The organism is Amycolatopsis sp. NPDC049252 (assembly GCF_043197175.1).
In the GTDB taxonomy this organism is placed as follows: Bacteria; Actinomycetota; Actinomycetes; order Mycobacteriales; family Pseudonocardiaceae; genus Amycolatopsis.
This window is the reverse complement of record NZ_JBICSQ010000006.1, coordinates 1-56,494: the sequence shown is the minus strand read 5'-3', so window position 1 is coordinate 56,494 and position 56,494 is coordinate 1. Positions and strand designations below refer to the sequence as shown.

At 71.5% G+C, this 56,494-nt stretch carries 49 protein-coding genes and 3 tRNA genes (1 of these 52 cut by a window edge); 21 read left to right on the top strand and 31 right to left on the bottom strand.

Annotated elements, in window-relative coordinates:
* Nucleotides 1–333, bottom strand: partial view of a helix-turn-helix domain-containing protein gene (locus ACGFMK_RS11335; protein ID WP_392760672.1) — the 5' portion only. 87 nt of this gene lie to the left of the window's left edge; 333 of the gene's 420 nt are visible here — the first part of the coding sequence; its start codon is at nt 331–333; the stop codon falls past the left edge of the window.
* Between the two features lie 154 nt (nt 334–487).
* On the opposite strand from ACGFMK_RS11335, the gene ACGFMK_RS11330 reads away from it, so the two are divergent.
* Nucleotides 488–904 (top strand): hypothetical protein, encoded by a 417-nt coding sequence (locus tag ACGFMK_RS11330; RefSeq protein WP_392760669.1) that lies wholly within the window; start codon nt 488–490, stop codon nt 902–904.
* A 65-nt stretch (nt 905–969) separates the two neighbouring features.
* On the opposite strand, the gene ACGFMK_RS11325 is transcribed toward ACGFMK_RS11330, so the two are convergent.
* From ACGFMK_RS11325 to ACGFMK_RS11315, 3 genes are all read right to left on the bottom strand, one after another.
* Nucleotides 970–1,134: a hypothetical protein gene (locus ACGFMK_RS11325; RefSeq protein ID WP_392760667.1), complete on the bottom strand. Its 165-nt coding sequence runs from the start codon at nt 1,132–1,134 to the stop codon at nt 970–972.
* 124 nt (nt 1,135–1,258) lie between these two features.
* Nucleotides 1,259–1,801 (bottom strand): type 1 glutamine amidotransferase domain-containing protein, encoded by a 543-nt coding sequence (locus ACGFMK_RS11320; protein ID WP_392760664.1) that lies wholly within the window; start codon nt 1,799–1,801, stop codon nt 1,259–1,261.
* A 58-nt stretch (nt 1,802–1,859) separates the two neighbouring features.
* Entirely contained in the window at nt 1,860–3,422 is a 1,563-nt protein-coding gene (locus ACGFMK_RS11315; protein WP_392760662.1) for a SpoIIE family protein phosphatase, read from the bottom strand.
* Between the two features lie 139 nt (nt 3,423–3,561).
* Between ACGFMK_RS11315 and ACGFMK_RS11310 the strand changes: the two genes are divergently transcribed.
* Nucleotides 3,562–8,259, top strand: a complete 4,698-nt coding sequence (locus ACGFMK_RS11310; RefSeq protein WP_392761066.1) for a HAMP domain-containing protein — start codon at nt 3,562–3,564, stop codon at nt 8,257–8,259.
* Here the strand turns inward: ACGFMK_RS11310 and ACGFMK_RS11305 are convergent.
* A tRNA-Gly gene (locus ACGFMK_RS11305) sits at nt 8,211–8,284 on the bottom strand. The two genes, ACGFMK_RS11310 and ACGFMK_RS11305, sit on opposite strands and share 49 nt — an antisense overlap.
* A gap of 79 nt (nt 8,285–8,363) precedes the next feature.
* On the opposite strand from ACGFMK_RS11305, the gene ACGFMK_RS11300 reads away from it, so the two are divergent.
* Nucleotides 8,364–8,437 (top strand) — tRNA-Pro (locus tag ACGFMK_RS11300).
* A 196-nt stretch (nt 8,438–8,633) separates the two neighbouring features.
* Here the strand turns inward: ACGFMK_RS11300 and ACGFMK_RS11295 are convergent.
* Together ACGFMK_RS11295 and ACGFMK_RS11290 are read right to left on the bottom strand one after the other, a co-directional pair.
* A complete protein-coding gene (locus ACGFMK_RS11295) occupies nt 8,634–9,410 on the bottom strand; it encodes an alpha/beta fold hydrolase (RefSeq protein WP_392760659.1) in 777 nt (258 codons plus the stop codon).
* Complete coding sequence (locus tag ACGFMK_RS11290) at nt 9,407–10,195, bottom strand: NAD(P)H-binding protein (RefSeq protein ID WP_392760656.1); 789 nt, start codon at nt 10,193–10,195, stop codon at nt 9,407–9,409. Before ACGFMK_RS11290 ends, ACGFMK_RS11295 begins: the two co-directional genes overlap by 4 nt.
* A 67-nt stretch (nt 10,196–10,262) precedes the next feature.
* Here ACGFMK_RS11290 and ACGFMK_RS11285 point away from each other — a divergent pair, with 67 nt between their 5' ends.
* A complete protein-coding gene (locus ACGFMK_RS11285) occupies nt 10,263–10,634 on the top strand; it encodes a winged helix-turn-helix transcriptional regulator (RefSeq protein WP_392760653.1) in 372 nt (123 codons plus the stop codon).
* 236 nt (nt 10,635–10,870) lie between these two features.
* Here ACGFMK_RS11285 and ACGFMK_RS11280 read toward each other — a convergent pair whose 3' ends face one another.
* From ACGFMK_RS11280 to ACGFMK_RS11270, 3 genes are all read right to left on the bottom strand, one after another.
* The gene (locus ACGFMK_RS11280; RefSeq protein ID WP_392760651.1) at nt 10,871–12,445 is read right to left on the bottom strand and encodes a carbohydrate-binding protein; all 1,575 of its coding nucleotides are present in this window, start codon (nt 12,443–12,445) and stop codon (nt 10,871–10,873) included.
* A gap of 119 nt (nt 12,446–12,564) precedes the next feature.
* Complete coding sequence (locus ACGFMK_RS11275; protein WP_392760649.1) at nt 12,565–13,011, bottom strand: nuclear transport factor 2 family protein; 447 nt, start codon at nt 13,009–13,011, stop codon at nt 12,565–12,567.
* 6 nt (nt 13,012–13,017) lie between these two features.
* A complete protein-coding gene (locus ACGFMK_RS11270; protein ID WP_392760646.1) occupies nt 13,018–13,893 on the bottom strand; it encodes an LLM class F420-dependent oxidoreductase in 876 nt (291 codons plus the stop codon).
* A gap of 147 nt (nt 13,894–14,040) precedes the next feature.
* Here ACGFMK_RS11270 and ACGFMK_RS11265 point away from each other — a divergent pair, with 147 nt between their 5' ends.
* Together ACGFMK_RS11265 and ACGFMK_RS11260 are read left to right on the top strand one after the other, a co-directional pair.
* Entirely contained in the window at nt 14,041–14,883 is an 843-nt protein-coding gene (locus ACGFMK_RS11265) for a hypothetical protein (RefSeq protein ID WP_392760643.1), read from the top strand.
* 42 nt (nt 14,884–14,925) lie between these two features.
* A complete protein-coding gene (locus tag ACGFMK_RS11260; protein WP_392760640.1) occupies nt 14,926–15,759 on the top strand; it encodes a DJ-1/PfpI family protein in 834 nt (277 codons plus the stop codon).
* A gap of 1 nt (nt 15,760) precedes the next feature.
* On the opposite strand, the gene ACGFMK_RS11255 is transcribed toward ACGFMK_RS11260, so the two are convergent.
* Entirely contained in the window at nt 15,761–16,570 is an 810-nt protein-coding gene (locus ACGFMK_RS11255; RefSeq protein ID WP_392760637.1) for an Fpg/Nei family DNA glycosylase, read from the bottom strand.
* Nucleotides 16,570–17,043 carry a ribose-5-phosphate isomerase gene (locus ACGFMK_RS11250; RefSeq protein WP_392760635.1) on the bottom strand — a complete coding sequence of 158 codons (474 nt, stop codon included), beginning with the start codon at nt 17,041–17,043 and terminating at the stop codon, nt 16,570–16,572. Before ACGFMK_RS11250 ends, ACGFMK_RS11255 begins: the two co-directional genes overlap by 1 nt.
* Nucleotides 17,044–17,088: 45 nt before the next feature.
* Between ACGFMK_RS11250 and ACGFMK_RS11245 the strand changes: the two genes are divergently transcribed.
* Nucleotides 17,089–17,811, top strand: a complete 723-nt coding sequence (locus ACGFMK_RS11245) for a 2-phosphosulfolactate phosphatase (protein ID WP_392760632.1) — start codon at nt 17,089–17,091, stop codon at nt 17,809–17,811.
* Nucleotides 17,808–18,617: an MBL fold metallo-hydrolase gene (locus tag ACGFMK_RS11240; protein WP_392760630.1), complete on the top strand. Its 810-nt coding sequence runs from the start codon at nt 17,808–17,810 to the stop codon at nt 18,615–18,617. The genes ACGFMK_RS11245 and ACGFMK_RS11240 overlap by 4 nt, the downstream gene beginning before the upstream one ends.
* Here the strand turns inward: ACGFMK_RS11240 and ACGFMK_RS11235 are convergent.
* Nucleotides 18,614–19,234: a DsbA family protein gene (locus tag ACGFMK_RS11235; protein ID WP_392760627.1), complete on the bottom strand. Its 621-nt coding sequence runs from the start codon at nt 19,232–19,234 to the stop codon at nt 18,614–18,616. The genes ACGFMK_RS11240 and ACGFMK_RS11235 overlap by 4 nt on opposite strands.
* A 160-nt stretch (nt 19,235–19,394) precedes the next feature.
* Between ACGFMK_RS11235 and pepN the strand changes: the two genes are divergently transcribed.
* Nucleotides 19,395–21,962 carry an aminopeptidase N gene (pepN, locus tag ACGFMK_RS11230; RefSeq protein ID WP_392760624.1) on the top strand — a complete coding sequence of 856 codons (2,568 nt, stop codon included), beginning with the start codon at nt 19,395–19,397 and terminating at the stop codon, nt 21,960–21,962.
* A gap of 121 nt (nt 21,963–22,083) precedes the next feature.
* Here the strand turns inward: pepN and ACGFMK_RS11225 are convergent, their stop codons facing one another.
* Together ACGFMK_RS11225 and ACGFMK_RS11220 are read right to left on the bottom strand one after the other, a co-directional pair.
* Nucleotides 22,084–22,575 (bottom strand): DUF5130 family protein, encoded by a 492-nt coding sequence (locus ACGFMK_RS11225; protein WP_392760622.1) that lies wholly within the window; start codon nt 22,573–22,575, stop codon nt 22,084–22,086.
* The gene (locus ACGFMK_RS11220) at nt 22,562–22,819 is read right to left on the bottom strand and encodes a hypothetical protein (protein WP_392760619.1); all 258 of its coding nucleotides are present in this window, start codon (nt 22,817–22,819) and stop codon (nt 22,562–22,564) included. Before ACGFMK_RS11220 ends, ACGFMK_RS11225 begins: the two co-directional genes overlap by 14 nt.
* A 287-nt stretch (nt 22,820–23,106) precedes the next feature.
* On the opposite strand from ACGFMK_RS11220, the gene ACGFMK_RS11215 reads away from it, so the two are divergent.
* Nucleotides 23,107–23,460, top strand: coding sequence for a hypothetical protein (locus tag ACGFMK_RS11215; RefSeq protein WP_392760616.1), 354 nt, complete (start codon nt 23,107–23,109; stop codon nt 23,458–23,460).
* Nucleotides 23,461–23,572: 112 nt separating this feature from the next.
* On the opposite strand, the gene ACGFMK_RS11210 is transcribed toward ACGFMK_RS11215, so the two are convergent.
* Nucleotides 23,573–24,070 carry an HNH endonuclease gene (locus tag ACGFMK_RS11210; RefSeq protein WP_392760614.1) on the bottom strand — a complete coding sequence of 166 codons (498 nt, stop codon included), beginning with the start codon at nt 24,068–24,070 and terminating at the stop codon, nt 23,573–23,575.
* Between the two features lie 358 nt (nt 24,071–24,428).
* Between ACGFMK_RS11210 and ACGFMK_RS11205 the strand changes: the two genes are divergently transcribed.
* The 3 genes from ACGFMK_RS11205 to ACGFMK_RS11195 all read left to right on the top strand — a co-directional run bounded on the left by ACGFMK_RS11205 (nt 24,429) and on the right by ACGFMK_RS11195 (nt 27,486).
* On the top strand, nt 24,429–25,421 hold the full coding sequence (locus ACGFMK_RS11205) for a mechanosensitive ion channel family protein (protein ID WP_392760611.1): 993 nt from the start codon (nt 24,429–24,431) through the stop codon (nt 25,419–25,421).
* Between the two features lie 131 nt (nt 25,422–25,552).
* Nucleotides 25,553–25,936, top strand: a complete 384-nt coding sequence (locus ACGFMK_RS11200; RefSeq protein WP_392761065.1) for a globin — start codon at nt 25,553–25,555, stop codon at nt 25,934–25,936.
* Nucleotides 25,936–27,486 carry a glycoside hydrolase family 13 protein gene (locus ACGFMK_RS11195; protein ID WP_392760608.1) on the top strand — a complete coding sequence of 517 codons (1,551 nt, stop codon included), beginning with the start codon at nt 25,936–25,938 and terminating at the stop codon, nt 27,484–27,486. Before ACGFMK_RS11200 ends, ACGFMK_RS11195 begins: the two co-directional genes overlap by 1 nt.
* Here ACGFMK_RS11195 and ACGFMK_RS11190 read toward each other — a convergent pair.
* The 8 genes from ACGFMK_RS11190 to ACGFMK_RS11155 form a co-directional block, all read right to left on the bottom strand.
* A complete protein-coding gene (locus ACGFMK_RS11190; RefSeq protein WP_392760606.1) occupies nt 27,483–27,923 on the bottom strand; it encodes a hypothetical protein in 441 nt (146 codons plus the stop codon). The two genes, ACGFMK_RS11195 and ACGFMK_RS11190, sit on opposite strands and share 4 nt — an antisense overlap.
* Nucleotides 27,924–27,980: 57 nt before the next feature.
* Complete coding sequence (locus ACGFMK_RS11185) at nt 27,981–28,235, bottom strand: hypothetical protein (protein WP_392760604.1); 255 nt, start codon at nt 28,233–28,235, stop codon at nt 27,981–27,983.
* Nucleotides 28,236–28,299: 64 nt separating this feature from the next.
* Entirely contained in the window at nt 28,300–28,935 is a 636-nt protein-coding gene (locus tag ACGFMK_RS11180) for a hypothetical protein (RefSeq protein ID WP_323336474.1), read from the bottom strand.
* Nucleotides 28,928–29,347, bottom strand: coding sequence for an acyl-CoA thioesterase (locus tag ACGFMK_RS11175; protein ID WP_392760601.1), 420 nt, complete (start codon nt 29,345–29,347; stop codon nt 28,928–28,930). The genes ACGFMK_RS11180 and ACGFMK_RS11175 overlap by 8 nt, the downstream gene beginning before the upstream one ends.
* A complete protein-coding gene (locus ACGFMK_RS11170) occupies nt 29,344–34,353 on the bottom strand; it encodes an NAD-glutamate dehydrogenase (RefSeq protein ID WP_392760599.1) in 5,010 nt (1,669 codons plus the stop codon). Before ACGFMK_RS11170 ends, ACGFMK_RS11175 begins: the two co-directional genes overlap by 4 nt.
* Before the next feature lie 444 nt (nt 34,354–34,797).
* On the bottom strand, nt 34,798–37,431 hold the full coding sequence (locus ACGFMK_RS11165; RefSeq protein ID WP_392760597.1) for a hypothetical protein: 2,634 nt from the start codon (nt 37,429–37,431) through the stop codon (nt 34,798–34,800).
* 16 nt (nt 37,432–37,447) lie between these two features.
* Nucleotides 37,448–39,124, bottom strand: coding sequence for an energy-dependent translational throttle protein EttA (ettA, locus tag ACGFMK_RS11160; protein ID WP_392760594.1), 1,677 nt, complete (start codon nt 39,122–39,124; stop codon nt 37,448–37,450).
* A 149-nt stretch (nt 39,125–39,273) separates the two neighbouring features.
* A complete protein-coding gene (locus tag ACGFMK_RS11155; RefSeq protein ID WP_392760591.1) occupies nt 39,274–41,292 on the bottom strand; it encodes a cytochrome c oxidase assembly protein in 2,019 nt (672 codons plus the stop codon).
* 57 nt (nt 41,293–41,349) lie between these two features.
* On the opposite strand from ACGFMK_RS11155, the gene ACGFMK_RS11150 reads away from it, so the two are divergent.
* A complete protein-coding gene (locus ACGFMK_RS11150) occupies nt 41,350–41,988 on the top strand; it encodes a histidine phosphatase family protein (RefSeq protein WP_392760588.1) in 639 nt (212 codons plus the stop codon).
* Here ACGFMK_RS11150 and ACGFMK_RS11145 read toward each other — a convergent pair.
* Both ACGFMK_RS11145 and ACGFMK_RS11140 read right to left on the bottom strand, forming a co-directional pair.
* Nucleotides 41,962–43,152: a sensor histidine kinase gene (locus ACGFMK_RS11145; protein ID WP_392760585.1), complete on the bottom strand. Its 1,191-nt coding sequence runs from the start codon at nt 43,150–43,152 to the stop codon at nt 41,962–41,964. The genes ACGFMK_RS11150 and ACGFMK_RS11145 overlap by 27 nt on opposite strands.
* Nucleotides 43,153–43,328: 176 nt before the next feature.
* A complete protein-coding gene (locus ACGFMK_RS11140) occupies nt 43,329–44,504 on the bottom strand; it encodes an MFS transporter (protein WP_392760582.1) in 1,176 nt (391 codons plus the stop codon).
* 73 nt (nt 44,505–44,577) lie between these two features.
* Here ACGFMK_RS11140 and ACGFMK_RS11135 point away from each other — a divergent pair, with 73 nt between their 5' ends.
* The 4 genes from ACGFMK_RS11135 to ACGFMK_RS11120 all read left to right on the top strand — a co-directional run bounded on the left by ACGFMK_RS11135 (nt 44,578) and on the right by ACGFMK_RS11120 (nt 47,610).
* Nucleotides 44,578–45,825, top strand: coding sequence for a LacI family DNA-binding transcriptional regulator (locus ACGFMK_RS11135; RefSeq protein WP_392760579.1), 1,248 nt, complete (start codon nt 44,578–44,580; stop codon nt 45,823–45,825).
* Nucleotides 45,826–46,001: 176 nt separating this feature from the next.
* Nucleotides 46,002–46,385, top strand: a complete 384-nt coding sequence (locus tag ACGFMK_RS11130) for a peptidase inhibitor family I36 protein (protein ID WP_392760577.1) — start codon at nt 46,002–46,004, stop codon at nt 46,383–46,385.
* 642 nt (nt 46,386–47,027) lie between these two features.
* Nucleotides 47,028–47,104 (top strand) — tRNA-Arg (locus tag ACGFMK_RS11125).
* A 296-nt stretch (nt 47,105–47,400) separates the two neighbouring features.
* A complete protein-coding gene (locus ACGFMK_RS11120) occupies nt 47,401–47,610 on the top strand; it encodes a hypothetical protein (protein ID WP_392760574.1) in 210 nt (69 codons plus the stop codon).
* A 63-nt stretch (nt 47,611–47,673) separates the two neighbouring features.
* Here the strand turns inward: ACGFMK_RS11120 and ACGFMK_RS11115 are convergent, their stop codons facing one another.
* On the bottom strand, nt 47,674–48,705 hold the full coding sequence (locus ACGFMK_RS11115; RefSeq protein ID WP_392760571.1) for an NAD-dependent epimerase/dehydratase family protein: 1,032 nt from the start codon (nt 48,703–48,705) through the stop codon (nt 47,674–47,676).
* Between the two features lie 120 nt (nt 48,706–48,825).
* Complete coding sequence (locus ACGFMK_RS11110) at nt 48,826–50,004, bottom strand: acyl-CoA dehydrogenase (protein ID WP_392760568.1); 1,179 nt, start codon at nt 50,002–50,004, stop codon at nt 48,826–48,828.
* Nucleotides 50,005–50,216: 212 nt separating this feature from the next.
* Here ACGFMK_RS11110 and ACGFMK_RS11105 point away from each other — a divergent pair, with 212 nt between their 5' ends.
* From ACGFMK_RS11105 to ACGFMK_RS11095, 3 genes are read left to right on the top strand one after another with little or no spacing between them, the layout of a single operon-like run.
* Complete coding sequence (locus ACGFMK_RS11105) at nt 50,217–51,464, top strand: acyl-CoA dehydrogenase family protein (protein WP_392760566.1); 1,248 nt, start codon at nt 50,217–50,219, stop codon at nt 51,462–51,464.
* Nucleotides 51,461–53,017, top strand: coding sequence for a 4-hydroxyphenylacetate 3-hydroxylase family protein (locus tag ACGFMK_RS11100; protein ID WP_392760564.1), 1,557 nt, complete (start codon nt 51,461–51,463; stop codon nt 53,015–53,017). Before ACGFMK_RS11105 ends, ACGFMK_RS11100 begins: the two co-directional genes overlap by 4 nt.
* A gap of 57 nt (nt 53,018–53,074) precedes the next feature.
* On the top strand, nt 53,075–54,448 hold the full coding sequence (locus ACGFMK_RS11095; RefSeq protein WP_392760562.1) for a condensation domain-containing protein: 1,374 nt from the start codon (nt 53,075–53,077) through the stop codon (nt 54,446–54,448).
* A 61-nt stretch (nt 54,449–54,509) separates the two neighbouring features.
* Here the strand turns inward: ACGFMK_RS11095 and ACGFMK_RS11090 are convergent, their stop codons facing one another.
* From ACGFMK_RS11090 to ACGFMK_RS11080, 3 genes are all read right to left on the bottom strand, one after another.
* Entirely contained in the window at nt 54,510–55,853 is a 1,344-nt protein-coding gene (locus ACGFMK_RS11090; RefSeq protein WP_392760560.1) for an ABC transporter substrate-binding protein, read from the bottom strand.
* A gap of 38 nt (nt 55,854–55,891) precedes the next feature.
* Nucleotides 55,892–56,116 (bottom strand): MbtH family protein, encoded by a 225-nt coding sequence (locus tag ACGFMK_RS11085; protein WP_392760557.1) that lies wholly within the window; start codon nt 56,114–56,116, stop codon nt 55,892–55,894.
* 18 nt (nt 56,117–56,134) lie between these two features.
* On the bottom strand, nt 56,135–56,494 hold a 360-nt coding region (locus tag ACGFMK_RS11080; protein WP_392760554.1), incomplete at its 5' end, for a phosphopantetheine-binding protein.

Here is a 56,494-nt window from a genome sequence, read left to right as displayed (position 1 = left end):
GGCGCGCTCCCGGTCGTAGATCGTTTCGGCGCGCAGGGACTCGCCGCCGTCCCACGGTCCCAGCAGCGACGCGTGGATCGTGGTGGCGATCCGATCGGCCGTCGCCCGGTCGACGTCCTCGATCTCGACCACGCCCGACAGGTCCGCCCGTTTGGCGGGGGCCGCGGTGGCCGGCAGCCCGGTGAAGGCGGCCAGGTCGGCGGCGGTGATCCGGTACTGCTTGCCGATCCGGACCGCCTTCAGCCGCCCGTCCCGCACGTAGTTCCGGACGGTCCGCACGTGCAGGCCGAGCTGCGTCGCGACCTGTTCGACGGAGTAGACCTCCTGCGCCATGACCCTCCTCGTTTCCTCAAACTACCCTATCACGCCGCATGATGTGGAAGTTTACGGAATACCTGGTTTGCCGTCCCCGGCACCGGGTACCTCCCACTGGCCCCGTACGCCCCAGATCCGTCCACAGAGGACTGTCGAAAGGACGGCGCCGACGATGCCGTATCCCCCTCCCCCCGAGCAGCCCTACGATCCGCGGTACGAGCCCGCCGCGACCGAAGAAGTCGTGGAACGGACCCATCCGCGCATCCGGATCGTGCGCACGGTCAACGCCCTCATCCACCTCGTGTGCGCGGTGTTCGCCCTCGTCCTCGCCGTGCACATCGTGCTGGTCTTCGGCGAGGCGAACGCGGCGAACGGGTTCGCGCACCTCATCTCCGAATGGTCGGGCGGCGTCTCGCTCGGCCTGCGTGACCTCTTCACGCCGGACTCCGAGAAGTTCCGGGTCTTCTGCAACGACGGCCTGGCCGCGGTCATCTGGCTCGTCATCGGCGCCGTGCTGACCGACGTCATCGCGCGCATCGGCGCGCCCGGCCCGAGGCGGGTCTGGTACCGCCGTCGCAGCTACCGCTGACCGGCACCGAACGCGGAAAGGGCCCCCCGGATCACGATCCGGGGGCCCTTTCCGCGTCTGCGGCGTCAGCTCTGCTGCGGCTGTTCGGCGACGGTCTCGATCGGCGCCGGAGCCGGCTGCGGCGCGGCCTCGGCGGGGTCGGCGCCCCGGGGTGCCGGAACGTCCTCGGCGGCGACCACGTCGAAGTGTTCACGGCACCAACGGCCGTAGCGCCTGGCGTTCACTGTCATTGCGTCCACCTCCTCTCGGGCGATCCTGGTCACACCCTCAGCGTCCTCCGCCGGAACACCGAAAGCCAACATATTTAAGCGGGACTTAAGGACACGGCCGGGTGAATGTCCACAGAGGACGGCTTCAGCCCGCGAACTCCCGCACGACCGCGGCGCAGAACGCGGGCAGGTCGTCCGGGTTGCGGCTGGAGACCAGGCCGTCGTCCACCACCACTTCTTCGTCGACGACCGTGGCCCCGGCGTTACGCAGATCGGTCCGGATGCTCGGGTACGACGTCAGGGTGCGGCCACGGACGACATCCGCCTCGACGAGCGTCCACGGACCGTGGCAGATCACGCCGACCGGCTTGCCGGCCCGCACGAAGTCACCCACGAACTTCACGGCCTCGGGGTTCACCCGCAGGTTGTCCGGGTTCATCGTCCCGCCGGGCAGCAGCAGCGCGTCGAAGTCGCCGATCGCCACGTCGGAAACCTTGCGGTCGACGGCGAACGTGTCGCCCTTGTCGATGTCCCCGTTCATCGCCTGGATCTCTCCGGTGTCCAGCGACACGAGCTCGACGGTCGCGCCCTCGTCCAGCACGGCCTGACGCGGCCGCTCCAGCTCGACCTGCTCGACTCCGTCGGCGGCCAGGATCGCGACCCGGCGGCCTTCAAGTGCATTCGCCATGGAATCCGAATTACCCGCTCCGACCGGCGGCAAACGCGGGCGGCAAACGCGCCGTCGATCAGTCCGCGCACTCCACGGCCAGCACGGCGATGTCGTCGTGGGCGGAGTTGCCGAGCCAGTCGCGCACGGCCTGGCGCAGCCGCCGGACGACCTCGCGGGCCGGCTGCCCGGCCGCGGCCGTCAGCACCGCGCGCAGCCGGTCGTCGCCGAACAGCTCGGACGGGTCGTGCCGGTTGCGGGCCTCGGTGATGCCGTCGGTGTAGAGCAGGCACAGGTCGCCGGGCCCCAGCCGCACCCGCGCCTCGGCGAACCGGGCCTGGGGCGAGATGCCGACCAGCGTGCCCGGCACGGTGACCTCTTCGACGCCGCCCGCGTGGCGCACGATCAGCGGCGCCGGGTGCCCGCCGGAGGCCAGGGTCAGGTCGACACCCTCGTCCGTCGGTGTGGCCGTGCCGAGCACCAGGGTGGCGAACCGGCTGCTGCCGCCGGCGATGAGCAGCTCGTTGAGCAGCCGCAACAGCGTCCGGCCGTCGCGTTCGACCATGGCGAGCGCGGTCAGCGCGTGCCGGACCCGGCCGGTCAGGGCCGCGGCCTCGGCGCCCTTGCCGCAGATGTCGCCGAGCACCAGGAACGCGCTGCCGTCGTCGTGCGGCAGGACGTCGTAGAAGTCACCGCCGACCGTGAGCACCCCGGCGGCCGGCTCGTACCAGGTCTCGAACCGGGCGCCGGCCAGCTCGGGCGGGTCGGCCGGGCGCAGCGTGGTCTCCAGGCCGCGCGTCGCCTCCTCCTGCCGGGCGTAGCGCTGCGCGTTGGCCAGCGCCGTGCCCGACGCCTTCGCGAACTCGACCACCGCGCGGGCCTGCTCGGCCCCGAACTCCGGGTCCGTGCGACGGCCCAGCAGCAGCGCGCCGGTGACCCCGGCACTCGCGCTCGGGCCCAGCGAAACGACCGTGACGTCGGCGTGCCCGGCGAACCGGTCGGCGACGATCGAGGGCAGCGTGGCGACCTCGGCCGCGGGCACCGGCGACGGCCGCGGCGTCCCGGTGACGCCGAAGGTCGCCACCAGCACCGGTGCGGCCTGGGCGGGCACCCGCCGGATCCGGCCGTGGCCGTGCGCGGACGGGCGCTCGCAGCTCCACCACTCCCACCGGCCGCGGGTGGTGGGCAGCAGCACGAACACGGTGTCGGCGAGCGCGGACGCGGCCAGCTCGGCGATCACCCGGGCGGTGCCGTGGCGGCCGCGCGCCGAGGCCAGCCGGGGCCCGGCCTCGGCCAGGAAGTCGCCCACGTGCGGCCGGGCGGTGCTGCTCTCCGCGAGGCTGGGGACCGTCCACGAGTGCCACCCGCCGGGCAGCGCCCGGACGCGGGCCGGGTGCCGGTGGCCCTTGACCTCGACGTGCCCGGAGGTCTCGGCGACGGGGTGCAGCTTCGGCTCGGTGTCGCCGGTCAGCGTCCGCCCGGCGGGGTTCGCCCAGCGCAGCACACCCTCGGCGTCCTGCAGGAAAACGGCGTCCCGCACGTCCTCCAGCACCGCCCGCCCGAAGGCGTCGAAGCCCGGTGGCGCGTCACCGGCGGCCATCGGCGGCAGGGCTGCCGACGCCGGAGCCGGACGTGACACCATGCACGGACCTCCTGCCTCCGGACTGCTATCGCACGGCTACCGCGTGAGCGGGCGGACTGGCTCGAAGTGTAGGGCGAATCATGGCACGCTGGGTCGACGACCATGGCTGGCGCATGCGTGGTGGAGAGGGTCGGCACACATGACAACGGAATCCCAGGGCGAGGCGGCGGCGCTGGAGCGGCTGCTCGTGGCGGTGCGGGATCTCGGGGACGGCAACTTCCGGCGGCGGCTCGTGCCGCACGGCGACGGCGTCTCGGCGCAGCTCGCCGTCGCGTTCAACGACATCGCCGAGCGCAACCAGCGGCTCGTGAGCGAGCTGCTGCGGGCGCGCACGGCGGTCGGCCAGGAAGGCCGGCTGCTCGAACGGCTGGAGACCGAGGTCGGCCCCGGCGGCTGGGCCACCGCCGTCGACGCCGTCAACGGACTGGTCGACGACCTCACCCGCCCGGCCATCGAGCTGGAGCGCGTGCTCGGCGGCGTCGCCGACGGCGACCTGTCCCAGCCGATGACCCTCACCCTCGACGGCCGCCCGCTGCAGGGCGCGTACGCCACGCTGGCGAAGACGGTCAACGGCCTCATCGCGCAGCTCTCGCGCTTCGCGGCCGAAGTGACGAGGCTCTCCCGCGAGATCGCCGGTGAGGGACGTCTCGGCGGCCAGGCCGTCGTCCCGGGCGTGTCCGGGACGTGGCGCGACCTCACCGACTCCGTCAACTTCATGGCCGACAACCTCACCGAGCAGGTCCGCAACATCGCGCAGGTCACCACGGCCGTCGCGCGCGGCGACCTGACCCAGAAGATCAACGTCGACGCCCGCGGCGAGATCCTGGAGCTCAAGAACACCATCAACACCATGGTGGACCAGCTTTCCTCGTTCGCCGACGAGGTCACCCGCGTCTCCCGCGAGGTCGGCTCCGACGGCAAGCTCGGTGGCCAGGCCCAGGTGCCGGGTGTCGCCGGCACGTGGCGCGACCTGACCGACTCGGTCAACCTGATGGCCGACAACCTGACCGACCAGGTCCGCGGGATCTCGCAGGTGGCGACCGCGGTGGCCACCGGCGACCTGACGAAGAAGATCGACGTCGACGCCCGCGGCGAGATCCTGCAGCTGAAGAACACGCTCAACACGATGGTCGACCAGCTCTCGGCGTTCGCCGGCGAGGTCACCCGCGTCGCGCGCGAGGTCGGCAGCGAGGGCAAGCTCGGCGGCCAGGCCGAGGTGCCCGGCGCGGCCGGGACGTGGCGCAGCCTCACCGACTCGGTCAACCAGATGGCCGACAACCTGACCGACCAGGTCCGCAACATCTCCCACGTGACCACGGCCGTGGCGAAGGGCGACCTGACGCAGAAGATCACCGTCGACGCCCGGGGCGAGATCCTCGAGCTCAAGACGACCATGAACACCATGGTGGACCAGCTCTCCGCGTTCGCCGACGAAGTCACCCGAGTGGCCCGCGAAGTGGGCACCGAGGGTCAGCTGGGCGGGCAGGCACAGGTCCCCGGCGTCGCCGGCACCTGGCGCGACCTCACCGGCTCGGTGAACTTCATGGCGAACAACCTGACCACCCAGGTCCGCAACATCGCCCAGGTCGCGACGGCGGTCGCGCGGGGTGACCTGACGCAGAAGATCGCGGTCGACGCCCGGGGCGAGATCCTCGAACTCAAGACCACGCTCAACACGATGGTCGACCAGCTCTCCGCGTTCGCCGACGAAGTCACCCGCGTCGCCCGGGAAGTCGGTACCGAAGGCAAGCTCGGCGGCCAGGCCACCGTGCCCGGGGTCGCCGGGACCTGGAAGGACCTGACCGACAACGTCAACTTCATGGCGAACAACCTGACCGACCAGGTCCGGAACATCGCCACGGTGACGTCGGCGGTCGCGAAGGGCGACCTGACGCAGAAGATCTCGGTCGACGCGCGCGGCGAGATCCTCGAACTCAAGACCACGCTCAACACGATGGTCGACCAGCTCTCGGCGTTCGCCGACGAGGTCACGCGGGTCGCGCGCGAGGTGGGTACCGAGGGCAAGCTCGGCGGCCAGGCCACCGTCCGCGGCGTCGCGGGCACGTGGAAGGACCTCACCGACAACGTCAACGTCATGGCCACCAACCTGACCGACCAGGTGCGCAGCATCGCCACGGTGGCGACCGGCGTGGCCAACGGCGACCTGTCGAAGAAGATCTCGATCGTCGCCCAGGGCGAGGTCGCGGCGCTGGCCGAGACGCTCAACGGCATGGTCGAGACGCTGCGCGCGTTCGCCGACGAGGTCACCCGCGTCTCGCGCGAGGTCGGCACCGAAGGCATCCTCGGCGGCCAGGCGCGGGTCCCCGGCGTGGCCGGGACCTGGAAGGACCTGACCGAGAACGTCAACTTCATGGCCCACAACCTGACCAGCCAGGTCCGGAACATCTCCCAGGTCACCACGGCCGTCGCGCGCGGTGACCTGACGAAGAAGATCGACGTCGACGCCCGCGGCGAGATCCTCGAACTCAAGACGACCATGAACACGATGGTCGACCAGCTCTCGGCGTTCGCCTCCGAGGTCACGCGCGTGGCGCGCGAGGTCGGCACCGAGGGCAAGCTCGGCGGGCAGGCCGAGGTCGACGGCGTGTCCGGCACCTGGCAGCGGCTCACCGAGAGCGTGAACCAGCTGGCCGGGAACCTGACCACGCAGGTCCGCGCGATCGCGCAGGTCGCCACCGCGGTGACCGCGGGCGACCTGACCCGGCACATCACGGTCGACGCGTCCGGTGAGGTCTCCGACCTCAAGGACAACATCAACCAGATGATCGCGAACCTCAAGGAGACGACGAGGACCAACACCGAGCAGGACTGGCTGAAGACGAACCTCGCCCAGCTGTCCGGGCGGATGCAGGGGCACCGCGACCTCGCGTCGGTCGGCGCGCTGATCCTGTCCGAGCTGGCGCCGCTGGTCCGCGCCCAGCAGGGCGCGTTCTTCCTGGCCCGTGACGACGACTCGGGCGGCACGGTGCTGGAGTGCATCGCCGCCTACGGCCTCGCCCAGTCCCGCGCCGGCCTGCGGTTCGCGATCGGCGAGTCGCTGATCGGGCAGGCCGCCGTCGACCACCGCACGATCCTGGTCCACCACGCGCCGCCGGAGTACGCGATGGTGTCCTCCGGGCTCGGCTCGGCGTCGCCGGTCAACCTCATCGTGCTGCCGGTGCTGTTCCAGGGCGAGGTGCTCGGCGTGCTGGAGCTGGCCTCGGTCAACGAGTTCAGCACCGTCCACCAGGACCTGCTGGAGCAGCTGCGGCACACGATCGGCGTCAACGTCAACACGATCCTGTCGAACTCCCGCACCGAGGCGCTGCTGACCGAGTCGCAGCGGCTGGCGCAGGAGCTGCGCGCGCGGTCCGAGCAGCTGCAGGCCCAGCAGGGCGAGCTGCGGCGGTCCAACACCGAGCTGGCCGAGAAGGCCGCGCTGCTCGCCCAGCAGAACCGCGACATCGAGGTCAAGAACAGCGAGATCGAGCAGGCGCGTCAGGAGCTGGAGGAACGGGCCGGGCAGCTGACGGTCGCCTCGCAGTACAAGACCGAGTTCATGGCGAACATGTCGCACGAGCTGCGGACGCCGCTGAACAGCGCGTTGATCCTGGCGAAGCTGCTGTCGGAGAACCCCGAGGGCAACCTCACCGAGAAGCAGATCCAGTTCGCCCGCACGATCTACGCGGCGGGCTCCGACCTGCAGCAGCTGATCAACGACATACTGGACCTGGCGAAGGTCGAAGCCGGCCGGCTGGACATGCAGATGTCGGACATCACGCTGCCGGAGCTGGTGGACTACGTCGAGTCGCTGTGCCGGCCGCTCACGGCCGACAAGGGCCTGGAGTTCGCCGTCCACATCGACCCGCCGGTGCCGGGCAGCGTCCACACCGACGAGCACCGTCTCCAGCAGATCCTGCGCAACCTGCTCTCGAACGCGGCGAAGTTCACCGACGAGGGCGGCGTCCGACTGCACATCCGCGCGGCCGACCCGGCGGAGGTCGAGCAGGAGGCGCTGCGGAACGCGCCGGGCATCATCGCGTTCGCCGTCGAGGACACCGGCATCGGCATCCCGGAGGAGAAGCTGGCGGTCATCTTCGAGGCGTTCCGCCAGGCGGACGGCACCACGAGCCGCAAGTACGGCGGCACCGGCCTGGGCCTGAACATCAGCCAGCAGCTGACCGAGCTCCTGGGCGGCGAGCTGCGCGTGATCAGCGAGCCGGGCAAGGGCTCGACGTTCACCCTCTACCTGCCGGTGGCGGCCTCGAACCTGGTGGACCCGGCGGTGACGGCCCTGTCGTCACCCAGGCTGCCCCCGGTCCCCAGCACGGTCCTGGTAGCGGCCCCGGACATCGCCCCGAAGCGCTTCCAGGGCGAGAAGGTCCTGATCGTCGACGACGACCTGCGGAACGTGTTCGCCCTGGCCGCGGTCCTGGAGCAGGCGGGCCTGGAGGTCGTCTACGCCGAAACGGGCGTCGACGGCATCCGCGTCCTGGAACGCAACGAGGACACGGCACTGGTCCTGATGGACGTGATGATGCCGGAACTGGACGGCAACGCCACGATCGCGGCCATCCGCGCGGAGGCGGCCAACGCCGACCTCCCGGTGATCGCCGTGACCGCGAAGGCGACGGCGGAGGACCGGGCCAGGACCCTGGCCAGCGGCGCGGACGAGTACATCACCAAGCCGGTGGACACGGACAAGCTGCTGGACGTGATAGCCGCCAAGCTGGAAGCCGACGCGGCCTCGGCCCGGGACGGTTTCGAGGTCCCCGGCCCTTTCGATGGTGGAGCGGGTGACGGGAATCGAACCCGCGTAGCTAGTTTGGAAGACTAGGGCTCTACCATTGAGCTACACCCGCGTGCCCCCGAGGTACCCGGGTGCGAGGTCAGCTTAGCGTGACCCGCTAGGCTGATCGCACACCCCCCTGGGGGTGGGACCGGGATGTGGCGCAGCTTGGTAGCGCATTCGCTTTGGGAGCGAAGGGTCGCAGGTTCAAATCCTGTCATCCCGACTCGATTCCGTGGTGCTCCATGTCCGCGGAACGCGCGGACCTGGCGGAATCCTCGTGGTGTTACCCGGGGGGCCGAGCCCCCCGGACCCCCACGGTGCCTCTGGCTGCGGTTGACAGCATGGGCACCATCACGGGCCGAGCCCCCCCCCGGACCCCCCAACGGTGCCTCTGGCTGCGGTTGGCAGTGTGGGCACCTTTACGGGCCGTCGAGATCTGACCTCAGCCAGGTCGCCAGGGTTTGTGCGATCAGGTCCGGCTGGTCCTCTGGGGTGTGGTGGCCCGCCACCACGGGATGGTGGACCACCTTCAGGTCCGCGAAGTTCTCCTGGCACCAGTTGATCATCGGCGGGGTCAGCATGGTGTCGTGGCCCGGGTCGAACGTGATCAGGAGCTTGGGGATCTCCGGGCTGGTCGCCAGCCAGGCGTTGAACGACTTGATCCGGGCAACCACCGACGCCGGCTCGCCGCCCAGGGGCATCGACCGGGCCCAGCGCAGCAGCGGGACCTCGTGGGACGTGCCGTACTCCGGCGGGAGCCCGGCCAGGAAGTCCGGGATCATCGACTCGCCCACGCCCGGCGTCTTGATCGCGCGGAAGACCTCCGCGCCCGCCGGTGGGAACTCCTCCCACGTCATCGGCTTCAGGATCGCCTCCGTGAACGCCAGACCGCGGACACGCCCAGGGTGCCGGGACGCCCAGTCCGCCGCCAGGGCGCCGCCCCAGTCGTGGCCGATCAGGGTCACCTCGTCCAGGGCCAGTTCGTCGAACCACGCGTCCAGGTAGCGGGCGTGGTCGTCGAACGTGTACTCGATGTCCGGGCGGTCCGACTCGCCCATGCCGATCAGGTCCGGTGCGATACGGCGGCCCGGCAAGGCCGGCGTCACGTTGCGCCACAAGTACGACGATGTCGGGTTGCCGTGCAGGAACACCAGTGGCGCACCCGTTCCGGTGTCCCGATAGGACAGTGCCGTCACTTGAACGCCGCCGCGTTGCGCGCCACCCACTCGGTGAAGGGACGCGGTGGGCGGCCCAGCACCCGCGAGACATCCGGGCTCACCCGCTGCTCCTGCGGGGTCGGCGCGCCCAGGATGCCCAGCGTCACGTCGGCGACCTCCGGCGGCATGAAGCCCAGCATCGCCGCGCGTGCTTCCTCCGGCGTCCGCTGGACGAACTCCACCGGCTCCCCCAGCGCTTCCGCGATCGCCGCTGCCTGTTGGCGGGGGGTGATGGCGGCCGGGCCGGTCAGGTCGTAGACGTCACCGGAGCGGTCCGAAAGCAACGCCGATGCCGCGACCGCGGCGATGTCCTCCGGATCGATCACCGGCAGCGCGACGTCACCGAACGGCGCCGCCACCCGCCGTGCCGACCGCACGCTTTCCGCCCACTGGAAGGCGTTCGACGCGAACCCGCCCGGGCGCAGCATCGTCCACTCCAGACCCGACGCCCGCACGGAGTCCTCCAGCACGGCGGGGTGCCGGCCGGTCGCGACGCCCTGCGACGACAGCACCACCACCCGGCCGACGCCGGCCGTCCGAGCCGCGGCCAGTACGCCGTCCAAGGGCGCGAAACCGCCGGGCACCATCAGGAACAGCGCCTCGGCACCGTCCAAAGCGGACTCGACGCCGGGCACCACGCGCACGCCCTCCGGCACCTCCGCCGTCTCCTGGCGGGACACCGCCGTCACCTGCTCGCCGGCCGCGGCCAGCTCCCGCACCAGCGGCCTTCCGACATTTCCCGTCGCTCCCATGACTGTGATCATGCGGACGACGCTACATTCCGACGTATAGTAGGTACCTAGAGGAAAGTAATGGCTGGAGGCCCTGAAAGTGACCGGAACCACACCCGAGCTGGCCTGCCCGATCGCGCCGGTGGTCGACATCGTCTTCAGCCGCTGGACCACGCCGATCCTGTGGTCGCTCAAGGAATACGGGCGCCAGCGGTTCGTCGAGCTGGAACGCCGCATCGGCACGATCACACCGAAGGTGCTCACCCAGCGGCTGCGGCAGCTGGAACGCGACGGCCTCGTCGTGCGGACCTATCACGCGGAGGTCCCGCCGCGGGTGGAGTACGAGATCAGCGAACTCGGCCGCAGCCTCGGCCCGTTGTTCGCGAGCCTTTCCGAGTGGTCGGGCAACCTCGACCGGGTCGAAGCGGCCCGGGAGGCCTACGACAGCCGTTCCCGCAGCTCGTCGCGGTAGCCTCGGCGGCTTCGAACAACGCGCCGACGTCGGGGACCTGCACCCGGCAGCTCCCGTAGGACTCCGACGGGCCGAAGCCCGGGATCCCGGAGAAGTGCAGGTGCAGGTCCTCGCGCCGTAGCGCCTCGTACGGGTTCGGGCGGAGCCGGCGGTACGTCCACGTCCGCGCGGGCAGCACCGGAGTCGTCACGCCACCGGCCACGATCCCCGTCCTCGTATGCCATACGAAAACGACTTCACCGCTGGACGTCCAGATAGTCGAGGTTCGCGGGGCCGTCGGCGGTGGTCGCGGTGAGCCGCACCGTGTGCTGCCCCGAAGCCAGGCTCACGGCCTTCGTCACCGTGCTCCACGTCGTCCACGCGCCGGTCGCGGGGAACGGGACGCCGGTCGCGACGACCACGCCGTCGACCGAGACGTCCACCGGCCGCGCCGCCGCGGTGCCGTTCGCGTAGCCGAAGGTCAGCGCCGACGCCGGCCCGGGCACCTGCCACTCGACGTAGCTGCCGACCGCGTTGACGCCGTTCGCGAAGCCGGTTCCCGAGAAGCCCGCGTGGTTCGCGTCGACCGTGCCACCGGCCGAGAGCGTCGCGGATTCGGCCTCGTAACGCGACCCGGCACGAGAAACGCGGTACAGCACCGTCGCGTGCGAGGGCACCGACGCGCTGATCGACCCCGTCGTCGTCCGGCTTGCCTTGCTCCACAGGTCTTTCAGCGTGTACGCTGGCGCGCCGCCGATGCCGGTCGCGGCCGCCGTCGTGGCGATCGTCGCCGTCGCCCCGGTTTCGTTGGACAGTGCCACCGCGCGGTCACCGTTCGCCAGCACCTTGCTGTAGACGACGAGACCGGCGTTCGCGCCGAGCACCGTCGCCTGCTTGCCGAGGACGTCCTGATCGAGGGCGATGACGTCGGCGTTCTTGAGGATCGCGAAGTCGTCGTCGGACACCTTGCGCAGGTCGCTGCCGATCAGCAGCGGCGCCGCCATCATCGCCCAGAGGCTGAAGTGCGTGCGGTACTCCGCCGCGGTCATGCCGCCGTTCCCGACCTCCAGCATGTCCGGGTCGTTCCAGTGCCCCGGCCCGCCGTACTGCGCGAGCCCGCGGTTGGCCTGCGCCTTGCCGATCATGCTCGACCACTTGTCGGAGATGTCGCCGGTGGTGCGCCACAGGTTCCCGACGGGCGCGGCCCACGTCCACGGCTTGCTCTGGCCCCACTCGCAGATCGAGTACACGATCGGGCGGCCGGACTTCGCGAGCGCGTCCCGCATCGCCGTGTACCGCTGCTGCGCGTCGACACCCTGGTTGTTGCAGTTGTCGTACTTCAGGTAGTCGACGCCCCAGGAGGCGAACAGGTTCGCGTCCTGCTGCTCGTGCCCGAGGCCGCCGGGGAAGCCGGCCGTGTTGCACGTCTTGGTCCCGGCGCTGGTGTAGAGCCCGAACTTCAGACCTTTCGCGTGCACGTAGTCCGCGAGCGCCTTGATCCCGCCGGGGAAGCGCGCCGGGTCGGGCACCAGGTCACCCGACGGGTTCCGCGACGGCAGCGCCCAGCAGTCGTCGATGTTGACGTAGGTGTAGCCGACGTCCTTGAGCCCCTTGGCCACGAAGATGTCGGCGATGCCCTTGATCATCGTTTCGGTGAAATCGGCTCGGCAATGGGTGGAGTTCCAGTTGTTGAACCCCATCGGCGGGGTTCGGGCCAGGCCGTTCTCGAGGGCGAGGGCCGGGGCGGGCGCGATGGCCTGGACAAGAGGGAAACCGGTGACGACGAGCGCGAGCAAGGTCGCGAAACGCCGGAGCGGGGATGGTGCGCGCATGCGTACTCCCGGGGAAGACGTCGGAGGTCTATCCCGTTAGTTAAGAATCCTTCCCTTCACGCGGTCAAGACGTCATGCACGAAACATCAGATATGACGGCCAAAGTTTCCGGTGACCGGCTACTCCGCCACCTGGCGCGCCGTCGCCATCGCGCGTTCGGTCTCCCAGAACGCGCGCATCGACGTGATCAGGCCGTCCTCGCCCACCCGGTAGACGAACACCCCGTCCGTGTCGACGCGGTAGCCGCCCGGCAGGTACGTCGTGATCGTGCCGACGTTCGCCACCTCGTCACCCGCCGCGTGCGAATCGCGGATGACGAACTCGAAGCGCTCCACCGTGCCGATCGTCTTGTCCCAGAACGCGCTGATCCCGTCGCGGCCGTGGTGCCCCTTGCCCTCCTCGTCGAAGAACGACCGCCCGACCGGGTCCTCGACGACCCCGTCCGGCGCGAACAACCCCAGCCAGGCTTCCTTGTCCCCCGCCGTCACGGCGGTCATCGACGCGAGCGCCGCGCGCCGCGCCGGCGGCTGCTCCTTGTCGGTGTCCCAGCTGACCTGCACGCCCACGCCTCGTCACTCCCCGAACTTGTCGATGATCTCGGCCCCGAACTTGTGGATCGACTCCAGCTTCGGCTCGACCGGGGCGTCGAACCCGACGCCGTCGAACACCCACGGCATGGTGATGACGTCGGTGACGCCGGCCTCGGCCTGCTCGTGGTAACCGTCGAGGCCGAACTTGTCGATGCAGACGGCCTGGTACTCGAACGGGTCGTCGGCGCGGCCGCGCTCGGCCAGCAGCTCCTTCAGCCGGGCGATCGTCTCGCGCAGCTCCTCGAGCTTCATCATCGCCGACGACCAGCCGTCGGCGACGCGGGCCGCGCGCCGCAAGGCGACGTCGGTGTGGCCGCCGATGTAGAACGGCACGCGCTTCGGCGGCGCCGGGCTCATCTGCAGCTTGTCGAAGTCGTAGAACTCGCCGTGGTACTCGACCATGCCGCCGTCGAGGATCAGCCGGAGCACGTCGATGGCCTCGTCGACACGCTTGCCGCGCCGCTCGAACGGCACGCCGCAGTACTCGAACTCCTGCGGCAGCCAGCCGACCCCGAGGCCGAGACCGAACCGGCCGCCGGTGAGCACCGACGCCGAGCCGACCTGGCGCGCGAGCAGCACCGGGTTGCGGGAGCCCAGCTTCAGCACCGACGTGTAGAACTCGATGCGGCTGGTGACCGCGCCCATGGCGGCGGTCGCGACCAGCGGGTCGACCCAGGGTGTGTCGGCGGTCCAGAACCGGCTGCCGTCGGGGGTGTAGGGATAGTCTGTGGAGACCGTCTCCGCGTAGAAGAGCGAGTCCGGCAGGGCGATGGAGGCGAAGCCGGCCTCTTCCGCGGCCCGGGCGAGCTCGCCCAGCTGATCAAGCGGGTTCATCGCGATCGACAGGGTGAACTTCATAGCACGGAACTATAACGTGTTCTAGTTTCTTCGGCCAGGCCTGACGGTGTGCCCGATCACGCTCCGGGAACCCTCCGCGTAACGTCCGCGTTGTCCGAATCAAAGGTGACTTCCGGTCACCGGGCACCGAGCTTCTGGGAGTGGTCCATGGGCACCGCGATCTTCCTGATCGTGCTCGTCGTCGTGATCGTCGGTGGCGGCCTCTATTTCTCGCGGCAGCGCGCCGCGGCCCGGCAGCGGGAGCTCGACGACGCCAAGGCCGACGCCCGCCGGCTCGTCGAGCGGCTCGGCGGCCAGGTCCTCAACATCAACGGCAACGACACCGCGTCGCAGCAGGCGATGGCGGACGCCGCCGAGCGCTACAACGCGGCCGGCTCGCAGATGGAACAGGCCCGCACGATCGAGCAGGCCCGGCTGGTCAAGGACACCGCCGTCGAAGGCCTCTACTACGTCCGCGCCGCGCGGGTCGCGATGGGCATGGACCCGGGCCCGCAGCTGCCGGAGGAGGCCGAGCGCGAGCGCGCCGGCAAGGTGACCGAGCGCCGTGACGTCGACGTCGAGGGCCAGCACTACGCCGCGTCCCCCGAAGCCGGCCAGGACACGCCGTACTACTACCCCGGCGGCCGCGTCGCCGGGCGTCCGGTGCCGCAGGGCTGGTACAGCGAGCCGTGGTGGAAGCCCGCGCTCATCGCCGGCGCCTGGGGCCTCGGGTCGATGTTCCTGTTCAGCGCGATGTTCTCCGGCATGGGCGGCATCGCCAGCGCCGGGGCCTGGGAGTCGGGCTACGACGCCGGCCAGCAGGACGCGCTCGAGTCCGGTGACATGGGCGGCGACGGCGGTGGCGATGGCGGCGGTGACGGCGGCGGCGACTTCGGCGGCGGTGACGGCGGCGGCCAGGACTTCGGCGGCGGCGGTGACTGGGGCGGCGGCGGTTTCGACGGCGGCGGCTTTGACGGCGGTGGCTTCGACGGGGGCGGTTTCGACTTCTGAGCACCGGCTGGCATCCTCCTGGACGACGTTCGGGAGGATGCCGTGGCGACAGTCCTGATCCCCGTCCCGGCCCGGGACTCGGACCCGTCCGAGGTGGCCGTCAGCTGGGCGGTGCTGAGCCGGGACCACACGGTCGTCTTCGCGACCCCCGGCGGCGAGCAGGCTGCCTGTGACGAGCTGATGGTCACCGGCGAAGGCCTCGATCCGTGGAGCCGTGTACCCGGCTTGAAGAAGCTCACCGCGCTCGGCCGCGTGCTGCGAGCCGACGAAGCCGCGCGTGACGCCCACCGCGCGCTGCTCGCGGATCCCGCGTGGCGCACCCCGATCCGCTGGGACGAAGTCGAGCTCGACGACTTCGACGGTGTGCTGCTGCCCGGCGGGCACCGCGCCCGCGGCATGCGCGAGGACCTGGAAAGCCCGCTGCTGCAGGAGACCGTCGTCGACGCCTTCCGCCGCGACCTGCCGGTCGGCGCGATCTGCCACGGCGTCCTGCTCGCCGCCCGCAGCATCGACCCGGACACCGGACGTTCGGTGCTGCACGGCCGTACGACGACGGCCCTGACCTGGCGGCTGGAGCGCACGGCGTGGCGGCTCGCGCGCCGGACCCGCTTCTGGGACCCGGGTTACTACCGCACCTACCTCGAGGAACCGGGCCAGCCCGAGGGATACCTGTCGGTGCAGCAGGAGGTCACCCGCGCGCTGGCGCGTCCCGAGGACTTCCTGGACACGGCCGACCGCGTCCAGGCGAGCGGCCGGGCCCGCGACCGGCTCGACGACGCCCGCCCGGCGTTCGTCGTCGAGGACGGCAACTACGTCTCGGCCCGCTGGCCCGGCGACGTGCACACGTTCGCGAAGGCGTTCGCCCAGCGGCTCTGACTCAGGCCGGCTGGCAGGTCGGGCACCAGTAGAGGTTCCGCCCCACCAACGACGACGTCTCCACCGGCGTCCCGCACACCAGGCACGGCTCGCCGGCGCGGCGGTAGACGTACACCTCGCCGCCGTGGCGGTCCACACGCGCCGCCCGCCCCATGGCCTCCGGCAGGTGCTCCGGGCGGACCGTGTCGATGCGGCCGACGCGGACGCCGTCGCGCATCAACGTCACCAAGTCGGCCCACATGTCGTCCCACAATGCGCGGTCCAGCGCGCGACCCGGCGTCAGCGGCGCGACACCGTGGCGGAACAGGACTTCGGCGCGGTAGACGTTGCCGACACCGGCCAGCACGGCCTGGTCCATCAGCAGCGCGGCGATCGAGACCTTCGACTTCGAGATCCGCGCCCACGCCTTGTCCGGCTTCGCGTCCCGGCGCAGCGGGTCGGGGCCGAGACGCGCCTTGATGGCGTCGGCCTGGGCCGGGTCCAGCAGCTCGCACGTGTTGGGGCCGCGCAGGTCCGTCCACTGCGTCCGGCCGACCAGCCGCATCCGGACCTGGCCGACCGGCGGCGGCGCGGGCAGCTTGCCCTCGCCGAAGACGCCGATCAGCCCGAGGTGGATGTGCACGATCCCGCGGGGACCGTAGTCGTGGAACAGGTGCTTGCCGTGCGCCTCGGCGCCGACGAGCACCTGACCGTCCAAACGGGACGCCTCGGCGGCGAAGCGGCCCTGCGGGCTGCTCACCTCGACCGGGGCCCCGGCGTAGCGGCGCTTGTGCAGCCGCGCCAGCCGGTGGAGCGTGTGCCCCTCGGGCATCAGGCCTCCGGCAGGGCCGGCGGGGTCCCGGTGCGCTCGTAGTCGAGCAGCTGCCGCACGCGGCGGGCGTGCCGCTCCTCCGGCGAAACCTCGGTCGCGAGGAACGCTTCGACGATCTCGGTGGCCTGCTCGACGGTGTGCATCCGGGCGCCGACGCCGATCAGCTGGGCGTGGTTGTGCTCCCGGCACAGCTGGGCGGTCTCGACGCTCCAGGCCAGGCCGGCCCGCGCGCCGGGCACCTTGTTGGCGGCGATCTGCTCGCCGTTGCCCGAGCCGCCCACGACGATGCCGCGGCTGCCCTCGTCCGCCACGACCCGCAACGCCGTCTCGACGCAGTAGGCCGGGTAGTCGTCGGCCGCGTCGTAGACCCGCGGGCCGATGTCGGTGACCTCGTGGCCCTGCTTCTCCAGGTGAGCCACCAGGTGGTTCTTCAGCTCGAAGCCGGCATGGTCGGATCCCAAGTAGACACGCACGGCGGGAAGTCTGCCATCACGGCCGGTTTCCGGCATGCTCCGGGGGTGGGGATCTGGGAGCAGACGGGGCACGACGTCCGGCTCGACTGGGGCGGTGAAGGCGTGACCGCGCTCGGCCGGGAATGCGCGGTGCTGATCGTCGTCGACGTGCTTTCCTTCGGCACCACCACGGATCTCGTGGTCGGCCGCGGCGGGCGGGTGCTGCCGGTGCGATGGCGCGACGAACGCGGCGTCGCGCTCGCGCGGGCCGCCGGAGCCGTCATCGCCGGTGAGGGCACGTTCACCCTGCGGCCGTCGTCTGTGACGGACATCCCTCCCGGCACGCTCCTCGCGCTCACCTCCCCGAACGGCGCCACCCTGTGCGCCGCCGCCGCGGCGACCGGCGCCCGGGTGCTGGCCGGTTGCCTGCGCAACGCGTCCGCCGTGGCCGCCAGGGCGCACGAGCTGGGCGGTCCGATCGGGGTGATCGCGGCCGGGGAACGCTGGGGTGTGACCATGTCCGGCGACGGTGACACGTTCGGGCCGCTGCGGCCCTGCGTCGAGGACCAGATGGGCGCGGGCGCGATCGCCGCCGCGCTGGCCCGGCTCGGGTGCACACTGTCGCCCGAAGCCGCGCTGGCGGCGCGCGTGGTGGACGTCGCGGCGGTCGCGGACTGCGTGTCCGGGCGCGAGCTGACCGAGGCGGGGCACGGCGGCGACGTCGCGCTGGCCGCACAGATCGACGTGAGCGACGCCGCTCCCGTCCTGCACGAAGGAGTCCTGCGATGACCGGTCACTGGGTCGAGGTCGCCGACGGCGTGCACGCACGGCGGTACGAGGAGCTGGACCTGACCGTCGGGCTGGTCGTCGGGGCCGACCGCTGCCTGGTCATCGACACCCGCGGCGACCTGGACCAGGGCGCCGAGCTGGCGAAGGCGGTGCGCGAGCTGACGCCGCTCCCGTGGGCGGTCGCGTTCACGCACGCGCACTTCGACCACACCTGGGGCACCGAGCGGTTCCTGCCGTGCGCGGTCTGGGCGCACGAGGGCTGCCGCGCCGAGCTGACCGAATACGCCGAGGGCGCGCGGGAGAAGTGGATGGCCTACTACCGCGAGGAAGGCAAGCCGGCGATCGCCAACGCCATCGCGCGCACCACGTTCGTCGTCCCCGACCACCTGTTCAGCGACCGGACCGAGCTCGACCTCGGCGGCCGGACGGCGGTGCTGCTGCACCCCGGCCGCGCCCACACCGACCACGACGTGATCGTGCACGTGCCGGACGCGGACGTCGTGTTCGCCGGTGACATCGTCGAGAACGCCGAACACGGCTTCAGCGCGTTCTCGTTCAGCCCCGACTCGGACCTGACCGCCTGGCCGGACACCCTCGACACGCTGCTGGCGCTGGAACCGCGCGTGGTCGTCCCCGGCCACGGCGACCCGGTCGACGCCGACTTCGTCCGCTACCACCGCCACGGCCTGCACGAGCTGATCGCCCTGAAGGCGGCGGTCGGACGCGGCGAGTCGACCGAGGCGGCGGCGGTCGCGGCGTCCCGCTACCCCGCCGACGTCACCTCGGCCGCCCTCAAGACCCCTTAGCCGAAGTTCAGCTCGCCCGTTCGGGTGCGCTTGAGCTCGAAGAAGTCCGGGTAGCTCGACAGCGCGACCGCGCCGTCGAACACCTTCAGGGCGTCCTCGCCGCGCGGGATCGAGCTGAGGACCGGGCCGAAGAACGCCACGCCGTCGATGTGGATCGTCGGGGTGCCGACGTCCATGCCGACCGGGTCCATGCCCTCGTGGTGGCTCTTCCGCAGGGCCTCGTCGTACTCGGTGGAGTGCGCGGCGTCGTACAGCTCGGCCGGCGCGCCGATGGCGGCCAGGGCTTCCTTGATCACCGCGTCGCGGTCCTTGTTGTCCTGGTTGTGGTAGCGGGTGCCGAACTCGGTGTAGTAGTCGCGCAGCACCTCTTCGCCCTTGAGCTGGGACAGCGCGACCGCCACGCGCACCGGGCCCCAGCCCTGCGCCAGCGACTCCTTGTACTTCTCCGGCAGCTCGTCGCGGCCCTCGTTGAGCACCGAAAGGCTCATGATCCGGAAGTTCAGGTCGAGGTTGCGGTGCTTCTCGACCTCGAGGATCCAGCGCGAGGTGATCCAGGCGAACGGGCAGATCGGGTCGAAGTAGAAATCGACCTTCGTAGGCTGCTCGGCAGCGGTCATCGAGTACTCCTGTGCGCATAAGTCGACGTCGGCGTGTGGGCAGGGCCCACACTGCGGGCCAACACCGGGGAGCGCACGCTTGTTCCCTTATCGCCCGCCACCCCGTCCCCATGATTGGATGCGGGGAGCCTGAAATCCGATCCCACGACCAGAGGTGCCTGTGCCCGCCCCCAACCTGACCCGCGATCTCGCCAAGCTGCGCGCGGATCTGCTCGAAGTCACCGGCTACGACATCGAGCTCGATCTGACCGACGGCCACGGCGGACCCGGGGAGAAGACCTTCGCGTCGAAGACGACCGTCCGGTTCGCCAGCGCCAAGGCAGGCGAACGGACCTGGATCGACCTCGTCGCCGACCGCGTGCACGCCGCCACGCTCAACGGCACGGACGTCGACGTGAGCGCCTACGTCGAGGACAAGGGCATCGCGCTGGCGGACCTGGCCGAGAAGAACGAGCTCACGGTCACCGCCGACTGCCGCTACATGAACACCGGTGAGGGCCTGCACCGGTTCGTCGACCCGGTCGACGACGGTGTCTACCTGTACACCCAGTTCGAGACGGCCGACGCCAAGCGCATGTTCGCCTGCTTCGACCAGCCGGACCTGAAGTCGGTCTACCGGCTCACGGTGATCGCGCCGAAGGACTGGAAGGTCGTCTCCAACACGCTCGCCGAATCCACCGAGGAGACGCCCGAGGGCGCCGTCCGGACGGTCTTCAAGGAGTCCGAGCGGCTCTCGACCTACCTGGTCGCGCTGATCGCCGGGCCGTACGCCGAGTGGCACGACGAGTACACCGACGCGCACAAGACGATCCCGCTGGGCATCTACTGCCGCGCGTCGCTGTCCGACCACATGGACGCCGACCGGCTGTTCACCGAGACCAAGCAGGGTTTCGGCTTCTACCACGAGAAGTTCGGCACCCCGTACCCGTTCTCCAAGTACGACCAGCTGTTCGTGCCGGAGTTCAACGCGGGCGCGATGGAGAACGCCGGCGCGGTCACGTTCCTCGAGGACTACGTCTTCCGCAGCCGCGTCACCCGCTACGCCTACGAGCGGCGCGCCGAGACGCTGCTGCACGAGATGGCGCACATGTGGTTCGGCGACCTGGTCACCATGCGCTGGTGGGACGACCTGTGGCTGAACGAGTCGTTCGCGACCTTCGCCAGCGTGCTCGCCCAGGCCGAGGCCACCGAGTACAAGAACGCGTGGACCAGCTTCGCGAACATCGAGAAGTCGTGGGCCTACCGCCAGGACCAGCTGCCCTCGACGCACCCGATCGCGGCGGACATCGTCGACCTGCACGCGGTCGAGGTGAACTTCGACGGCATCACCTACGCCAAGGGCGCGAGCGTGCTGAAGCAGCTCGTCGCCTACGTCGGCCTGGAGCACTTCCTGGACGGGCTGAAGGTCTACTTCGGCAAGCACGCCTGGGGCAACGCGACGCTGGCCGACCTGCTGGGTGCGCTGGAAGAGGCGTCCGGGCGCGACCTGTCGTGGTGGAGCGCGCAGTGGCTGGAAACGACCGGCCTGAACTCGCTGAGCCCCCGCTACGAAGTCGGCGCGGACGGCACGTTCACCTCGTTCGCCGTCGTGCAGTCCGGCGCCAAGCCAGGCGCCGGTGAGCTGCGCACGCACCGCGTGGCCGTGGGCATCTACGACGAGGACGGCACCGGCAAGATCGTCCGCACCCACCGCGTCGAGCTGGACGTCGACGGCGAGCGCACCGAGGTGCCGGACCTTCTCGGCCAGGCCGCGGGCAAGCTCGTGCTGGTCAACGACGACGACCTGACCTACTGCACGATGCGGCTCGACCCGGCGTCGCTGACCACGCTGATCGACCGCGTGGCCGACATCACCGAGCCGCTGCCGCGCACGCTGTGCTGGTCGGCGGCGTGGGAGATGACCCGCGAGGCCGAGCTGAAGGCCCGCGACTTCGTCACCCTGGTGCAGCGCGGCATCCACACCGAGAGCGAGGTCGGCGTCGTCCAGCGGCTGCTGCTGCAGGCCCAGACCGCGCTGAACTCCTACGCCGAGCAGGGCTGGGCGGCCTCGACCGGCTGGCCGGCGTTCACCGGGCGGCTGCTGGAGCTGGTCCGCGGCGCCGAGGCGGGCTCGGACCACCAGCTGGCGTTCGTGAACTCGCTGGCCGGTTCGGTGCTGGACGACGACACGCTCGCGGTGGTCGCCGGCTGGCTCGACGGCTCGGCCCCGCTGGCGGGCCTGTCCGTCGACACCGACCTGCGCTGGCGGCTGCTGCACGCGCTGGTCTCGCACGGCAAGGCGGACTCGGCGGAGATCGACGCCGAACTGGCCCGCGACAACACGGCCACCGGCCGCCGCCAGGCGGAACGCGCCCGCGCCCTGCGCCCGACGGCGGAGGCCAAGGCCGACGCGTGGCAGCGCGCGGTCTACGACGACGAGCTGCCGAACGCGGTCAGCGACTCGCTCATCTCGGGCTTCTCGCACCCGGGCCAGAAGGCGCTGCTCGGCGAGTACGTCGCGAAGTACTTCGAGGTGATCGACGAGGTGTGGCAGCGGCGCTCCAGCGAGCGCGCGCAGCCGACGGCGATCGGGCTGTACCCGTCGTGGGCTGTCGAGCCCGCGACGGTGACGGCGTCCGACGAGTGGCTGAAGGGCGACCACGCGCAGGCCCTGCGCCGGCTGGTCTCCGAAGGCCGGGCGGGCATCGTCCGGGCCCTGGCGGCCCGCGACTTCGACGCCCAGGCCTGATACGCCCCACTGTGGCGTTCGGTGCGGCTGACGCACCGAACACCACACTGGGGCTTGGGGACCGGCACCGCACGCAACGGGCCCCGCACCGGGTGGTGCGGGGCCCGTTGGCTTGTCTGGGTCAGCGGGGCGCGGGGCCCGCCTGGTCGGACAGCATGCGGAGCGCGTTGACGAGGCCGTTGACCAGGCCGCGGACCAGGTCACCCTCCTTGAACGACGCCACCATGCTCGCGATCGCGAGCTTGCAGCCGCGGTCGGGGAGGCGGCTGTAGGCCGTCTTGCCCGTGACGATCTCGATCAGCCGCTCGCCGGGCGAGACCGCGATCAGGACCGAGTTGGCCGGGTTCGACGTCGTCGAGTGCAGCCTCTCCGCCGTCGCGCGGCTGTCCTGGCCGCCCAGCTCGCCGAGGTACAGGCTGAAGTCCAGGCCGGTCTCCCGGCTCGCGAACGTCAGCGCCTCGTCCAGGCGGGCCAGCTGGCGGGTGGTGAACGGCCCGGCCGGAGCGGCGGGCTCGTACATCTTGGCGGCCGACACGCGGCCGCTGGACGTCAGCGCTTCGCCGTAGCCCAGCTCGGACTCGTCGACGCGCTTCGTCAGCTCACCAGTTGCCACGAGCGCCTCCCGCCGCGGTCGAGGTGTCCGTGGACACCGTGCTGCCTCCGGCACCGGCGTGCCGGTGCCCCTCGCCGACCCCTTCGGGATTGGCGCTCCACCACATGGCCGGATAGTCCCAGGCCTGGCCGGACCGGTACCGCGGGGCGCCGCCGGACCTGCGCCGGAGCGTCAGGAGGCCGGCGAAGCCGTAGATGGCCAGCGGGATCACGGCGAAGACCAGGATCGTCTCGACGATGTTCACGGCGCTGAGCGTATCGGATGACCTCCGGAGACACCGAAGCCACCGCGCGCGCCGCGCTCGACCGTTCGTCGTAAGCCAACCGCCGTCCGCCGCTTGGCTCGCGGGCACTGGAACGTTGGGGCGAAGACCGTCGGGCCGAAAGGTTGCAACTCAACGTACAGGCGGCCGCACCCGCCGCTGTCGTCTTGTCGTTGCCTTGAAATCCTCGTAGCTTTTTCACCTGTACGGGCCTTGCGCCCCGCTCCCCAGCCCCAGCACGTTACGCACCGGTCTCAGGAGGCCTTGCCATGAACAGCGCCCACACCCCCGCACAGGCGATCACCGAGACCAAGTCATCACTCAACGACATCGAATTCGTGCCCGGAACGCGCGTGACGGCGGGCACAAGGGTTACCCGGGGTACACGCGTCACTCGGGGTACTCGCGTGACCATGGGCACCCGGGTGACGGCGGGCACGCGGGTCACGCGCGGGACGCGGGTCACCCGGGGCACCCGCGTCACGATGGGCACGCGGGTGACGGCCGGTACGCGCGTCACCTGTGGCACCCGCGTCACGCGCGGCACCAGGGTCACCCGGGGCACGCGCGTCACCATGGGGACCCGCGTCACCTGCCAGAACGAGTACGCGCTCGCCGCCTGAGCCCCGCCTGGTCACCAGGGCCGCTCGCACCACCTGAAGACATGCGCAAGCACCCGGCTCGCCCCGGCCGCCGCAAGGCAGCCGGGGCGCCGTTATGTGCGGGACCCGGGCGTCAGGCCGCGGACCCGAGATAAGGCCGCCAGAGCGGGTCGGCCTCCTTGGAGTGGGCGAGCAGCCGCCAGTGCGGGCCGTGCGGGGCCCGCGGGACGACGCGCAGCCGCCAGTTGATCTCCGAGAGCAGCCGGTCCGCTTTGCGGTGGTTGCACTTGGCGCAACAGGCGACGCAGTTGGTCCAGCTGTGGGGTCCGCCACGGCTGCGCGGGATGACGTGGTCGATCGTCTCGGCCCGCCCTCCGCAGTAGGCGCAGCGGTACCGGTCGCGGTGCATCAGCCCGGCCCGGGTCAGCGGCACCTGGGCCCGGTAGGGCACCCGCACGTACGTGCTGAGCCGGATCACCGAGGGCAGGGGCAGCGACACCGTGGCGGCGTGCAGCTCGACGCCACCGGGATCGCCGTGCACCACTTCGGCCTTGCCGCACATGACGAGCACGACAGCGCGGCGCAGGGGCAGCGCGGTCAGTGGCTCGAAGGTGGCGTTGAGCAGGAGCACCCGGCGCCGGCCCCAGGCCGGAGCCGCCGGATCCCGGCCTCTACTACGCTGTCCGGGCGGGCGGGTAACTCCCCCTGGGCGGTTCCCCGGCCCGGCCGGGACGGATCCGCCGGATGCGGAACCCCCCGGATAGGCGCGCAGGACCACCTCTGGCGTCTCGTCGGCCATGGCTTGGCCGGAGACGCCGCGGGGGCTGGGTTGTCGGTCTGGCACTCGACCACCTCCAGGGGCGTAGGCATAGTCGACCACAGAACAGGCCCCCAGCGCACGTGTGTTACAAGACGTGTCACATCCGCGCGACCCAACATCCACTCGAAGTTGGGGAAACCGACCTGATCGGAAGGATGATCGAACTCCCGTGTCCCCCTTGCTCACCGCCGCCGGCGACTCGACGCCGTGCATCCGCGACGCCTCCACCTTGTGTTTCCAGGTGTTCAAGGTCACCGGCAACGAGTGGCTGGCCGGCTCGACGAACTGGCTGCTCACCAAGCCGCTGAAGATCCTGATGATCATCGTGATCGCGTTCCTGGTGCGATTGCTGATCAGACGGGTCATCAACCGCGTCACGACGCTGCCCAAGACGGGTGGCAAGCTCCCGTCGCTGCTGCGCCCCCTGCGCGAGCGCGCTCCCGAGGTGCTCGGCTCCGCCGTCATCGAACGGCGCCGCCAGCGCGCGACGACCATCGGCTCGGTGCTGAAGTCGATGGCCACGTTCCTGGTCTACGGCCTCGCGTTCATCCTCGTGCTGGGCGAACTGGGCCTCAACCTGGGGCCGATCATCGCGTCGGCCGGCATCATCGGCGTCGCCATCGGGTTCGGCGCCCAGAACCTCGTGCGGGACTTCCTGTCCGGCATCTTCATGATGATCGAGGACCAGTACGGCGTCGGCGACGTCGTCGACATCGGCGAGGCGACCGGCACCGTCGAGGCCGTCGGCCTGCGGATCACCACGCTGCGCGACCTCAAGGGCACGGTCTGGTACGTCCGCAACGGCGAGGTCCTGCGCGTCGGCAACTCCAGCCAGGGCTTCGCGGTCGCGGTGGTCGACGTCCCGTTGGGGTACTCGGCCGACGTCGAACGCGCGTCCACGGTGCTCATGCAGGCCGCCTCCAAGGCGACGGAGAGCGAAGCGCTGCAGGCGAACGTCCTCGAGCCGCCGGAGATGCTGGGCGTGGAGAGCGTCACCCCGGAGGGCATCCAGCTGCGCCTGACCGTGAAGGTCCGCCCGGGCAAGCAGTGGCTGGTGCAGCGCGCCCTGCGCGGCCAGCTGCTCGCCGCCCTGGAGGAAGCCGGCTTCGAGCCCCCGCTCGGCCGGCTGTTCCCCGCGGTGGCCCCGGCGATCGAGAAGTAGCCGCGGACGGCGGCGGCCGCCCTTCCCGGCCGCCGCCGTTACGCTGGGAAACGGTTTTGCGACGATGCGGAACGAGCGGTACCGGGCGTCGGGAACCTTTACGGGAAGGGCAAAATGGAGGCGTGTCTGCAGTGAGCGAACCGGCGAACCTGTACGAAGCGGTGGGCGGCGAACCCACGTTCCGCCGGATCGTCGGGCGGTTCTACGAGGAAGTCGCGCGGGACGAGATCCTGCGCCCCCTCTACCCGGAGGAGGACCTCGGCCCGGCCGAGGACCGCTTCCGGCTGTTCCTGATGCAGTACTGGGGCGGCCCGCACACCTACTCCGACCAGCGCGGGCACCCGCGGCTGCGGATGCGGCACGCGCCGTTCAAGATCGGGCCGATCGAGCGGGACGCGTGGCTGCGCTGCATCCGCATCGCGGTGGACGAGGAGAACCTCGACGAGCCCTACCGGCAGCAGCTGTGGGCCTACCTGGAGATGGCCGCGCACAGCATGATGAACAGCTTCGTCTGATGAGACCCGGGAGCTGGTGGCAGGAAGCCGTCTTCTACCAGGTCTACGTGCGCTCGTTCGCCGATTCGGACGGCGACGGCGTCGGCGACCTGGAAGGCATCCGGTCCCGGCTCGGTTACCTGGAGCTGCTGGGCGTCGACGCGCTGTGGCTGACGCCGTTCTACCGCTCCCCCATGGCCGACCACGGGTACGACATCGCCGACCCGCGTGACGTCGACCCGATGTTCGGCACCCTCGGCGACTTCGACGTCCTGCTGACCGAGGCGCACAAGCGCAAGATCAAGGTCACCGTCGACGTCGTGCCCAACCACACCAGCAACCAGCACGCCTGGTTCAAGTCGGCGATGGCGGCGGCGCCGGGCAGCCCGGAGCGCGAGCGCTACGTCTTCCGCGACGGCGTCGGCCCGCGCGGCGAGGACCCGCCGAACAACTGGGTCAGCGCGTTCGGCGGCCCGGCCTGGACCCGGGTGCCGGACGGCCAGTGGTACCTGCACCTGTTCGCCCCGCAGCAGCCGGACCTGAACTGGGCCAACCCGGAGGTCGCCGCCGACCTGGAGCGCACCCTGCGCTTCTGGCTCGAACGCGGGGTCGACGGCTTCCGCATCGACGTCGCGCACGGCATGGCCAAGCCGCCGGGCCTGCCGGACATGGATCCGCGGGCCGGCGGGTTCACCCCGACCCACTACTACGACCCGCGCTGGGACTACGACGGCGTCCACGAGATCCACCAGATGATCCGCAAGGTGCTCGACGAGTTCCCGGAGACCATGGCGGTCGGCGAGATCTGGGTGACCGACGAGGAGCGCCTCTCCCGCTACCTGCGGCCCGACGAGCTGCACCTGGCGTTCAACTTCCGCCTGGTGCTCACCCACTTCGACGCCGACGCCATGCGCACGGCGATCCAGCGGTCCCTGACGGTCCCGGCGAAGGTCGGTGCCCCGGCGACCTGGACGCTGAGCAACCACGACGTCTGGCGCCAGGTCAGCCGCTACGGCGGCGGGGCGCAGGGCGTGCGCCGTGCCCGGGCGATGGCGCTGGTCGAGCTGGCCCTGCCCGGCGCGGTCTACCTGTACAACGGCGAAGAGCTGGGCCTGGCGAACGTCGACCTGTCCTTGGACGAGATGGCCGACCCACGTGCGAAGACGAGCGGCGCCGAGTTCGGCCGAGACGTCTCCCGGGTGCCGCTGCCGTGGGAGGGCGACCTGCCGCCGTTCGGGTTCTCCCGCAACCCGCGCACCTGGCTGCCGATGCCGGGTGAGTGGGCCGAGCTGACGGTCGAGAAGCAGATAGAAGACGCCGACTCGACGCTCTCCCTGTACCGGGCGGCGATCGAGCTGCGGAAGACGCACTCGGCGTTCAGCGGCGACGAGCTGGAGTGGTACGGCGCACCCGCGGGGTGCTTCGCGTTCCGGCGCCGGGGTGGCGGGCTGGTGTGCGCGCTGAACACGTCGGCCAGTCCGATCGCGCTGCCGCCGGGAGAGGTCCTGCTGTCGAGCAGCCCGCTGGTGGACGGGAAGCTGCCCGCCGACTCTGCCGCCTGGCTGGTCTAAACGCGCGGAATCCAGGTGCCCGGCTTGACGACTTCGGCCGCTTCGGGCACGGAACCGTGGGTGATCCGGTTGACGCGCTGGTGGGACAGGCCGACCAGGTCGGCGATCGCCCGTTGCGGGATCTGCCCGTTCAGCGTCGTGACCAGCCGGGCGCGGACCTCTTCGCGCCACCGAGCCACCTCTTCGGCGACCTTGTCCGCCTCCTGGTACTGCAGGACGAGGTCGGTCGCGTCCGCGTCGTCGAACTCGTAGCGCCATCGGAGGTGGAACCGCTCGGTGGGGAGACCGGTCAGGTTCGCGACGATCTTCCGCATGCCGGGGTCGACGTCGCCGAACTGCCTGTACTCGCCCGCGGCGCCGTCGAGGCCGTCGGTCACCTTGGCGGTCCACACGCCGGCTTCGCGGGTCACGGTCACGGTGAACGCCGGGAACCTCATCAACTGGCTCACCTCCGCCGGGAAGGCGCGGACTGTAACCAATCGGTCACGGCCCTGTCAACCGCCCTGGTCACCCGAACCCGAGCCGTCGTCGAAAGCCCCGCTCGCCAGCCACGCCACCAGCGCCGCGGCCTGGAGGTAGGGCGCCGCCTGGGCAGCCGCCCGGCCCGCCGCACGCGTGCGGCCCCACCTCTCAGGTCGCTCGGCGCGCTCCGGCGCCTGCTCCCCCGGCCGGCGGTCGCGCCGCCACGGCGTCTCGTCCGCGCGGACCTCGTCGAGGAAGTCCGCCGTCGGGTCGTCGTCCGGGGTCATGGCTCCAGGGTGCCACCGATCGCGCGGACCGGCGGCCGCCGGGAGAACAGTCGTAAGAACTCCGTCAGAACAGCAGCGGCAGCAGGGCGTGGCGGCGGCGCAGGATCGCGCCGTAGCGGGCGTCCAGGCGCAGCCACGAGTCCGTCGCCGTCACGCGGACGACGTCGCCCTCGACGCCCGAGTCCACGAAACCCATGCCGGACAACGCGAACAGGCAGCGCATCTGGACCTTGACCTCCAGCGAGCCGCCGCTGACGGTGAGCACCGCCTGGTCCATCAGCGACGCCGGCGGGTTGCCGTGCGGGCCGGCGTTGTCGCGGGCCAGCGTGACCCCGCGGTCGGCCAGCTCCGCCACGACGTGCGCCGGGAGCTCGTCGACCAGCTGCCAGCGGCCGGTCGGCGGCAGCTCGCCGTGCCACAGCAGGTCACGGGCCGGGCCCGGGTCCATCCGCGGCCCGCCCGCGACCGTCAGGGCGGCGAGCAGCTCGTTGCCGGACACCGTGACGTCGCCGGGGGTGACGTCGCCGGCCACCGCGCGGGTCGCCAGGCACTCGAACGGCGTCACCGTCCACGCCTCGACCACCCCGTCACCGCGTTGGCGCAGCCGGACGGCCGTCTGGCCGTCCAGCCGGACCGCGCGGGCGACGAACGCACCGAGGGTCTCCCGGTCCGCCGCGTCCGGCACCAGCAACTCAGGCATCCGCGAACCCCTGCTTCAGAAACTCCGACTCGGGCGGGGTGAGCCTACGCGGCCGCAACGCGACGGTGTCGTACGGCGCCAGCACCGTCTCCGCGGTGACCGCGACCGGGTCCGACTCCGCCGGCCCGCCGTGCACGCGGTAGGACAGCGTGAAGCTCGCCGCCTTCAGCTCGGTCAGGTCGATGTCGACGCGGAGCTCCTGCCCGGACACCACGATCGGCCTGCGGTAGGCCACCGCGAGCTTGACCACGACGATCCCCTTGGGCAGCTGCTCCAGCCCGGCCGAGACGGCCCCCTCGAACAGCAGCGGGATGCGGGCCTCTTCGAGCAGCGTCACCATCTTGGCGTGGTTGACGTGCCCGTAGACGTCCATGTCCGTCCAGCGCGGGCGGACCAGCGAAACGTAGGTCACCGCACCGTGCTCCGGATCTGGCGGGCCGCCACCGAAAGGGTCGCCAGGTCGAGCCGGCCGGACTTGGTGATCTCGTCGAGCGCGACCCGCGCCCGCTGCAGCCGGGACGAGTTGGTCTTCTCCCACTGCGCGATCTTGTCGTCCGCCGACGACCCCGGGTCGCTGTGCCGCAACGCGTCCAGCGTGATCGCCCGCAGCGAGCCGTAGACGTCGTCGCGCAGCGAAAGCCGGGCGAGGGCGTGCCAGCGGTTGCCGCGTTCGAGCGCGCTGATCTCGGTGAGCATCTTGTCGACGTCCAGGTGCGCCGAAAGGGCGTAGTACAGCTCCGCCGTCTCGGCCGGGCTGTGCGTCGCGTCCACGCCGATCTGCTGCTCGGCCAGCTCCGCCACCTCGGTGACGTCGAGCAGGCCGTAGGTGTGCAGCAGCAGCGCGATCCGGCGGGCGAGCCCGGCCGGGACGTGGCCGGCGATCAGCTCGTCGGTCTTCGCCTGCACCGTCTCCGCTTCCCGGCCGCGCAGCAGGTCGCCGATCTTCGGCACCAGCGCGTTGAGGACGCGGCCGAAGCGGTTGATCTCCGCCAGCGGCGCGAGCGGCTGCGGCCGGTTGGTGAGGAACCAGCGCGCGGCCCGGTCGAGCAGCCGTCGCGTCTCCAGCACCATCTCGTCGGCGAGGTCGGTGTGCACGACGTTGTCCAGCGCGTCGATCTCGTCGCGCAGCGCCGGGAGGTCGAACACGCGCGTGACGACGGCGTACGCGCGCACCGCGTCGGTCGCCGTCGCGTTCATCTCCTCCATCAGCCGGTAGACGAACGAGATGCCGCCGCCGTCGACGACCTCGTTGGCGATCAGCGTGGTGATGATCTCGCGGCGCAGCGGGTGCTCGCCGATCGCCGGCGCGAACCGCTCGCGCAGCGGCTTCGGGAAGTACTCCGGCAGCCGGCTCGCGAAGACCTGCGAGTCGGGCAGGTCGCTGGCCAGCAGCTCGTCCTTCAGCTCCAGCTTGACGTGCGCCAGCAGCGTCGCCAGCTCCGGCGAAGTGAGGCCCTTGCCCGCCTTCTCCAGCTCGCGGAACTCGGAGTTGCTCGGCAGTGCTTCGAGCTTGCGGTCGAAGGCGCCCGCGGCGACCAGGGCCTGCACCTGCCGCGCGTGCACCGAAACCATCGGCCCGGCGTGCGCCCGGCTGACGCCGAGCACCGCGTTCTGCCGGTAGTTGTCGGCCAGCACCAGCGCGCCGACCTCGTCGGTCATCTCCTCCAGCAGCTCGTTGCGCTGGGCCTGCTCGAGCTTCCCGGTCTGCACCAGGTGGTCGAGCAGGATCTTGATGTTGACCTCGTGGTCGGAGCAGTCGACGCCGGCCGAGTTGTCCAGGGCGTCGGTGTTGATCTTGCCGCCGGTGTGGTCCGGGCCGCCCACGCGGGCGAACTCGATCCGGCCGAGCTGGGTCAGGCCCAGGTTGCCGCCCTCGCCGAAGACCTGGACGCGCAGCTGCTTGCCGTCGACGCGGATGGCGTCGTTGGCCTTGTCGCCGGCGTGGGCGTGGGTCTCGTTCTCCGCCTTGACGTAGGTGCCGATGCCGCCGTTCCAGAGCAGTTCCACCGGCGCCAGCAGGATCGACTGGATCAGGTCCATCGGCGCCAGCGCGGTGACGTCGGCGTCGAGGCCGAGGGCCTCGCGCACCTGCGGGCTGACCGGGATCGACTTGGCCGAGCGGGGGTAGATGCCCCCGCCCTCGCTGATCAGCGAGCGGTCGTAGTCGTCCCAGGAGCTGCGCGGCAGGTCGAACAGCCGGCGGCGCTCCGCGAACGTCGAAGCGGCATCCGGGTTCGGGTCGAGGAAGACGTGCATGTGGTTGAACGCCGCGACCAGCCGGATGTGCTCGGACAGCAGCATGCCGTTGCCGAAGACGTCACCCATCATGTCGCCGATGCCGACGACGGTGAAGTCCTCGGTCTGGGTGTCCTTGCCCAGCTCGCGGAAGTGCCGCTTGACGCTCTCCCAGGCCCCCTTCGCCGTGATGCCCATGGCCTTGTGGTCGTAGCCGACCGAACCACCGGAGGCGAAGGCGTCACCGAGCCAGAAGCCGTACTGCGCCGACATCTCGTTGGCGATGTCGGAGAACTTCGCGGTGCCCTTGTCGGCCGCGACGACCAGGTAGGAGTCGTCGGCGTCGTGCCGGACGACGCCCGGCGCGGGCACGGTCTTGCCCTCGACGCGGTTGTCGGTCAGGTCGAGCAGGCCGGAGATGAACATGCGGTAGCAGGCGATGCCCTCGGTCAGCTGGGCGTCGCGGTCGTAGCTCGAGTCGCCGCTCGCGACCGGCGGGCGCTTCACGACGAAGCCGCCCTTCGCGCCGACCGGCACGATCACGGCGTTCTTGACCGCCTGCGCCTTGACCAATCCGAGGATCTCGGTGCGGAAGTCCTCCCGGCGGTCGGACCAGCGCAGGCCGCCGCGCGCGACCTCGCCGAAACGCAGGTGCACCCCTTCGACGCGCGGCGAGTACACGAAGATCTCGAACCGCGGGCGCGGCTCGGGCAGGTCGGGCACGCCGCTCGGGTCCAGCTTGATCGCCAGGTACGGCCGTGGTGCGCCGTCGGCGTCGGTGACGTGGTAGTTCGTCCGCAGGGTGGCGCGGATGACGGCCGTCAGGCGGCGCAGGATCCGGTCCTCGTCGAGGCTGGTGACCTCGTCGATCATCTCGTTCAGCTCGGCGGCCAGGCCCTCGGTCGCGGCGTCGCGGTCGACGTCGGACAGGTGCGGGTCGAACCGGGCTTCGAACAGCCGCAGCAGCTTCGTGGCGACGTCGGTGTGGTTCAGCAGCGTGTTCTGGATGTAGTCCTGGGAGAACGCGCTGCCGGCCTGGCGCAGGTACCGCGAGTACGCGCGCAGCACGGCGGCCTGGCGCCAGGTGAGCCCGGCGCGCAGGACGAGACCGTTGAGGCCGTCGACCTCGGCGTCGCCGCGCCAGGCGGCCCGGAAGGCGTCCTGGAACCGGTCGCGCAGCTCGGTGACGGCGGCGTCGTCGGCCTGCTTGCCGAGCATCTTCTGGCTGATGCGGAGGCCGAAGTCGTAGATCCAGCACGGGCCGCCGTCTTCGCGGTGCAGCTCGTACGGCCGCTCGTCGACGACCTCGACGCCCATCGCCTGCAGCACCGGCAGCACCTTCGACAGCGTCACGCCTTCGCCGCGCAGGTAGAGCTTGAACCGCCGCTCGCCCGGCTCGGCGTCGGCCGGCAGGTAGAACGACAGCGCGAGGTCGCCCTCGTCGTTGAGCGAGTCGAGCGCGCGGAGGTCGGCCAGCGCCTCGCCGGCCGAGAAGTCCTCCTTGTAGCCCTCGGGGAAGACGCTCGCGTAGCGCTGGCCCTGCTCGGTCGCCGACTCCTCACCGAGGACGCCGACCGCGACACCGCCGTCGGAGCGCTCACGGCGTTCGTCGAGCACGGCCTCGACCATCCGGTCGTCCCAGCTGCGGACGGCGTCGTTGAGCCGGTCCTGGATCCGCGGCGTGTCCGGCTCCAGCCGCCGCGCGGGATCGGTGTGCACCATGAAGTGCACCTGCGCCAGCACGGTTTCCCCGATGCGCGCGCTGTACTCGAGCTGGGTGCCTTCGAGCTCCTCGAGCAGGACCTCCTGCATCGCCAGCCGCGAGCGCGTCGTGTACCGGTCCTGCGGGAGGTAGACGAGGCAGGAGTAGAAGCGGCCGTACGGGTCGCGGCGCAGGAACAGCCGCAGCCGCCGGCGGTCCGACAGCGTGATCGCGCCGGTCGTCGTCGAGTACAGCGAATCGGTGTCGGCGGAGAACAGGTCCGCGCGCGGCCAGTTCTGCAGCACCTCGAGCATCCGCTGGCCGGAGAAGGACTCCATGGGGAACCCGGCGCGGTGGATGACCTCGCGGACGCGGTCGCAGACCACCGGGATGTCCAGCACGTTCTCGTGCAGCGCGGTTGTGGTGAACATGCCGAGGAACCGGTGCTCGCCGGTCACCGTGCCGTCGGCGTCGAAGGTCTTCACGCCGACGTAGTACGGGTAGACCGGCCGGTGCACGGTCGAGGGCGCGCTCGCCTGGGTCAGCACGAGCAGCGACGGCGCGAGCGCGGACGTCGCGGTGTCCGGGCCCGCGGTGAGGCCGCGCGCGGCCAGGCTGTCCTGGCGCAGCACGCCGAGACCGGAGGCCAGGACGGCGCGCAGGGCCGGGTCGTCCGAGTCCGGGTGCGGGTTCTCGACCAGCTCGTAGCGGCGGTAGCCGAGGAAGGTGAAGTGGCCGTCGGCCAGCCAGCGCAGCAGCCGCGCGCCTTCGGCGATCTCGTGGGCCGGCAGCCGCGGCGGGTCCGTCTCCAGTTCGCTCGCGAGCTGGCAGGCGGTCTGGGCCATCTTGTCGGCGTCCTCGACGACCTCGCGGACGTCGCCCAGCACGCTGGCGAGCCGGTTGTCGAGCTCGCGGGCGCGGTTCGGGTCGGTGACGAAGTCGATCTCGATGTACATCCACGACTCGGCGGCCGAGTTCGCGGGCGGCTCGCCCGGGTCGGCGTCGGGGTGCACCTCCTGCAGCTCACCGGTCAGGTCGCGGGTGACCACGACGATCGGGTGGACGATCCGCTGCACCTGCACGCCGTCGCGGGCGAACTCCGCGGCGATCGAGTCGACCAGGTAGGGCATGTCGTCGGTGACGACCTGCACCACGGTGGCCTCACGGGCCCAGCCGTCCTCGGCGACGGTGGGGTTGAGCAGCCGCACGGCGGGGCGGCCGGGCATCCGCGACTTGGCCAGCTGCAGCTGCGAGCGGACCGCGCCGACCAGGTTCACCGGCTCGTCGCCGACGATCTCCTCGGCCGGGATGTGCCGGTAGAAGAGCCGGATGAGCTCGCCGATCTCCGGGGCCAGCCCGGCAGCGGCGTCGATCAGGTCGTCCCTGATCTGTTCCGGGCTGACGGTGGAGCGCGAGGTACCGAACTCGGGTTCGGTGGCGGCTCCGGTTCCGGGTGGGGACGAGACTCCGGTCGAGCTCATTCGAGGCAACTCTCCAAGTGCGTGGGGTGACACCGCGCCGGTTCGGCGTTGAACTCCGGCGACCCCACACTAATCCGCCGGGAGCGGAGCGCACACGAAGACCCGGAGGTTCCCGAGCGCGGGAAAACCCTTATGGGCCTGCGGATTCCCGTGATCGGTAAAGCTACCGGCGGGTTGTGTTCCGGGCCTCCGTGCGGCGCTGACCAGCCCAACGCGGCGGCCGTCACCCGGGGCAAGGGCTACGTGATCGGTTCAGCTGACCCCGCCGGAGAGGGGCACCGCGCCGTTCGGCGAGCGGTGACGGCCGGTCACCGACAGCGAAGTGCGACGCATCCCACTTCTCCGGCGGCGTGGCAGATGGGCGACGAAACCGGGCGTCTCACCGACTGAACGGCGTACCGCGTAACCGATTTGCCGGATCCGCCCGGCTCGCGGCGTACCGGGTCAGTCCGACGAGCCGTGGCGGCGGGAGTCCGCGACCTCGGCGCCGTGGCCGTTGCGGCCGTGCCCGTTGCGGCGGCTGCCGTTGTCCTGCGACCCCAGCTGCTTGACGAGCGCGGCGGCGCTGGCCGTGCCCGCCTGGTGCTCGGCGAGCGCGCGGGCCAGCAGGTCGGCGAGACCGGCGTCCGGCGGTGGTTCGTCTTCGGAGATGGCGCGCGCGTAGCTCTCCGGGAACGGTGCCGTCGCGGGCGTCCAGTTCCCGAAGTCCTCCATCGGCTCCAGCGACGGCGGCATCCGCAGCCGCGGCAGCCACGGCTCGGCGTCGTCGCTGTAGTCCTCGGGACGCGGCGCCGGCGCGAGTTCCTCCTTGGGCCGCGCGGGGGGCGGTTCCTCGCGCGGGCTGTCGGCGTCCTCGGCCCGGCGGCGGCCGCGGCCACCACCGCCGCTACCCGACGCGGAGATCCCGAGCCGGTCCAGCACCGACTGGGAGCCGTGCTCGGAGTCGTGCCGCGTCGACGGCTGCGGTTCGCGACGCACGGGTTCCCGCTCGGCCGCCGGCTCGGGGGCCAGCGGCAGCGCCGGGGTGATGCGGGTGGGCGCCGACTCGCGCTCGGCGGCGGTCTCCCGCAGCCGGGCCTCCGCGACGGCGGCCCAGGAGAACTTGGTCTTCCCGTTCCCGTCGGGCTCGACGCGGCGTTCCGCCGGGGTCTCGTCCGGCTCCGGCCGGAAGTCGGGCTCGGGACGGCGTTCGGCGCGGACCTCGACCGGCTCCGGCCGGGGTTCGAGACCGGTCCGCCGCCACGGCGGATCCGCGGGGTCGGGCCGGCGTTCCGGCGTCGACCGGACCTCGATGGGGTCCAGCCGCGGCTCCGGCGCGGCCCGCCGTCCGGGCCGGGCTTCGGCCGGCGGCTGCGACCGCACTTCGACGGGCTCGGGTCGCTCGGACCGCGCCTCGGCGGGCTCCTGGCGACGTCCAGGCGCCGCCAACCGCTCGGACCGCGCCTCGATGGACTCGGGACGGTACTCGGGCTCGGCAGGCCGCTCGGATCGCCCGTCGACCGGCTCCGAGCGGTGGCCGCGCGCCGCGGGTTGTTCAGAGCGCACCGCGGCGGGCCGGACCTCGACGGGCTCCGGCCGGAACCCGGGCTCCGCGGGCCGGTCGGACCGCACCTCGATGGGCTCCGGGCGGGCCGGGGCCGGCTCGGGACGCCGTTCGACGGCCACCGGCTCCGGGCGCACCCGGGGGTCCGGTCGCCGGGCCGGGGGCGGCGCGGGTTCGTCGCGCACCGCCGGGATCAGCGAGGTCTCGGCGGCGTCGGCGGTCACGCGGGGCTGCTCGAACGACCACGCGGGCGCCGGTGCCTGCTCTTCGCGGTTCCCGAACGACCACGCCGGCGCCGCGGGACGGGGCGGTTCGGGCTGCGGGGCGACGGGCGCGACCGGGGCGGGCTCGGCCGCGACGACCGGGACCGGCCGTGACGGCACCGCCTTGAGCACCTCGTCGAGGTCGATCGAGGCCGGCTCGCCGGTCCCGAACTCGCCGGCCAGCACGTTGCACGCCTGCCGGCGGGCTCGCGCGTGCAGCTGCTCGGCCGCGCGCGAGCGGTACAGGCAGGCGATGGCTTCTTCGGCCTGGCCGAAGCGTTCGTGCAGCTGCGCCAGCTCCAGCCACAGCCGCGCGGTGACGGCGGACAGGCCGTGCCGGTCGGTGCTCGCGACGGCTTCGCGGACCATCTCGATGGCGGCTTCGCCGGAGCCCGACGGCAGGTGGATCCGGGTCGCGACGGCCAGCCGCAGCCAGCTCGCGGGCGCGATGCCCGCCGCGCGGACCGGCTCGGCCAGCATCGGTTCGGCGATCTCGTACGCCATGTCGCTGTCACCGCGGTCGAGCAGCGTGCTGACCAGCAGCAGAACCAGGCGGATCCGGACGAGGCCGCCGTCGTCGGCCGGGTTGTCGAGCTTCTCCAGGAAGCCGAGCCCGGTGCGGGCGGCGTCGGCCGCCGCGGTCAGGTCGCCGTGGCGGCGCCGGTGGGCGGCCGTGCCGACCCGCAGCAGCGCGCGCACCAGCAGCTGGGTGTCGGCGCCCAGCGAGTCGTCGCCCAGCACGAGCTTGTCGGCCTCGACGAGCACCCGGTCCAGCTCGGACTTCCGCCCGATCTGCGCGAGACAGCCGACCAGGTGCGTCAGCGCCGAAGCGCGGTGCACCGGGGAAACGACGGGGTCGGTGAGCACCGGGCGCAGCGCGGCCAGCCCGGTCAGCGGCACGCCCAGGCTGCGGGCGCACACGGCGAGGTCGATGCGCAGCCGGGCGGCGATGTCGCCGTAGCCGGCGTGCTCGGCCGCGCGCAGGGCCGCGACCGCGCGGCCGACGGTGGCCGGCCGGTCGCCGAGCCGGACGCGCGCGGACACGACCAGGCTTTCGGCCCGGATCCACTGCTCGTCGGCCCCGGCGGCCTCGGACAGCGCGGCCGCGCGCTCGCCGAGTACCAGTGCGAGTTCGGGCGCGCGCAGGTACAGCGCGTCCGCCCGCTCGATGAGCCGCCCGACGGCGGAGAGGGTTCCCCCGGCATTGGCGGAGCGCCCGCTCTCGGTGGTGTTCGAGAGCGGGCCCGTCCGGTGCTGCTTGCTGGCCTCCACGGGGAAACCCGCCCCCTCAGTCGCGGGTCAGCTTGCGGTGGGTGACACGGTGCGGGCGGGCCGCCTCGGCGCCCAGCCGCTCCACCTTGTTCTTCTCGTACCCTTCGAAGTTGCCCTCGAACCAGAACCACTGCGAGGGGTTCTCGTCGGTGCCTTCCCAGGCCAGGATGTGCGTCGCGACCCGGTCGAGGAACCACCGGTCGTGGGAGATCACGACGGCGCAGCCGGGGAACTGCTCCAGCGCGTTCTCCAGCGAACCCAGGGTCTCGACGTCCAGGTCGTTCGTCGGCTCGTCGAGCAGGATCAGGTTCCCGCCCTGCTTGAGCGTCAGCGCCAGGTTGAGCCGGTTGCGCTCACCACCGGAGAGCACGCCCGCCGGCTTCTGCTGGTCCGGGCCCTTGAAGCCGAACGCGGAGACGTACGCCCGCGACGGCATTTCGGTCTGGCCGACGTGGATGTAGTCCAGCTCGTCGGAGACGACCTGCCAGACGGTCTTCTTCGGGTCGATCCCGCCCCGGTTCTGGTCCACATAGGACAGTTTGACCGTCTCGCCGATCTTGACCACGCCGTCGTCCGGCTCCTCGAGCCCGACGATGGTCTTGAACAGCGTGGTCTTGCCGACGCCGTTCGGGCCGATCACGCCGACGATGCCGTTGCGCGGCAGGTCGAACGACAGGCCGTCGATGAGGACGCGGTCGTCGAAGCCCTTCTTGAGCTTCTCGACCTCGACCACGACGTTGCCCAGCCGCGGGCCCGGCGGGATCTGGATCTCTTCGAAGTCGAGCTTGCGGTGCTTGTCCGCCTCCGCCGCCATCTCCTCGTAGCGGTCGAGCCGCGACCGGGACTTCGTCTGGCGCGCCTTGGCGTTGGACCGCACCCACTCGAGCTCGGACTTCAGCCGCTTCGCGAGCTTCATGTCCTTCTTGCCCTGGACCTCGAGGCGCTCGCGCTTCTTCTCCAGGTACGTCGAGTAGTTGCCCTCGTAGCCGACGACGCGGCCGCGGTCGATCTCCATGATCCACTCGGCCACGTTGTCCAGGAAGTACCGGTCGTGGGTGACGGCGAGGACGGCGCCGGCGTAGCGGGAGAGGAACTGCTCCAGCCACAGGACACTCTCGGCGTCCAGGTGGTTGGTGGGCTCGTCGAGCAGCAGCAGGTCGGGCGCGGACAGCAGCAGCTTGCACAGCGCGACGCGGCGGCGCTCGCCACCGGACAGGTGCGTGACGCCCTCCTCGGGCGGCGGGCAGCGCAGCGCGTCCATCGCCTGCTCGACGGTCGAGTCGAGCTCCCAGGCGTCGGCGTGGTCCAGCTCCTCCTGGAGCTGGCCCATCTCCTCCATCAGGGCGTCGCTGTAGTCGGTCGCCATCAGCTCGGCGATCTCGTTGTAGCGGTCCAGCTTGGTCTTGATCTCGCCGAGGCCCTCCTCGACGTTCCCCCGGACCGTCTTCTCCTCGTTGAGCTCCGGCTCCTGCATGAGGATGCCCACGCTCGCACCGGGCTGGAGGAACGCCTCGCCGTTGCTGGCCTGCTCGATCCCCGCCATGATCTTGAGAACGGTGGACTTACCGGCACCGTTCGGCCCCACCACACCGATCTTGGCGCCGGGGTAGAACGCGGTGCTGACGTCGTCGAGGATGACCTTGTCCCCGACGGTCTTGCGCACCTTCTTCATGGTGTAGATGAACTCGGCCATAAGCACGATCGTAGAGCGCACCTGATCGCGACCTGACGCCGGTCACCGTCGGGCTACCGAAAGTCAGCCGCGGATCACCGGAACGGCCTCTTCGCGCGGCACCGGGCGCGGGCGCCGGGCCCACTCTCAAGCTCAACCGGAAGTCGAGACTATTCGGCGCGCTTCCCGTCGGCCATGTTCTTCAGCATCGCGTTGTAGGCGTTCAGCTCCTCGTCGCCGGTGCGGTCTTCGCGCCGGTCACGCCGCTTCGCCTCCCGCTCGTCCTGGCGCGCCCACTGCACCAGCAGCGCGATCAGCACCAGCAGCACCGGGATCTCGCCCGCCGCCCACGCGATGCCGCCGCCGAGCCGCTGGTCGGTCAGCAGGTCGGTGACCCACGGCAGGTGCAGCTGGCGGTAGAACGCCTGCCCGATCACGGTCTGCCTGCTCATCAGGATCACGCCGAAGAACGCGTGGAACGGCATGGCGGCGAACATCATCCCGAGCCGGGCGAGGTACGGGATCCGCCGCGGCGCCGGGTCGACGCCGATCACCGGCCAGTAGAAGACGTAGCCGGCGAGCAGGAAGTGCGCGTTCATCACCAGGTGCGCCCAGTGGTAGTTCAACGCGTTGTCGAACAGCCCGGAGAAGTACAGCGCGTAGAACGAGCCGACGAACAGCGCCAGCGCGACCACCGGGTGGGTCAGGAACCGCGACACCGGTGAGTGCACGAACGCGAGGATCCACTCGCGCGGCCCCGGCGGGTCGTCCTTGCCCGCGGCGGGCAGCGCGCGCAGCGCGAGCGTGACCGGGCCGCCGAGCACGAGCAGCACCGGCGTCACCATCGACAGCAGCATGTGACTGCCCATGTGGACGCTGAACATGGCCGGCGAGTACCGGCCGATGCCCGAGGACGTCGCGATCAGCAGCACGACGCAGCCGGCGATCCAGGCCACGGTGCGACCGACCGGCCAGGTGTCGCCGCGGCGCAGCAGCCGGCGGACGCCGGCCAGGTACAGCCCGCCGACCACCAGCGCGAGCGTGCCGTAGACCAGGTCGAAGCGGGTGTCGAAGAGCAGCCGCCACAACGTCGGCTCGCCGTCGAGGTTGTAGCCGATCAGCAGCTCGGTCGTGGACGGCTGGGTGATCGCGTCCGCCGGTGGCGGTGTCCTGGCCAGCCCGCTGGCGATGCCGATCGTGACGAACATGATCAGGATCTCGACGGCGGCCAGGCGCATCAGCTGCCCGCCGCCCTTGCCGTCGACGAGGTCCGCGACGCCCTTGCGGCGCTGCTGGTGACCGAAGACGCCGAGCAGCAGCAGCGCGACCGTCTTGGCGACGACCAGGAGGCCGTAGTCGGTGGTGAACAGGTCGTCGAGGCTGATCCGGACCAGCGCGTTGACCACGCCGGAGATCGCCATCACGATCCAGCAGACCAGCGCCAGCCGCGAGAACCGCCGCGCGGCCAGGCTCAGATGCGCCCCGCGCCGGTACCCCAGCGCCAGCAGGGCGATCAGCCCGCCGACCCACAGCGACGCGGCGACGAGGTGGAACAGCAGGCTGTTGGTGGCGACGTCGTGCGAGCCGCCGCTGGCCGAGTGCCCCGTGACGGCGACCGGGACCAGCCCGCCGACGGCCAGGAAGAACAGCACCGCCGTCCAGCCCCAGGACAGCGCGAGCCGGCAGCCGAGCGCGACCAGCACGGCGATCAGCGCCGTCCACAGCCACGCCTTGGGCTGCTCGATGGCGCCCACGAGGTCGAGCAGCGTCTGCGGGTCCAGGACGTCGCCGAACGGCTTGCCCGCGGTGTCCGCGGCGGTGAAGGCGACCGAGAGCAGCGCCGCGGCGAACCACACCCAGGCGGCGATCCCGGCGGCGCGCAGCGCGCCGTACCCCTCGGGGCCGAGCGTGCCGGACTTCTGCGGCGGCACCAGGAACGCCGCCAGCAGCAGCGAGCCGACGCAGATCACGGAGGCGGCCTCGGACAGCACGCGCACGACCGTGATGCCGTACTTCGTGACCAGGCCGGGGTCGGGCAGGCCCGCGATGACGTAGCCGGCGCCGCCGGTCAGCGCGATCAGCCCGACGGCGACGACCGCCGCCAGCAGCACGCCGACGGCGAGCAGGGGCAGCACACTGGCCCGGCGCCGCGCGGGCGCGCCGGATTTCGTCACGGGCTCGCTGGACACGTCCCAGAGGGTATGCCCAGCCGCGGTAACACCCGCGTGACGGGCAGGATGGAGTGCGTGAAGATGATCCTGCTGCGGCACGCCGAGTCCCTCGGCAACGTCGACGAGCTCGCCTACACGCGGATCCCCGACCACGCCCTGCCGCTGACCGACGCGGGCCGGAAGCAGGCCGTCGCGGTGGCACCGGAGATCGTCCGGCTGCTCGACGGCGCGCGTCCCGCCGTGTACGTCAGCCCGTACCTGCGCACGCGGGAGACGTTGCGGCTGCTGGACATCCGGGCCTCGTGCGCACGGCTGCTGCAGGAGCCGCGGCTGCGCGAGCAGGACTGGGGCAACCTCCAGGACCCGGCCGACCAGGAGATCCAGAAGGCGCGGCGCAACGAGTTCGGGCACTTCTTCTACCGGCTGCCCTTCGGCGAGTCCGGCGCCGACGTCGACGACCGCGTCGCGGGCTTCCTCTCGGACCTGAAACGGCGCGACGAACATCACCCGGAGACGGTGCTGATCGTCTCGCACGGCCTCACGCTGCGGCTGCTGTGCCGCCGGTTGTTCGGGTGGAGCGTCGAACTCTTCGAATCGCTGTCCAATCCGGGGACCTGCGAATACCGCGTCCTGGAGGAGCACGACGGGAAGTGGACGCTGGACCGCCCGTTCCACCAGTGGCGGGACTCACCCGACGGGGAAACGCAGCTCTAGCGGGGCGCTCAGCACCACACGGGTGCCCTGGCCGGGCGCCGAGTCGATCCGGGCGGCGCCGCCGATGTCGGCCAGCCGGGCGTGGATCGAGTTCTCGATGCCGAACCCGGCGCGGCGGGCGCCGAGGTCGAAGCCCGTCCCGTGGTCGCGCACCGACACCGTGACGACGCCTTCGGTCTCTTCGAGGCATAACACCGCGCGAGGCGTCTTCGCGTGCTTCAACGTGTTTCGCAGGGCTTCGCGGGCGGCGTCGTGAAGGGCGTTGACGACGCCTTCGGGGACATCGGTGACCTTCGCGAGCACCACGAGGTCGACGCGGAGGCCCTCCGCCGTCATCTCGACCGCCAGCGCGCCGAGCCGGTGTTCCAGGCCGCCCGGCTCGGCCGGCGCGTCACCTTCGAGGCTCAGCCGCAGGCGCAGGGCGTGCGCGCGGGCGGTGCGGCGGACCTGGTCGAGGCTGGCGCCCGGGTCGCGCAGGTCGCCGGGCGAAGGCAGGGCGAGCGCCTCCATCACCTGCAGCACGGTGTCGTGGACGTCGCGGCGGTGCCGCTCGCGTTCGGCGGCCCGGCCGCGCTGCTCGCCCAGCCCGAGCGCGAACCGCATCGACCCGGCGACCAGCACCACGATGGCCAGCGACGTCCCCGCGGCGGCGACCAGAGCGAGCAGGATCCAGGTCGCGGGCGCCGACGTGCCCGACAGCGCGGCCATCATGTACCGCAGGAGCACCGCCCCGGCGACCGCCGCCCCGCCGGCGAGCGCGCCGCGCAGGAGCGTCCAGATCATGACCGTGCCCATGATGGTCGGCCAGGTCAGCGCCAGCAGGTCGGCGAAGGCCGGGTGCGCCGCGAACAGCGCCGCGGCCAGGCTCGTGACGAGCGTGTACGTGGTGTCGGCGGCCAGCACCCGCCGGATGCCGGTGGTGCGGCGGAAGACCCAGGCGAGTTCGAGGAGGTTCGGCAGCACGTAGACCACCAGGCCGAACCACAGCACCGGCGTGGCGACCGTGTCCGCGGCCCACAGCGCCTGCAGGAACAGCGCCAGGCGGAACACGACCGGGACCAGCACGAGCCGCGGCACGGCGCCCTGGACCAGCGAAAGGCCGGGCGCGAACCGCCCGCTTCCGCCGGCGAGCGCCCCCGCGCCGCCGAGCAGTACAACCCTCACGACGTCCTCCCCGCGACCGAGGCCCCTACCTCGATCAGCCGACCTGAAATGAAAACGTCGCCGTATTCATCTCAGTTTAACGACGGGGTTCAGCTTGCCCCTCCCTTGACGAGCCTGTCAACGCCCGGACCGTGGCGGAAACCCGGTCGGCGGTACGGATTTCGTGCCGGGGACGGCTACCGGCCGACCATCGCGGCCGCTTCCTCCCGCCGTCGCGACCGTCGGGCGGCCAGCGCGGCGGGCAGGATCAGCGCGGCGACGAGCGCGACGAACACGAAGGCCACGCTGTAGTCCGTGACCTGCGCGATGCCGCCGATGACCGGCGGGCCGCCGAGGAACCCGGTGTAGGCGATGGCCGTGACGAAGCCGATCTCGCGCTCGCCGCCGGTGCCGTCGCCGCGCCTCCCGGCGTCCCCGGCGAGACTCAGGGCGAGCGGGAACGACGCGGCGAGGCCGGCCCCGGCGAGCGCGAACCCGAGGTAACCGACGGCGGCGACCGGGACGAGCGCCGTGGCGAGCAGGCCGACCGCGGCGAGCGAAGACCCCGCGACGAGGCAGCGCGTCGGGCCGAACCGGCGTTGCGCCCACGTCCCCGCGAGCCGGGACAGGGCCATGACCAGCTGGAACCCGGCGAACGCCAGCGCGGCGGCACCCTGGCCGACGCCGCGTTCGGCCGTCATGAGCAACGCGGACCAGTCGGAAGACGCGCCTTCGGCGATGGCCGAGCACAGCGCGACCGCGGCGAGCAGCCACAGCACCGGGCGGCGGATCGGCGCCCGGGCCGGTGCCGCTTCCACCACGTGCCCGGGACGGCTGCCGGGAACCGCGCGGACCACGACCAGCAGCACGAGGACGGCGACGATCGCGGCCACGGTCAGGTGACGCGCCGGGGACCAGCCGTGGCCGGCGGCGAGGCCCGCGGCCAGCGAACCGGCGAGCGCGCCGAAGCTGAACCCGGCGTGGAACACCGGCATGATCGCCTGGCCGGCCCGGCGTTCGACGGCCACGGCGGCGACGTTCATCGCGACGTCGAGCAGCCCGACACCGGCGCCGATCACGAGCAGCGCGCCGGCCAGCAGCGGCACGTTCGGCGCGAAGCCGATCAGCACCAGGGAGCCGGCGGCGAGCGTGGTGCTCCCGGCGACGACCGCCCGGGCGCCGGCCCGTTCGATGAGCCGGCCGGCGACCGACGCGGCGGCGAGCATGCCGACGCTGGCGCCGAGCAGCGCGAGGCCGAAGCCCCCTGGTGAGGCGTGCACGTGGGCGGACAGCGCGGGCGTGCGCGACGCCCAGGAACCCAGGGTCAGCCCGTTGAGCGCGAACACGGTGAACACCGCGACCCGTTCCCGCATCGGTCCCCCTTCCCTGTCTCAGCGTGACCGAAGCGCTTCGGAGAGTCCACCGGATTCCGGCTGGACAGCGCTGATGACCAGCACCCGGGGCGTCCGCCCCTGGGACGACGTCGCCGAGGCCGCCGGGGTCTCCCGGGCCACGGTGCCGAACGCCGACAACCGGCCCGGCCGGCTGTCGGCTCCGTTGCGGGAGCAGGTGCTGCGGGCGGCGAAGGAGCTGGGCTACGCGGGGCCAAACCCGACCGCGCGGAGCCTCGCGACCAGCCGGACCGGGGCGATCGCGGTGCTGCTGGACACGTCCCTGTCGACGGCGTTCTCGGACCCCGCGCTGTCGGTGACGCTGGACGCTCTGGCGCGTGCCGTCGACCCGGGCGGCCACGCCCTGCTGCTCCTGCCCGGCGGTGATCCCCGCAGCGGGCCGCCCGCCGAGCGCGTGCTGGCCGCGCAGGCCGACATCGCGGTGGCGTATTCGCCGGCCGACGGCACCCCGGCGCTGGACGCGGTGCGCGAACGCGGGCTGCCGCTGGTGGTGATCGACCAGCCACTGCTGCTGAACACGGCCCGGATCGGCTGCCAGGACCGCCTGGGCGCGCGGCACCTGCTCGAGCGGGGGCACCGTCGGTTCGGCATCTTCGCCGCGGCCAGCCGCGTCACGCCTGGTGAAGATCCTCTGACGGCTGCTCAGGGCGCGGCCGCGGGTTTTCGCGACACGCGGGAGCGGTTGGCGGGGTACCTGGAGGTGCTCGCGCCGGCCGCCGGTGTGGCCGGGTTGAGCGCCGAGGGCGGCGCGGCGGGCGGCGATGCGGCTGACTTGGGCGGCGGGCGTGGCGACGCGGCTGGTTCGAGCACGGCGGGCGTGGTGCGCGGCCACGCGGCTGACTTGACCACGGCGGGCGTAGCCGGCGGCGCGGCGTCCGGCGGGATCCGCCTGGCTGCACTGGCCGGCGCGGCTGATGTGGTCATCGAGGAAGCGGCCGGGTTGAGCGCCGGGAGCGCCATGGCCGGCGCGTTCGCGCTGCTCGGGCGGACCCCGCGCCCGACGGCGCTGCTGTGCAGGTCCGACCAGCTCGCGCTGGCCGCGATCGCCGTGGCGCGGCAGCGGGGGATCCGCGTGCCGGAGGAGCTGTCGGTGGTGGGCTTCGACGACACGTCCGTCGCCGGCTGGTCGGAGCCGCCGCTGACCACGGTGCGGCAGGACCTCACGGCCAAGGGCCGGATCGCCGGGGAGCTGGTGCTGCAACTACTGGTGGGTGCGCTCCCGGACTCCCGGGACGAGGTGCCCGTGGAACTGGTGGTGCGCGCCAGCACGGCTCGCGCCTAGCACCAGCACGCCCCGCGGACAAGGCCGTTCGCGGATCTGTGGACAACCATTCCCCGCCCCGGCAGTTGTCCACAGAATCGAAATTGCGGGCTGACAACTCCCCCGCCACCCGCCAATCTGGAATCACACATTCACCGCGGCCCGCGAAAGCCGCGACTTCCGGAGGGGAAACCACCATGTCCGCACGCCGTATCCGTGCCCGCCTGCCGCACCTGCTCGTCCTGGCCGTTTTCGGCCTGCTGACCAGCGCCGGAGCCGCCCAAGCCGCACCCGCGCAGGCGGCTCCGGCCTGCCAGAAGGGCGAATTCTGCCTGTGGTCGGCGGATGACTACGGCGGCGAGACGCAGCACTTCGACCTGCGAAACTCGAATCCCGGGGAGTGCATTCCGCTGCCCGAAGGATTCGACGGATCGTCGTTCGCGAATCGGATGAGCCGCGACGTCACGGTCTACCAGAGCGAGGAATGCGCGACCGAGGGAGATTTCATCACCTACCCGGGTGGTGGCACGTTCGTGCCGAAGGGCCCGTTCGTGGTCCGCGCGATCCAGATCTGGGAGTGACCCCCTGATCCGGGCCCGGCCGGCCCCCTGCTCCCAGGAACGAGCCGGCTCGCACGGCGGCGGCCGGGCCCGACCGGGGCCGCTCACCCCCGAAGCGGCCCCACCCCGTGGGCGCGCCTCTGCGGCGTGGCGCGCCCACGGGGCCACCACGACACGCGCAATCCGCGGTGACGCCTCGTGGACCTCGTGGCGCGGAAAGCCCGTCGTCCGGCCGCTCAGGCACCTGCCCGACGCCGTTCACGGGCCTCGCGACACGGCAGACCCGTCCGCGGGAATCCGCCACCTCAGCCGTGGCCGGGCCGCAGAACCACCCGGTCGACGGACCTTGATCAGCACCGATCCGCCCCGCCACCACCGAAAGGACCCGTGCATGCCCAGCCGGAGCCGCTCGCCCACCTCGTCACGGTGCCACTGACAGCGCCCGAGTGACCACCCACAGCACCGAAAGGTCTGCACCACCTCACCCGCGCGGGTTCACCCACCCGCGCCGCACCTGGGCGCAACGGCTTCGTGACCTGGCTTCGGAATTCCGTCGAACGAGACCTGAAACGATTCGCCGGTGTCGAACGATCGAGAGGGTGGCGACGACTAAGCTGCCGGTGCCGGGCGACCGGCATCGACCGGCAGCAGCCGTCGGCGCGGGCCCTCGTAGCTCAGCTGGATAGAGCAAGAGCCTTCTAATCTCTAGGTCGCAGGTTCGAGTCCTGCCGGGGGCGCCACCAGGGAAGACGCCGTGCGCGGGCTGCGCACGGCGCCACCCTGGCCAGCTGCTCGCAGCCGTCCCCGCGCGCCCAATGTGGACTCCGGGTGCCCGTTACCGCAAACCCGAGAAGAGCCCGGACGGCGGCTGGGGTCTGCGGCCGACCGGCCCAACCGGTGATTCCGAGTTCCCCTTGAGACAAGCTCGTTATCTTGTCGCGCCTGCGATCGCTCGGTCACGTCGAGCGACATCCCGAGGGCGCCCGCCCGCCGACACGCCGACCCGATCCGGCGATGCACCGTGAAGGACATCACGATGGAACACCACGAACCCGCACCACGGCACCGGCGCCGCCGGAGCAACGGCGCGGTCCGCGCCGCCCTGGCCGAGGCTCGCGCGGCCGGGCTGGTGCAGCGGCACCTGCTGAAGCTGCACCACCTCGCCGCGCAGTCGCGGAGGTGCCCCGGCGGCGCGCCGGCCGGGGCCGCCGGGCCGCCGGAGGCGGAAGAGCGGGAGGCGGCGTGACCGGAGTTCCTCAGTGGACGAACACCGCCGGGTGAACCCGACGCTCCACGATGGACCGTGCGGTCAGGCCGCGCGCAGGCCGGCGTCCGTCGCGGTCCCCACCGCGCGATCCGAGAGGAGTCCCTTGTCGTGCAACCAGCGAACCGTGTCGGCGAACGTCTCCGGCACCGGGCGGCTCGGGCGGCCGCTCGCCTTTTCGTCCACCTCCGCCGCGCACGCGCACGTGTAGATCGCGCCGTACTCGGCCGGGATGTGCCACGGCCAGGCCCGCTGCACGAGGCCCATGACCGCGCCGAGCGGCAGCATCGCCCGCGCGGGCAGGAAGACCGCCGGCAGGGCGCGGCCGGTGACCTCGCGCAGTGTCGCCACGAACTCGCGGGTGCTCAGGTGATGACCGGGGCCGAAATGGCGGTTGCCCGCCGGGCCCGCGCCGCCGATCAGGGCCGCGTGCAGGGCCGCGGTGTCGCGGACGTCGCCGATCGGGAGGCCACCCGAGGGCCACACCGGCATCAGGCCGCGCAACGTGTTGCGCAGGCGCGTGACCTGGTCGCCCAGCTTCGGGTCGTGCGGGCCGAGGAGGGCGGGCGGGTAGGTGATCGTCACCGGCATCCCGGCGGCCTGGTGCGAGCGGGCGAGGGTCTCGGCTTCGGCCTTCGCGGCGAGGTACGTCTCGCGGGGGCGGCCGACCGGCGAGCCCGGGCCGAGCACCCGGCCCGGGGCGGGCAGCAACGCGCCGAAGCTGGAGACGTACACGACCCGGCCGGTGCCGGTCCGGCGCGCGGCGTCCAGCACCCGGGCGGTGCCGGCGACGTTCGTGCGGGCCATCTCGCGGTGCGCGCGGCTGTCGAAGGAGTAGACCGAAGCCGCGTGCAGGATCGCGTCGGCGCCGCGCACCAGGCGATCCACACTGAACCGGTCGAGCACGTTCCCCGTGACGACGTCCACCGCGCCGGTGTCGACACCCAGCGGCGTGAGCGCACGCTCCACAGTGGACTCGTCGCGGACGAGCAGCCGGACGCGGTGGCCCGCCCGGAGCACCGCGGCGACCGAGTGCGCGCCGACGAACCCGGTGCCACCGGTGACACTGACCAACATCGATCCTCCAGGTACGGGAAAGGGGCCGCTGCCCGTGGCACGGACAACGGCCCCTCGTCTCCGCTCACGGGTCAGGCCGCCTCGGGCGGCGTTCTGGTCGTAGCGCGGGGTGTTCCGGGACTAGATGTAGAGCGTGTTGGGCTCAAGACCGCACAGGACCCGGCCGTAGAGCTCGAAGTTCGTGTTCGGGTGCATCAGCGCGTGCTGGTTGACCGCCTGGATGTCCCGGTTGATGCGCTGGATCGGGATCCCGTTGTAGATCGAGGTGCCGCCGCTGGCGGACGCGAGGATGTCGATCGCGTCCTTGGCGAGCCGGATGACGGCGCCGACGTCGGCGCGGGTCTGGGCGCGCTCCTCGAGCTTCCACTCGGTGCCCTCTTCGCACTTGCGGTCCACCAGGTTCGACGCGCGCCAGGCGTGGAACTCGGCTTCGTCGATCTTCATCGCCGCCTCGGCCACCTGGAAGTGGGTGATCGGCGCTTCGCGCTGGCTTTCGTAGTTCGTGTAGGTGATCTTGCGGCCGGGGAGGCGGTCCAGGAAGACGTCCTTGGCGCCCTTGGCCATGCCCACGATCGTGCCCGTCGACGACGCGGCGGCGACCGGCAACAGCGGCGCGCGGTAGATCGTGGAGTTCGCGTTGCGCTTGGACGCGGTCTGGCCCGACAGCACCACCGGCAGGGGCAGCACGCGCTCCTGCGGGATGAACAGCTCCTTCGCCACGGTGCTGACGCTGCCGGTGCCGCGCAGGCCCGTGGTGTCCCAGTCGTCGACGACGAGCAGGTCCGACAACGGCACCAGGGCCATCACCGGGTACGGCTCGCCGTCCGGCGGGATCAGGATCGCGATGATCTCCTGCCACTGCGCGTGGAGCGCGCCGCTGATGAAGCCCCACTTGCCGTTCACGACGATGCCGCCGTCGACCGGGGTGGCCATCGCGGACGGGCTCAGCGTGCCGCAGATCCGCGTGTCCGGGGTGGCGAAGACCTCTTCCTGCACCTCGTCCGGGAACTGGCACGCCATCCAGGTCGGGATCCAGTACACGGACGCGACCCAGGAGGTGGAGCCGCAGCCCTGGCCGAGCGCCGCGCCGACCTCGGTGAGCGTGCGGGTGTCCGCCTCGTACCCGCCGAAGTGCTTGGGGCGCCGCAACTTGAACACGCCGGCGTCCGTCAGGGCCTCGATCGCCTCGTCGTGCAGCCTGCGGTTCTGCGCGGCCCACGGCGCGTGCTTGCGCAGCAGCGGGATCAGGTCCGTCGCCTTGCGCACGAGTTCTTCGCGCGTCGGGATCGTGGTGGCCAAGATATCCTCCAAAGAGAAGGGGCGAAAAACGAACACCTAGTCGCGCAAGGCTGGGCCGGCGTCCACGGATATTCCGGTTCGATAGTGCCCCGCCCGGCCGGACGTCGCGTCTCCTGCCTTGCGATCGGCACTCCGCATTCCCAAGGATGTCAGCGCTCGGGCGCCGGTGTGATCCTCGAGGTCGAGCCACGTCGCCGAAGGGATGACAGGACATGACTGCCGCCAGGAGTCTGCCAGCAGACGGCCACCCGTCCCCGCCCGAACCCGGGCTGACGGCGGACGAGGTCGTGGCCCGCGCGGAGCGCATCGCCGCCGGCCTCGTCGACCGGCAACAGGAAACCGAAGAGCGCGGGTACTACGGCCTGGAGACGCACAACGAGCTCCTCAACGCGGGCCTCTACCGGCTGCTCGTGCCGCGGCGTTACGGCGGTTACGAGTTCGGCCTCGACACCTACCTGCGGGTCGTGATCGCGCTCGCCGCCGGATGTCCGTCCACCGCGTGGATGTACACCTTCGGCGCCTCACACGCCCACACGGCCGCCACGTTGTTCGGCGAGGCCGCGCAGGACGAGCTGTTCGCCGGGGGTGACTTCATCTGCCCGGCCACGGTCGGGCCGGTCGGGTTCGCCGAGCGGGCCGAGGACGGCGGCTGGATCGTCGACGGCGTCCACCGGTACAGCTCCGGCTCGCCGTACGCCACCCACTTCATCGGCCACACCCTCGTGGCCGGCGCGGAAGGCGAACCGCCCGCGCCGATGCTGTTCGTCGTGCCGCGTGCGCAGTGGGAACGGCTCGACGACTGGGGTGGGCAACTCGGTCTGAAGGGCAGCGGCTCGCACAGCGTCAAGATCGACAAGGCGCACATCCCCGCCCACTTCGCTTTGCCTGGCACGCACATGGGCGTGACGTCCGTCGTCGAGGGCACGCCCGGGTTCGAGCTGCACGGCACCACGCTCTACGGCGGCGGCGTGCTCAGCATGATCCAGTTCCAGGTCGGCGCGCTGGCGGTCGGTATGGCCACCGGTGCGCTCGAGGCCTACGGCCAGCTGCTGCTGGACCGCACGACGATCTACCCGCCGATCGTCCCGCGCGCCGCGGACCCGGACTTCCAGCTCCACTACGGCGAAGCCGCCGGGCGCATCGCCACCGCGCGCGCCGCTTTGACGGACGCGGTGCGGCAGTGGCACGAGACGGCCGACCGCGGCTCGGCGGCCTTCACCCGTGAGGTCGACCTGAGGCTGTCGTTGATCAGCAGCGAGGCCCTCCGGCTGGCCTGGAGCGCCGTGGCCGACCACCTGTTCCCGACCGCCGGGTCGAGCGCGGTGCGGACGGGCGAGCGCATCGAGCGGATCTGGCGCGACATGTCCACTTTGCACAGTCACGGCGGCGTGAGCGTCTTCCTGGCCAAGCTCGCCGGCCGCGAGCTGGCCGCCCAGGTCTTCGGCGTGGCGCACCCATGAGCGAGCCGACGGGCGAAACCACGCGGCCGCTGACCGGCGCCGAGTACATCGAAAGCCTGCGCGACGACCGGGAAATCTACCTCTACGGCGAGCGCGTCAAGGACGTCACCGAGCACCCGGCGTTCCGCAACCCGGTGCGGATGACCGCGCGGCTCTACGACGCGCTGCACGACCCCGAGCAGCGCGACGTGCTCACCACGGCGACCGACGCCGGCGGGCCCGGCGGGTACACCCACCGCTTCTACACCACCCCGCACAGCGCGGAGGACCTCGTCGCCGACCAGCAGGCGATCGCCGCGTGGGCGCGGATGAGCTACGGCTGGATGGGACGCAGCCCGGACTACAAGGCGTCGTTCCTCGGCACGCTCGGCGCGAACGCCGACTTCTACAGCCCGTTCGCGGCCAACGCGCGGCGCTGGTACAAGGAGTCGCAGGAGAAGGTCCTGTACTGGAACCACGCGATCGTGCACCCACCGGTGGACCGCGACCGGCCGCCGGACGAGGTCTCCGACGTGTTCGTCCACGTCGAGCGCGAGACCGACAACGGGCTGATCGTGTCCGGCGCCAAGGTCGTGGCGACCGGGTCCGCGCTGACGCACTACAACTTCATCGCCCACTACGGGCTGCCGATCAAGGACCGCAAGTTCGCCCTCGTCGCCACCGTGCCGATGGACGCGCGCGGGATGAAGCTGATCTGCCGCCAGTCCTACACGGCCGCGTCCGCGCTGACCGGCAGCCCGTTCGACTACCCGCTCTCCTCCCGCCTCGACGAGAACGACACGATCCTCGTGCTCGACAAGGTGCTCATCCCGTGGGAGAACGTCTTCATCTACGGCGACGTCGTGAAGGTCGGCATGTTCACCGGGCACTCCGGGTTCGTCGAGCGGTTCACCTTCCACGGCTGCACCCGGCTCGCGGTGAAGTTCGAGTTCCTCGCCGGCCTGCTGGCCAAAGCGCTCGAGATCACCGGGGTCAGTGACTTCCGTGGTGTGCAGTCCCGGCTGGGCGAGGTGCTCGCCTGGCGCAACCTGTTCTGGGGCCTGTCCGACGCGGCGGCGCGCAACCCGGTGCCCTGGCGCAACGGCTCGGTGCTGCCCAACCCGAACTACGGCATGGCCTACCGCTGGTTCTCCCAGCTCGGCTACGCGCGGATGCGCGAGATCGTCATGCAGGACGTCGCGAGCGGGCTGATCTACCTGAACTCCAGCGCGAAGGACTTCCAGAACCCGGACGTCCGGCCGTACCTCGACAAGTACCTGCGCGGCTCGCACGGCGTCGACTCCGTCGAGCGGGTGAAGGTCATGAAGCTCCTGTGGGACGCGGTCGGCACCGAGTTCGGCGGCCGGCACGACCTCTACGAGCGCAACTACGGCGGCAACCACGAGAACACCCGGCTGGAGCTGCTGTTCGGGCAGATGGGCGACGGGCAGCTCGACAGCCACAAGGAACTCGTCGACCGCTGCCTCGCCGAATACGACCTGGACGGCTGGCAGGTGCCCGACCTCGCTTCGTTCGGGCAGCTCGGCGCGATGGGCCGCGATCTCCTCAGCTGAGCACCTCTTCGACACCCACGTCGCCGGCAACGGGCGAGCCCGGAAGGAATGACCAGAATGAGCGGTTCGGAAACGGCGCCCCCCGGCGCCCCTTTGAGCACCAACCAGCAGTTCCTCCTGATGTTCGACAAGGGGCCGGACCAGGGCGTGTTCGGTCCACGGCACATCGTCGGCGGCGGCTGGCGGATCGAGGGCACCGTCGACACCGAGGCCCTGCGCGGGGCGCTGCACGACGTCGTCGTCCGGCACGAGGTGCTGCGCACGACGATCGGCCGGGACGCCGAACCGCCGTACCAGCTGGTGCACCCGCCCGAGACGCCGGTGCTCGAAGAACACGAGCTGACCGACCCCGGCCCGGGCGCCGCCCGCGACACCGTCGCGCACGAGTTCCTCAACCGGATCGAGGCCGGCCGGTGCCCGGCCGACGAGCAGCCCCTGATCCGGGCCGCGCTCGGCCGGTTCGACGACCAGGACTCCGTGCTGGTCGTGAACACCCACCACACGGTGAGCGACGGCTGGTCGATGCAGATCATCATCCGCGACCTGCTGCAGTTCTACGCGGCGCGCCGCGGCTTCGGCGAGCCGGAGCTGCCGGAGCTGGCGCAGTACGGCGAGTACGCGACGTGGCAGGAGGAGTACCTGGCCAGTGACGCCGTCGCCTCGGCGCGCGAGTACTGGGCGAACAACATCGGCGACGCCTCGTTCTCGGCGCTCCCGACCGACCGGACGCGCACCGACGCCACCGGCGTGTACTCGGTGCACCGGTTCCTGATCGACCGCGAGGTGACGACGGCGACGCACCTGGTCGCCAAGCAGCTGCGCAGCTCGCCGTTCATGGTCTGTTTCGCCGTGTTCACCCTGCTGGCGCACAAGATCACCGGGGCGACCGACCTGACGCTGCCGACCATCACGTCGGGCCGCAACAACCCAGCCTTCAACGAGACGGTCGGCCCGTTCTTCAACTTCCTGCCGCTGCGCACGGATCTCTCGGCCTGCAAGACGTTCCGCGAGCTGCTCACGAGCACGCGCAACACCTGCCTCGGGATGTACTCCCACGAGATCCCGTTCGGCGAGATCGTCGGCGTGGCGCCGTCGGTCATCGCCCCGTTCGCCGACCCGAGCTGCGCGGTGCAGGCGTTCGAGATCTTCCAGTTCCCGGTCGGCGCCGACGGCAACCCCGTCGGTGACCTCAAGGTTTCGCAGATGCGCCGCCGGCTGCTGCCCGAGGCGAACACCGCCGACATCCCCGACGGCGTGTTGTGGGCCCTCGACATCCACCCCGACGGCGAGATCATCGGCAGTATCCGCTTCAACAGCAACGACTTCGACGCGGCGACGCTGGAGAGCCTGGCCACCGACTACACCCGGCTGCTGCGCATCGCGGTCGCCGACGTCGACGCGCCACTCGAGACCGTGCTCGCCACGGAGTGACACGAAGAAAAAGGATCCCGCCCGGCGATCGCCGGGCGGGATCCTTTTGCTTACCGGGAGATCAGCCGGCCTGGAGCGCCTCCGGCGTCACCGGCGGGTAGGCGAGGCAGGCCTCGTTGTACCGGTCGAGCCGTGCCTGCGCCTGCTCGGTCGCCACCCGGAACCGGGCGGCCGGCTCCGCACCCGAGACCAGGACGTCGTGCATCGCCGAGGTCAGCTCGTCGTTGATCCCGCTGAGGTCGCCGAGCAGCGCGCCGGTCGCCGCCGGCGTCCGGTCCGACGAGAGGACCTGCTCCGCCGCGACGCGGAAGCCGGGCTCCCGATCCGCCCAGCCGTCCGCGACGACCTGCTCGTACGCCGGCTGCATCACCGGGAGCGAGCCGGCTTGCAGGCGCCGGAGGGCGTGGTCCGGGTTGAGCAGGTGCTGGGTGAAGGCGAGCGCCGCGTCTTCCTTCTCCTTCGGCAGGCCCGCCGCCACGAACATCGACTGGCCGCCGAGGCTCCGGCCGGCGTACGGAGCCGCCTCGTTGTGCGGTACCCCGCCCATCGCGAGCTCGAACCCGGCTTCGGCGGCCAGGTGCGTCAGGTACTGGGAGGTCGCCGACGACGTGATCACGAACGCGGTCTCCTGGTTCGTGAACGCCTCCATGGCCCCGAAGTAGTCACCCGGCTCGCCGGTGTACCGGTAGTGGCCGCGCTCGTGCAGGTCCTGCCACCACCGCGCGTAGGCGAGCATCTCGGGCGAGTCGAGGGTGACGCGGGTGGACCGGCCGCTCCGCCCGTTGTCCCCGTTGCTCAGCAACCGGCCCTGCGCGGCGAGCTCCATCTGGATGAGCCAGCCGTGGTTGGGCCAGGCGATGCCGTGCGCCGGTCCGCCGGGCAGGCCGGCGACCGCGGCGCACGCGGCCGTGAGCTCCCGCCACGTCGCCGGCAGCCGGTCGACCCCGGCCCGCCTCAGGATGTCCTGGTTGGCGAACAGGATGGCGGTCGACGCCATCGTCGGCATGGAGACCAGCTCGCCGCCCCTGCTGTAGTAGTCCCGCACGGCCGGCAGGATGTCGTCGACGACCACCGGCTCCCCGAGGATCTTGGTGCGGTCCCCGAGCAGGCGCTGGATCGGCACGAACAGCGGACCGCCGCCGGCCCCGCGCGTGTCGAGCGCCACCTGGGTCGCCGAAAAGTAGTACTCGGCGATGTCCGGCGGGTTCCCCTGCGCCACCGCCTCGGCGACCGCTCGCGGCAGGTCGGCGTAGCCGATCTCGCGGATCCGGATCCGGTGTCCCGGGTGCGCCCGGCCGAACGTCTCGGCGGCCGCCTTGACCGGGGCGTTGAAGTCCGGGATGGGATGGTCGGTGAGCCAGACGTCGATCGTTGTCGAGTCGGCCGGGTCGGCAGCGTTCGACACAACACCCTCCAATGCGAACAGGATTACCGGGAACGTCGTCAGCTCGGGCCGGCGTGCGCCGCGATGAACTCGGCGACGCCCCGCGGGCGCAGGTCCACCCAGTGCTCCCCGATGTAGGCCAGGCACTCCGCGCGGCGCCCCGGCCCGTGCACGGCCGTCCACCCGGCCGGGACGGGCGCGAAGGCCGGCCACAGCGAGTGCTGGTCCTCGCCGTTGCGCAGGACGGTGTAGTCGGCGTCCTGGTCCTCGAATGGGTTCGCCATCCGTTCCCCTCCTCCGCGTCAGGCCGCCGCGGCAGCGGCGCCGTCGATGTGCTCGGCCAGCTCGGCCACGGTCGGTTTGTCGAACAGCACGTTGATCAGCAGGTCGACGTCGAGGTCGGTCTTCATCCGGTTGAGCAGCCGCATCGCCTGCAGCGACTGGCCGCCGAGGTCGAAGAAGCTGTCGTCGATGCCGACCTGGGGTACCTCGAGCACCGAGCCGAAGATCGCGCACAGCGCTTCCTGCAGCGGCGTCTCCGGAGCCCGGTAGGCCGCGGCGGCCTCGAAGTCGGGCTCCGGCATCGCCTTGCGGTCCAGCTTCCCGTTCGGCGTCAGCGGGAGCGACTCCAGCTGGACGAACGCGGCCGGGATCATGTAGTC

Excerpts from the sequence above, each read along its gene's own strand:
- ACGFMK_RS11330 (WP_392760669.1), top strand. The coding sequence starts at position 488 with ATGCCGTATCCCCCTCCCCCCGAGCAGCCCTACGATCCGCGGTACGAG.
- ACGFMK_RS11325 (WP_392760667.1), bottom strand. The coding sequence starts at position 1,134 with ATGACAGTGAACGCCAGGCGCTACGGCCGTTGGTGCCGTGAACACTTC.
- ACGFMK_RS11320 (WP_392760664.1), bottom strand. The coding sequence starts at position 1,801 with ATGGCGAATGCACTTGAAGGCCGCCGGGTCGCGATCCTGGCCGCCGAC.
- ACGFMK_RS11315 (WP_392760662.1), bottom strand. The coding sequence starts at position 3,422 with ATGGTGTCACGTCCGGCTCCGGCGTCGGCAGCCCTGCCGCCGATGGCC.
- ACGFMK_RS11310 (WP_392761066.1), top strand. The coding sequence starts at position 3,562 with ATGACAACGGAATCCCAGGGCGAGGCGGCGGCGCTGGAGCGGCTGCTC.
- ACGFMK_RS11290 (WP_392760656.1), bottom strand. The coding sequence starts at position 10,195 with ATGATCACAGTCATGGGAGCGACGGGAAATGTCGGAAGGCCGCTGGTG.
- ACGFMK_RS11280 (WP_392760651.1), bottom strand. The coding sequence starts at position 12,445 with ATGCGCGCACCATCCCCGCTCCGGCGTTTCGCGACCTTGCTCGCGCTC.
- ACGFMK_RS11270 (WP_392760646.1), bottom strand. The coding sequence starts at position 13,893 with ATGAAGTTCACCCTGTCGATCGCGATGAACCCGCTTGATCAGCTGGGC.
- ACGFMK_RS11265 (WP_392760643.1), top strand. The coding sequence starts at position 14,041 with ATGGGCACCGCGATCTTCCTGATCGTGCTCGTCGTCGTGATCGTCGGT.
- ACGFMK_RS11255 (WP_392760637.1), bottom strand. The coding sequence starts at position 16,570 with ATGCCCGAGGGGCACACGCTCCACCGGCTGGCGCGGCTGCACAAGCGC.
- ACGFMK_RS11240 (WP_392760630.1), top strand. The coding sequence starts at position 17,808 with ATGACCGGTCACTGGGTCGAGGTCGCCGACGGCGTGCACGCACGGCGG.
- ACGFMK_RS11235 (WP_392760627.1), bottom strand. The coding sequence starts at position 19,234 with ATGACCGCTGCCGAGCAGCCTACGAAGGTCGATTTCTACTTCGACCCG.
- ACGFMK_RS11215 (WP_392760616.1), top strand. The coding sequence starts at position 23,107 with ATGAACAGCGCCCACACCCCCGCACAGGCGATCACCGAGACCAAGTCA.
- ACGFMK_RS11195 (WP_392760608.1), top strand. The coding sequence starts at position 25,936 with ATGAGACCCGGGAGCTGGTGGCAGGAAGCCGTCTTCTACCAGGTCTAC.
- ACGFMK_RS11190 (WP_392760606.1), bottom strand. The coding sequence starts at position 27,923 with ATGAGGTTCCCGGCGTTCACCGTGACCGTGACCCGCGAAGCCGGCGTG.
- ACGFMK_RS11185 (WP_392760604.1), bottom strand. The coding sequence starts at position 28,235 with ATGACCCCGGACGACGACCCGACGGCGGACTTCCTCGACGAGGTCCGC.
- ACGFMK_RS11180 (WP_323336474.1), bottom strand. The coding sequence starts at position 28,935 with ATGCCTGAGTTGCTGGTGCCGGACGCGGCGGACCGGGAGACCCTCGGT.
- ACGFMK_RS11170 (WP_392760599.1), bottom strand. The coding sequence starts at position 34,353 with ATGAGCTCGACCGGAGTCTCGTCCCCACCCGGAACCGGAGCCGCCACC.
- ettA (WP_392760594.1), bottom strand. The coding sequence starts at position 39,124 with ATGGCCGAGTTCATCTACACCATGAAGAAGGTGCGCAAGACCGTCGGG.
- ACGFMK_RS11140 (WP_392760582.1), bottom strand. The coding sequence starts at position 44,504 with ATGCGGGAACGGGTCGCGGTGTTCACCGTGTTCGCGCTCAACGGGCTG.
- ACGFMK_RS11135 (WP_392760579.1), top strand. The coding sequence starts at position 44,578 with ATGACCAGCACCCGGGGCGTCCGCCCCTGGGACGACGTCGCCGAGGCC.
- ACGFMK_RS11130 (WP_392760577.1), top strand. The coding sequence starts at position 46,002 with ATGTCCGCACGCCGTATCCGTGCCCGCCTGCCGCACCTGCTCGTCCTG.
- ACGFMK_RS11120 (WP_392760574.1), top strand. The coding sequence starts at position 47,401 with ATGGAACACCACGAACCCGCACCACGGCACCGGCGCCGCCGGAGCAAC.
- ACGFMK_RS11115 (WP_392760571.1), bottom strand. The coding sequence starts at position 48,705 with ATGTTGGTCAGTGTCACCGGTGGCACCGGGTTCGTCGGCGCGCACTCG.
- ACGFMK_RS11105 (WP_392760566.1), top strand. The coding sequence starts at position 50,217 with ATGACTGCCGCCAGGAGTCTGCCAGCAGACGGCCACCCGTCCCCGCCC.
- ACGFMK_RS11100 (WP_392760564.1), top strand. The coding sequence starts at position 51,461 with ATGAGCGAGCCGACGGGCGAAACCACGCGGCCGCTGACCGGCGCCGAG.
- ACGFMK_RS11095 (WP_392760562.1), top strand. The coding sequence starts at position 53,075 with ATGAGCGGTTCGGAAACGGCGCCCCCCGGCGCCCCTTTGAGCACCAAC.
- ACGFMK_RS11085 (WP_392760557.1), bottom strand. The coding sequence starts at position 56,116 with ATGGCGAACCCATTCGAGGACCAGGACGCCGACTACACCGTCCTGCGC.